The sequence below is a fragment of the Nocardia sp. NPDC049190 genome (genome assembly GCF_040648115.1).
GTDB lineage: Bacteria > Actinomycetota > Actinomycetes > Mycobacteriales > Mycobacteriaceae > Nocardia.
Window position 1 is genome coordinate 171,131 of the sequence record NZ_JBEZDE010000003.1, and the last position, 57,187, is coordinate 228,317.

General features: G+C 67.0%; 52 protein-coding genes (2 of these 52 cut by a window edge). 24 read left to right on the forward strand and 28 right to left on the reverse strand.

Annotated elements, in window-relative coordinates:
* The 3 genes from AB0B25_RS04490 to AB0B25_RS04500 form a co-directional block, all read right to left on the reverse strand.
* On the reverse strand, window positions 1-518 hold the 5' portion of the coding sequence (locus AB0B25_RS04490; RefSeq protein ID WP_357174572.1) for a hypothetical protein. The gene continues 427 nt to the left of window position 1, outside the view; 518 of the gene's 945 nt are visible here — the first part of the coding sequence; the start codon lies at window positions 516-518; its stop codon lies beyond the left edge, outside the window.
* Window positions 519-683: 165 nt separating this feature from the next.
* Complete coding sequence (locus AB0B25_RS04495; protein ID WP_357174575.1) at window positions 684-1,889, reverse strand: aminoglycoside phosphotransferase family protein; 1,206 nt, start codon at window positions 1,887-1,889, stop codon at window positions 684-686.
* Window positions 1,890-2,051: 162 nt separating this feature from the next.
* Window positions 2,052-2,849: an SDR family oxidoreductase gene (locus tag AB0B25_RS04500; RefSeq protein ID WP_357174578.1), complete on the reverse strand. Its 798-nt coding sequence runs from the start codon at window positions 2,847-2,849 to the stop codon at window positions 2,052-2,054.
* Window positions 2,850-3,149: 300 nt separating this feature from the next.
* On the opposite strand from AB0B25_RS04500, the gene AB0B25_RS04505 reads away from it, so the two are divergent.
* A complete protein-coding gene (locus AB0B25_RS04505; RefSeq protein WP_357174581.1) occupies window positions 3,150-3,494 on the forward strand; it encodes a hypothetical protein in 345 nt (114 codons plus the stop codon).
* Window positions 3,495-3,508: 14 nt separating this feature from the next.
* Here AB0B25_RS04505 and AB0B25_RS04510 read toward each other — a convergent pair whose 3' ends face one another.
* From AB0B25_RS04510 to AB0B25_RS04525, 4 genes are all read right to left on the reverse strand, one after another.
* Window positions 3,509-9,673 carry an amino acid adenylation domain-containing protein gene (locus AB0B25_RS04510; RefSeq protein ID WP_357174584.1) on the reverse strand — a complete coding sequence of 2,055 codons (6,165 nt, stop codon included), beginning with the start codon at window positions 9,671-9,673 and terminating at the stop codon, window positions 3,509-3,511.
* A gap of 295 nt (window positions 9,674-9,968) precedes the next feature.
* On the reverse strand, window positions 9,969-10,580 hold the full coding sequence (locus AB0B25_RS04515; RefSeq protein WP_357174586.1) for a DUF305 domain-containing protein: 612 nt from the start codon (window positions 10,578-10,580) through the stop codon (window positions 9,969-9,971).
* An 84-nt stretch (window positions 10,581-10,664) separates the two neighbouring features.
* Window positions 10,665-11,306, reverse strand: coding sequence for a hypothetical protein (locus AB0B25_RS04520; protein WP_357174588.1), 642 nt, complete (start codon window positions 11,304-11,306; stop codon window positions 10,665-10,667).
* Between the two features lie 43 nt (window positions 11,307-11,349).
* On the reverse strand, window positions 11,350-11,925 hold the full coding sequence (locus AB0B25_RS04525; protein WP_357174590.1) for a hypothetical protein: 576 nt from the start codon (window positions 11,923-11,925) through the stop codon (window positions 11,350-11,352).
* Between the two features lie 738 nt (window positions 11,926-12,663).
* On the opposite strand from AB0B25_RS04525, the gene AB0B25_RS04530 reads away from it, so the two are divergent.
* On the forward strand, window positions 12,664-13,815 hold the full coding sequence (locus AB0B25_RS04530; protein ID WP_357174593.1) for a methyltransferase: 1,152 nt from the start codon (window positions 12,664-12,666) through the stop codon (window positions 13,813-13,815).
* A gap of 335 nt (window positions 13,816-14,150) precedes the next feature.
* On the opposite strand, the gene AB0B25_RS04535 is transcribed toward AB0B25_RS04530, so the two are convergent.
* The gene (locus AB0B25_RS04535) at window positions 14,151-14,483 is read right to left on the reverse strand and encodes a DUF4333 domain-containing protein (protein WP_357174597.1); all 333 of its coding nucleotides are present in this window, start codon (window positions 14,481-14,483) and stop codon (window positions 14,151-14,153) included.
* Window positions 14,484-14,866: 383 nt separating this feature from the next.
* Between AB0B25_RS04535 and AB0B25_RS04540 the strand changes: the two genes are divergently transcribed.
* On the forward strand, window positions 14,867-15,721 hold the full coding sequence (locus AB0B25_RS04540) for a Bax inhibitor-1/YccA family protein (protein WP_357174600.1): 855 nt from the start codon (window positions 14,867-14,869) through the stop codon (window positions 15,719-15,721).
* Between the two features lie 52 nt (window positions 15,722-15,773).
* Here the strand turns inward: AB0B25_RS04540 and AB0B25_RS04545 are convergent, their stop codons facing one another.
* The 3 genes from AB0B25_RS04545 to AB0B25_RS04555 all read right to left on the reverse strand — a co-directional run bounded on the left by AB0B25_RS04545 (window position 15,774) and on the right by AB0B25_RS04555 (window position 18,717).
* Window positions 15,774-16,994: an acetyl-CoA C-acetyltransferase gene (locus AB0B25_RS04545; RefSeq protein ID WP_357174603.1), complete on the reverse strand. Its 1,221-nt coding sequence runs from the start codon at window positions 16,992-16,994 to the stop codon at window positions 15,774-15,776.
* 62 nt (window positions 16,995-17,056) lie between these two features.
* Window positions 17,057-17,923 carry an SGNH/GDSL hydrolase family protein gene (locus AB0B25_RS04550; protein WP_357174606.1) on the reverse strand — a complete coding sequence of 289 codons (867 nt, stop codon included), beginning with the start codon at window positions 17,921-17,923 and terminating at the stop codon, window positions 17,057-17,059.
* A 332-nt stretch (window positions 17,924-18,255) separates the two neighbouring features.
* Complete coding sequence (locus tag AB0B25_RS04555; protein ID WP_357174609.1) at window positions 18,256-18,717, reverse strand: hypothetical protein; 462 nt, start codon at window positions 18,715-18,717, stop codon at window positions 18,256-18,258.
* Window positions 18,718-18,821: 104 nt separating this feature from the next.
* Between AB0B25_RS04555 and AB0B25_RS04560 the strand changes: the two genes are divergently transcribed.
* Window positions 18,822-20,210, forward strand: coding sequence for a cystathionine beta-synthase (locus AB0B25_RS04560; RefSeq protein WP_357174611.1), 1,389 nt, complete (start codon window positions 18,822-18,824; stop codon window positions 20,208-20,210).
* A 257-nt stretch (window positions 20,211-20,467) separates the two neighbouring features.
* Here AB0B25_RS04560 and AB0B25_RS04565 read toward each other — a convergent pair whose 3' ends face one another.
* The gene (locus AB0B25_RS04565; protein ID WP_357174615.1) at window positions 20,468-20,962 is read right to left on the reverse strand and encodes a DUF4254 domain-containing protein; all 495 of its coding nucleotides are present in this window, start codon (window positions 20,960-20,962) and stop codon (window positions 20,468-20,470) included.
* 672 nt (window positions 20,963-21,634) lie between these two features.
* Here AB0B25_RS04565 and AB0B25_RS04570 point away from each other — a divergent pair.
* On the forward strand, window positions 21,635-21,949 hold the full coding sequence (locus tag AB0B25_RS04570) for an antibiotic biosynthesis monooxygenase (protein WP_357174617.1): 315 nt from the start codon (window positions 21,635-21,637) through the stop codon (window positions 21,947-21,949).
* A gap of 8 nt (window positions 21,950-21,957) precedes the next feature.
* Here the strand turns inward: AB0B25_RS04570 and AB0B25_RS04575 are convergent, their stop codons facing one another.
* Window positions 21,958-23,145 carry a helix-turn-helix domain-containing protein gene (locus tag AB0B25_RS04575; RefSeq protein ID WP_357174620.1) on the reverse strand — a complete coding sequence of 396 codons (1,188 nt, stop codon included), beginning with the start codon at window positions 23,143-23,145 and terminating at the stop codon, window positions 21,958-21,960.
* Window positions 23,146-24,048: 903 nt separating this feature from the next.
* On the opposite strand from AB0B25_RS04575, the gene AB0B25_RS04580 reads away from it, so the two are divergent.
* A complete protein-coding gene (locus AB0B25_RS04580; protein WP_357174623.1) occupies window positions 24,049-24,201 on the forward strand; it encodes a hypothetical protein in 153 nt (50 codons plus the stop codon).
* Window positions 24,202-24,873: 672 nt separating this feature from the next.
* On the opposite strand, the gene AB0B25_RS04585 is transcribed toward AB0B25_RS04580, so the two are convergent.
* Window positions 24,874-26,049, reverse strand: a complete 1,176-nt coding sequence (locus AB0B25_RS04585; protein WP_357174626.1) for an acyl-CoA dehydrogenase family protein — start codon at window positions 26,047-26,049, stop codon at window positions 24,874-24,876.
* Between the two features lie 223 nt (window positions 26,050-26,272).
* Here AB0B25_RS04585 and AB0B25_RS04590 point away from each other — a divergent pair, with 223 nt between their 5' ends.
* Window positions 26,273-27,415, forward strand: a complete 1,143-nt coding sequence (locus tag AB0B25_RS04590) for a cystathionine gamma-synthase (RefSeq protein ID WP_357174629.1) — start codon at window positions 26,273-26,275, stop codon at window positions 27,413-27,415.
* Between the two features lie 100 nt (window positions 27,416-27,515).
* Here AB0B25_RS04590 and greA read toward each other — a convergent pair whose 3' ends face one another.
* Both greA and AB0B25_RS04600 read right to left on the reverse strand, forming a co-directional pair.
* Entirely contained in the window at window positions 27,516-28,010 is a 495-nt protein-coding gene (gene greA, locus AB0B25_RS04595) for a transcription elongation factor GreA (protein WP_357072292.1), read from the reverse strand.
* Window positions 28,011-28,303: 293 nt separating this feature from the next.
* Entirely contained in the window at window positions 28,304-28,774 is a 471-nt protein-coding gene (locus tag AB0B25_RS04600; RefSeq protein ID WP_357174631.1) for a DUF4307 domain-containing protein, read from the reverse strand.
* Between the two features lie 124 nt (window positions 28,775-28,898).
* On the opposite strand from AB0B25_RS04600, the gene mca reads away from it, so the two are divergent.
* The 5 genes from mca to AB0B25_RS04625 all read left to right on the forward strand — a co-directional run bounded on the left by mca (window position 28,899) and on the right by AB0B25_RS04625 (window position 34,845).
* The gene (gene mca, locus AB0B25_RS04605) at window positions 28,899-29,765 is read left to right on the forward strand and encodes a mycothiol conjugate amidase Mca (protein ID WP_357174974.1); all 867 of its coding nucleotides are present in this window, start codon (window positions 28,899-28,901) and stop codon (window positions 29,763-29,765) included.
* Window positions 29,765-30,043 carry a hypothetical protein gene (locus AB0B25_RS04610; RefSeq protein WP_357174633.1) on the forward strand — a complete coding sequence of 93 codons (279 nt, stop codon included), beginning with the start codon at window positions 29,765-29,767 and terminating at the stop codon, window positions 30,041-30,043. Before mca ends, AB0B25_RS04610 begins: the two co-directional genes overlap by 1 nt.
* A 174-nt stretch (window positions 30,044-30,217) precedes the next feature.
* A complete protein-coding gene (locus tag AB0B25_RS04615; RefSeq protein WP_357174635.1) occupies window positions 30,218-30,796 on the forward strand; it encodes a TIGR03086 family metal-binding protein in 579 nt (192 codons plus the stop codon).
* Window positions 30,797-31,172: 376 nt separating this feature from the next.
* Entirely contained in the window at window positions 31,173-31,970 is a 798-nt protein-coding gene (locus AB0B25_RS04620; protein WP_357174637.1) for an SDR family oxidoreductase, read from the forward strand.
* A gap of 781 nt (window positions 31,971-32,751) precedes the next feature.
* Window positions 32,752-34,845, forward strand: a complete 2,094-nt coding sequence (locus AB0B25_RS04625; protein WP_357174640.1) for a thioredoxin domain-containing protein — start codon at window positions 32,752-32,754, stop codon at window positions 34,843-34,845.
* A 251-nt stretch (window positions 34,846-35,096) separates the two neighbouring features.
* On the opposite strand, the gene AB0B25_RS04630 is transcribed toward AB0B25_RS04625, so the two are convergent.
* From AB0B25_RS04630 to AB0B25_RS04640, 3 genes are all read right to left on the reverse strand, one after another.
* On the reverse strand, window positions 35,097-35,687 hold the full coding sequence (locus AB0B25_RS04630) for a hypothetical protein (RefSeq protein WP_357174642.1): 591 nt from the start codon (window positions 35,685-35,687) through the stop codon (window positions 35,097-35,099).
* A 353-nt stretch (window positions 35,688-36,040) separates the two neighbouring features.
* Window positions 36,041-36,388, reverse strand: a complete 348-nt coding sequence (locus AB0B25_RS04635) for a recombinase family protein (protein ID WP_357174645.1) — start codon at window positions 36,386-36,388, stop codon at window positions 36,041-36,043.
* Between the two features lie 274 nt (window positions 36,389-36,662).
* Window positions 36,663-37,346 (reverse strand): hemolysin III family protein, encoded by a 684-nt coding sequence (locus AB0B25_RS04640; protein WP_357174977.1) that lies wholly within the window; start codon window positions 37,344-37,346, stop codon window positions 36,663-36,665.
* 155 nt (window positions 37,347-37,501) lie between these two features.
* Between AB0B25_RS04640 and AB0B25_RS04645 the strand changes: the two genes are divergently transcribed.
* Both AB0B25_RS04645 and AB0B25_RS04650 read left to right on the forward strand, forming a co-directional pair.
* Window positions 37,502-38,281 carry an isoprenyl transferase gene (locus tag AB0B25_RS04645; RefSeq protein WP_357174648.1) on the forward strand — a complete coding sequence of 260 codons (780 nt, stop codon included), beginning with the start codon at window positions 37,502-37,504 and terminating at the stop codon, window positions 38,279-38,281.
* Between the two features lie 61 nt (window positions 38,282-38,342).
* The gene (locus AB0B25_RS04650; protein WP_357174651.1) at window positions 38,343-38,951 is read left to right on the forward strand and encodes a hypothetical protein; all 609 of its coding nucleotides are present in this window, start codon (window positions 38,343-38,345) and stop codon (window positions 38,949-38,951) included.
* Window positions 38,952-38,957: 6 nt separating this feature from the next.
* Here the strand turns inward: AB0B25_RS04650 and coaA are convergent, their stop codons facing one another.
* Entirely contained in the window at window positions 38,958-39,890 is a 933-nt protein-coding gene (gene coaA, locus AB0B25_RS04655; protein ID WP_357174654.1) for a type I pantothenate kinase, read from the reverse strand.
* A gap of 181 nt (window positions 39,891-40,071) precedes the next feature.
* Between coaA and AB0B25_RS04660 the strand changes: the two genes are divergently transcribed.
* Entirely contained in the window at window positions 40,072-41,271 is a 1,200-nt protein-coding gene (locus AB0B25_RS04660) for a DUF885 domain-containing protein (RefSeq protein ID WP_357174657.1), read from the forward strand.
* Window positions 41,272-41,278: 7 nt separating this feature from the next.
* Here AB0B25_RS04660 and AB0B25_RS04665 read toward each other — a convergent pair whose 3' ends face one another.
* A complete protein-coding gene (locus AB0B25_RS04665; protein ID WP_357174660.1) occupies window positions 41,279-41,737 on the reverse strand; it encodes a PaaI family thioesterase in 459 nt (152 codons plus the stop codon).
* Window positions 41,738-41,830: 93 nt separating this feature from the next.
* On the opposite strand from AB0B25_RS04665, the gene AB0B25_RS04670 reads away from it, so the two are divergent.
* Both AB0B25_RS04670 and glyA read left to right on the forward strand, forming a co-directional pair.
* Entirely contained in the window at window positions 41,831-42,493 is a 663-nt protein-coding gene (locus tag AB0B25_RS04670; protein WP_357174663.1) for a TetR/AcrR family transcriptional regulator, read from the forward strand.
* 9 nt (window positions 42,494-42,502) lie between these two features.
* Window positions 42,503-43,798: a serine hydroxymethyltransferase gene (gene glyA / locus AB0B25_RS04675; protein WP_357174666.1), complete on the forward strand. Its 1,296-nt coding sequence runs from the start codon at window positions 42,503-42,505 to the stop codon at window positions 43,796-43,798.
* Between the two features lie 35 nt (window positions 43,799-43,833).
* Here the strand turns inward: glyA and AB0B25_RS04680 are convergent, their stop codons facing one another.
* Window positions 43,834-45,021, reverse strand: coding sequence for an FAD-dependent monooxygenase (locus AB0B25_RS04680; protein WP_357174669.1), 1,188 nt, complete (start codon window positions 45,019-45,021; stop codon window positions 43,834-43,836).
* A 113-nt stretch (window positions 45,022-45,134) separates the two neighbouring features.
* Here AB0B25_RS04680 and AB0B25_RS04685 point away from each other — a divergent pair, with 113 nt between their 5' ends.
* Window positions 45,135-45,881, forward strand: coding sequence for a TetR/AcrR family transcriptional regulator (locus AB0B25_RS04685; RefSeq protein WP_357174671.1), 747 nt, complete (start codon window positions 45,135-45,137; stop codon window positions 45,879-45,881).
* A complete protein-coding gene (locus tag AB0B25_RS04690; RefSeq protein ID WP_357174674.1) occupies window positions 45,878-46,297 on the forward strand; it encodes a limonene-1,2-epoxide hydrolase family protein in 420 nt (139 codons plus the stop codon). The genes AB0B25_RS04685 and AB0B25_RS04690 overlap by 4 nt, the downstream gene beginning before the upstream one ends.
* A 6-nt stretch (window positions 46,298-46,303) precedes the next feature.
* On the opposite strand, the gene AB0B25_RS04695 is transcribed toward AB0B25_RS04690, so the two are convergent.
* Window positions 46,304-46,576, reverse strand: coding sequence for a hypothetical protein (locus AB0B25_RS04695; RefSeq protein ID WP_357174677.1), 273 nt, complete (start codon window positions 46,574-46,576; stop codon window positions 46,304-46,306).
* A gap of 86 nt (window positions 46,577-46,662) precedes the next feature.
* On the opposite strand from AB0B25_RS04695, the gene AB0B25_RS04700 reads away from it, so the two are divergent.
* The 4 genes from AB0B25_RS04700 (at window position 46,663) to AB0B25_RS04715 (ending at window position 50,418) form a co-directional block, all read left to right on the forward strand.
* The gene (locus AB0B25_RS04700) at window positions 46,663-47,031 is read left to right on the forward strand and encodes a DUF488 family protein (RefSeq protein ID WP_357174680.1); all 369 of its coding nucleotides are present in this window, start codon (window positions 46,663-46,665) and stop codon (window positions 47,029-47,031) included.
* A 266-nt stretch (window positions 47,032-47,297) separates the two neighbouring features.
* Window positions 47,298-48,683, forward strand: coding sequence for a PhoH family protein (locus AB0B25_RS04705; RefSeq protein ID WP_357174683.1), 1,386 nt, complete (start codon window positions 47,298-47,300; stop codon window positions 48,681-48,683).
* Between the two features lie 185 nt (window positions 48,684-48,868).
* Window positions 48,869-49,462 carry an esterase gene (locus tag AB0B25_RS04710; RefSeq protein WP_357174684.1) on the forward strand — a complete coding sequence of 198 codons (594 nt, stop codon included), beginning with the start codon at window positions 48,869-48,871 and terminating at the stop codon, window positions 49,460-49,462.
* 98 nt (window positions 49,463-49,560) lie between these two features.
* Window positions 49,561-50,418, forward strand: coding sequence for an acyl-ACP desaturase (locus tag AB0B25_RS04715; RefSeq protein WP_357174687.1), 858 nt, complete (start codon window positions 49,561-49,563; stop codon window positions 50,416-50,418).
* A gap of 333 nt (window positions 50,419-50,751) precedes the next feature.
* Here the strand turns inward: AB0B25_RS04715 and AB0B25_RS04720 are convergent, their stop codons facing one another.
* Entirely contained in the window at window positions 50,752-52,155 is a 1,404-nt protein-coding gene (locus AB0B25_RS04720) for a class II fumarate hydratase (RefSeq protein ID WP_357174690.1), read from the reverse strand.
* A 775-nt stretch (window positions 52,156-52,930) separates the two neighbouring features.
* Entirely contained in the window at window positions 52,931-53,974 is a 1,044-nt protein-coding gene (gene glpX / locus AB0B25_RS04725; RefSeq protein WP_357077567.1) for a class II fructose-bisphosphatase, read from the reverse strand.
* Window positions 53,975-54,103: 129 nt separating this feature from the next.
* Between glpX and AB0B25_RS04730 the strand changes: the two genes are divergently transcribed.
* Complete coding sequence (locus AB0B25_RS04730; protein ID WP_357174693.1) at window positions 54,104-54,670, forward strand: DUF4245 domain-containing protein; 567 nt, start codon at window positions 54,104-54,106, stop codon at window positions 54,668-54,670.
* A 193-nt stretch (window positions 54,671-54,863) separates the two neighbouring features.
* Here the strand turns inward: AB0B25_RS04730 and AB0B25_RS04735 are convergent, their stop codons facing one another.
* From AB0B25_RS04735 to AB0B25_RS04745, 3 genes are all read right to left on the reverse strand, one after another.
* Window positions 54,864-55,079: an exodeoxyribonuclease VII small subunit gene (locus tag AB0B25_RS04735; protein WP_357174979.1), complete on the reverse strand. Its 216-nt coding sequence runs from the start codon at window positions 55,077-55,079 to the stop codon at window positions 54,864-54,866.
* Between the two features lie 62 nt (window positions 55,080-55,141).
* A complete protein-coding gene (gene xseA / locus AB0B25_RS04740; protein ID WP_357174696.1) occupies window positions 55,142-56,434 on the reverse strand; it encodes an exodeoxyribonuclease VII large subunit in 1,293 nt (430 codons plus the stop codon).
* Between the two features lie 103 nt (window positions 56,435-56,537).
* A protein-coding gene (locus tag AB0B25_RS04745; RefSeq protein WP_357174699.1) for a lipid droplet-associated protein crosses the window boundary here: on the reverse strand, window positions 56,538-57,187 show its 3' portion. 49 nt of this gene lie beyond the right edge of the window; only the last 650 of its 699 coding nucleotides appear in the window; the start codon falls outside the window, past its right edge; the stop codon is at window positions 56,538-56,540.

Consider the following 57,187-nt stretch of genomic DNA (forward strand, 5'->3'; position numbering starts at 1 on the left):
CGCCGCACTGCGATGCCACGACCATCGACTCCGAGCACCATTCCTGCCGGATGGAAACGCATCGCTCCATCGCGCACGTCGGTCCACTTCGTGATGGTGCCGTATACGTCGGCGATATCGGTCCGGTCGGTAAGGTACACAACTTGTTCCATGCCGTGCGAGGCCGCACGAATGTACCCTTCCTCGACCGCGACGGTTGGATCTCGAAAAGCTCGCGGAAATATTTGTTCGAGTTGCCAGAGGCGAGCTCCGCTATAATACGTATCCGCTTTCATGTACTCCGAGTATGCGGATGACTCGATGCCGCTCGGGCCGCCGTCGTGACTCGCTGATCGGTCGGCGCCCGCGATCCTTCCCGAGCCTTCGATGTCGCCCTCTGTCTCTGCGACGTTGTGTAATTCGTCGGTGTAACGTCCGGAACGGTCCTTGTAGGTTTTGCCAAATTTTCTGAACGCACTGTCGATCGTGTCGCGAGCGATTCGCATGAATTCGGCAGCGCCTCGGCTCCAGTTTGCCATGGTCGGAATGCTGCTTCTGTAAGGTGCGGGCGACCTGCGGTCGCGCACTATGGTAGCGGATGACCGGCGATTGGGTCAGGTCGCGCAAGTGCGTTTCGTCAGAGGTGCCGTGCCGGTCGAATGTGACTATCGGCGTGTGGTTTTCGGAAGCGGAGCGGTCGGTCCTCAGCCGGAATACGACTCGTCCAAGCTATCCAATGACTCGAGGTCGGCGATCGCCTGCATGATCCGTTCCACGTTGGCGAGGCTGACGTCTCGGGGCTGCATGTCCGGCTGCATACGGCCTTGGCCGAGGGTGCCGACCCAGGCGAACATGCCTTGGAAGGTCTGCTGCCGGTAGTGCAGCCACGCCTCGTTGAACCCGGGGGCGTCGCCACCCGCGGCCTTGAGCCGATCGAGGTAGAACTCGAGCAGTTCGCGCTCCCATGCTCTGCGGTTCTCGATGGTCAGGCCGGACATCAACGCATAGGCGAAATCGAGCGCCCAGTTGCCGCGCAAGGTGCACTGCCAGTCGTAGAGCCCCATTCGGCCATCGGCGGTGCGGTACCAGTTTCCGGCGTGCACATCGGCGTGCACCAGGGTCTGCGGTGTGTTCGAGTGCAGGGCCATCGCGCGGAAAAGGCCAGGCCACAGCTCATTCCGGCGCTTCAGTAGTTCCGGCGGGATTACCGCCTCGCCGCGCGCGATGCCGTTGCGGAACATCCTGGCCGTGTTGATCATGTTGTCTATCTCGGTGTGCCAGCGCTCGCCGGTCAGCAGCCAGCCGAAATCGGTGCGCAGCCGCGGGCTGTCCCAGAACGCCCCGTGGTAACGGGCCAGCTGACCCACCATGTCCTCGGCCATCGCCCGATCCAGCTCCCGGGTCAGCGGATTGCCGAACGTGGCGCCCTTGGTCGTGACGACGTTCTCCAGAAGAAACAGCGAACGGAATGATCGCGGATCGAATTCGGCGTGGTAGCCGACCGGAGCTTCCATGTCGAGCTCGGGTCGAATGCGTGTGTAGAAACCGGACTCGTTCTCCAGGAGATGGCACAGGCCGCAGACGATTCGCTGGGTCAGCGACGTAGTGGATTTGGAGAACAACTCGGTCGGGAGTCCGGCCGAGCGGCCAGCTTCGTTGTACTCCACCGAGATCGCCCGGCGCGATGACGTTCCATCGCTTCCGCCCGTGAGAGCGACCGACTCGACTTTCGCATCCGGATGGCCGTCGCACAGCACGGCGGTCAGCCATTCGGGAGTCAGTGCTTCCGGCGCGGCGGGCACCTCGCCGAGCCGGGCTGTGGTCGCGGATCGGCCGATTCGCTCGCTCAGATAGTGCCCGGCAATCCGTGCCGTGAGAGCTACTGCCCGACCCTTTTCGCGTACCGACACGCCAACCACCTTCGCCCTTCGACAACTGCCCCTACCGGCCAGCAGCCTATAGCGAATCCCGCTGTGCTGTCCCGTCCTTGGCGGCCGCACTGTCGGGTGCCGGGGGCCGGCACCCGCGTCGCCGGCGCACCAGCACGTTACGCCTGGTCGGACCTGGGCGGGTCAGCGCGAAAGGCCGTATGCCCGAGCGATGATGCGCTCCAGCACGGCGCGAGGAAGCAAGCGACGGAGAGCGAACATAGCGGGCGCGTTGCTGCCGACGGCATAGAGCGGGCGCGGGCGCCGCGCCTCGATCGCTGTCACGATGGTGTCGGCCACTTTCTCCGGCGTAATGCCTTGCGCCTGCTGCTCATCCAGTTTCGCCAGGAAAGTGGTGAAGTCCGCGGTATGCGGGGAACCCTCGGCGAGATATTTCGTCCGACGATCCCGTAGTCCGGTGTCGACCTGGCCCGGTTCGACCGCGGTGATCCACACACCGAATACCGACTCCTCGAATCGAGCGGCCACCGCGAAGCCGCGCAACGCCGCCTTGGTCGCGACGTAGGACGAGCGATAGGGCATCGGGAAACTCGCGAGCATCGATCCGACCATCACCACGCGGCCGTACCCGCGTTCCCGCATCCCCGGCAGCAGCGCCTGGGTCAGCGCGACCGGTCCGAGTACGTTCAACTGGAACAACCGCTCGACCGCGTCGCGCGGCAGCTCGGCCAGCGGTCCGGCCTGGCTTTCGCCCGCGTTGTTGACCAGCACGTCGACCTGGTCGAGCCCGGCGACGAACGCATCCACCGATGCCTTCTCGGTCAGATCGAGCGCGCGGTACTCGACCCCGGACACTGCCGCAGTGATCGTGTCCGGATCACGGCTGGTCCCGATCACCCGGTATCCCCGCTCGACCAACGCGACGGCGGTAGCCCTCCCGATCCCGGACGAGGCACCGGTGACGACGGCTACGCGGGACATGCGAATCTCCTTCCGATACGAATCGGCCGACCCTATCGCGATACCGGCGCGACGCGCCCATGTTCGCCCGAGGGGCGGTCGACGCTGAACCATGTCGACGTCATCGCCGATTCCCAGCTATGGCTCGGTGCAGCCCCTGCTCGACGAAGCCGCCGAGTTCTACAACTGATCCGGGCACTGCTGTGTTATGGCCGAGCCAGGTTATGGCCGAGCCGGCCTGCTTCGCGACCCGTTTCGATGGCGGTGATCGGGGCATTCTCTGCGCATCGGATAACCGGACCAGCGGCCGGAGGCAGCGCCATGACAGCGGACGACAAGCCGTGGGAGATCCCCCCGCTCGACGATGCACCGGACATCGCTCGCGGCGCCGAGCAACAACCGGGGGCGACGCTGGCCGACACCAGGAACTGGCCAGGCTACGGGCTGCTCTTGGTCGCGGCCGTCGTCGCCGTCACGGCCGCGGCGATCGCGGGCTGGGGGTTCGCTCACGCGGCGACCGTGGCGGCGATCATCGCCGCAGTCGCGTTGTTCGCCGGTGGCACCCTGGTCGTCGTCGAACGACTGCGCAGCAAGGCACAGGCGCGGAAGGAAGCGAGCGAGCAGACCGCACCCGCCTGGCAAACGATCGTGCCGCCGGAAGGCTGACGATTCGGCACCGTTCAATCTCGCGGCAGGAAGCCGGATTCGATGAACTCCCGGACATAGGTGTCCACCGCGGGACGGTCCACCGGCGGGCATTCCACGCCGGTGCCCGCCAAGGCCGCGCGGCTGTGCGCATCGGCCAAGTCGAGGCGTCCGGCCAGATCGATGAAGGACGGATTGAGCAGCGCGGCGCGAGCGAGCGAATCATCACCGACAGCGTTGCGTCGACGGGATTCTCGAACGAGGCCGTCACGCACCGTTTCCGGCGAGACCGTCGCCACCGGTAGCCCGTGCGCGCGCAGGCTGGCAAGGATCTCGCTCACCGCCAACGGCGTCCGATTCACCAGGTGATAGACCGTGTGCGCGCGGGGACGGCCGGAAATCTCCACGATCGCGCGTGCCACGTAGCTCACCGGGACCAGCGAGACCGTCGCGTCCGTCACGTCGGGCGCCATGCCGAGAATCGCGACGGAACGGATCATGTTCCAGAACGAATCGTCGGTGCTGTTCACGCCGACGTTCGGGTCGCCACAGATCGTGCCCGGCCGATAGATCGCGACCGGCACGCCACGCTCCCCGGCTTGGCGCACCAGTTCCTCGGCGACCCACTTGGAGGCGAGGTAGCCGTTGCCGGGCAGTTGGTCCGCGCGCAGCCGGACCGCCTCCGCGACCACCGTGGATGTGGGCGGCGCCGCGACCGCGGCGCGGATCGTCGAGATGAGATGCACCGGTTTGACCCGGCCGGTCACGGCCAGCCGCAGCAGCTCGCGGGTTCCTTCGACGTTGGCCGGCCGCAGCCGCGCGTACGGTGCTACCGGATTGACCCGCGCCCCGTTGTGATAGATCGCGTCGACACTGTCGGCGAGGCGGTCGTAGTCGGCGGCGTCGAGACCGAGCCGCGGTGCGGTCAGGTCGCCCGCCACGACGACGATCCGTTCGGCGGCGGCATCGCCGGACAGGCGATAGCGGCACTGGGCGCGCAGGATGCGATCGATGCCCTCCTCGGCACTGTCCGCGCGAACCACGCACCAGACCCGGGCGTCGGTGCGATCCAGCAACTCGTGCAGCAGATGGGCGCCGAGGAAACCGGTCGCACCGGTCAGCAGGACCTCTCGAGGTGGCCCGGTGTGTGCGGGGGCGCATCCGTCGATGGCGATTTCGGGATCGAGTACGGCATCGGCGTCCGGCGTAGGAGGGGCTTGGGGCTCGCTCGTCTCGGACAGCCACGCGGCGAGGCCGGTAGCGGTCGGTGCGGCGAGAACCGCCGACATCGGCACGTCTCGTGCCAGCTCGGACGACAGCCGTCGATGCAGGGCGAACGCCGACAGCGACGACCCACCGAGCTCGAAGAAGTTGTCCTCGACACCAACCGGGGACACCGCGAGCACTTCGGCGAACACGTCGGCGACCGCCTGTTCCAGCGGCGTCGCGGGCGCGGCCGCACCTCGTGTCACGAACACCGGCCGCGGCAGGGCGGCGCGGTCGAGTGCGCCGTCGGCGGTGACCGGGAGCATGTCGAGCGCCACCACTATCGAGGGCGCCATAGACGCGGGAAGTGACCGAGAGGCGAGGTGTCGCAACGACTCCACGTCGACGACGGCGCCCGGGGCAGCCACGACGTAGCCGACGAGCCGATCCCCGAGTGCGGATGGCTCGACTGTCACCACCGCCTGACCGACGCCGGGGTCGGCGAGCAGGGCGGCCTCGATCTCGCCGGTCGCGATGCGGCGACCGTGCACCCACATCTGAGCATCCGTGCGCCCCACGTAGTCCAGCGTGCCTGCGCGATTCCAGCGCACCAGGTCTCCGGTCCGGTACATCCGCTCGCCCGGGCCGCCGAGCGGATTCGCGACGAACCGTTCCGCGGTGTCGCCCGGCCCGCCATGGTAGCCACGGGCGAGTTGGACTCCGGCGCAATAGAGCTCGCCCACCACGCCCACCGGAACGGGCCGCAGCCGCGCATCGAGGACCAGGCACTGCGAATTCCATTCCGGCACACCGATCGACCGACCGAAGACCGGCGGATCCGCGGCGGCGAACGCGTGCTGTGTAATACCGACCCCGGTCTCCGTCGGGCCGTACAGGGTGTGCACCTCCGCGGGGCTGATCAGCGCGAAACTCCGTGCGGTAGCCGGGGGCAGTGCCGCGCCGATGACGAAGACCACACGCAACGAGGCCAGGTCGGCGGCGGTCGCGTGTTCGGTGAACGCGGCGAGCATGGTGGGCACGAAATCAGCGAGCGTCACTCGATGTTCGGCGACGAGCCTGCCCAGGGAACCGGGCTCGCGGCGCTCGACGGGGCCGGCCAGCACCAGCCGGGCGCCCGCGCGCAACGGAAGGAAGTAGCTCCACAGCGACACGTCGAAGGCCGGGGTGTGGTGCAGATACACATCGGTGGCGTCGACGCCGTACTCGTGCTGCATCCAGGTGAGCTGGTGCACGATCGCCCGATGGGTGAGCATCACGCCGTTCGGGTGGCCGGTGGACCCGGAACCGTATATCAAGCAGGCGGGATGATCCTCGTGCAGCAGTGTGGGACGCTCGCCGTCGGTCACCGGTGCGGAATCGAAGCCGTCCAAGTCGAGGGTATCGAGGTTGTGTGTCGCGGCGGCGCAGCCGTCGTCGGTGGTGGTCAGCACGCACCGCGGCGCTGCGGATTCGACCAGGTGCCGGAGCCGTTCGGCGGGGTGATCGGGATCGATCAGCATCCAGGCCCCGCCCGCCTCGGCGATCGCGCACAGCGCGACAACCTGCCGCACCGACCGACGCATGGCCACCGCCACAACGGTGTCCGGGGCGACGCCCTGCCCGATCAGCCAGCGGGCGAGTCGGGCGGATCGGGCGCGCAACTGCCCGTAGCTGAGGGTGTCCGGCCCGCACACCACGGCGATCGCCTCCGGGGTCGACGCGGCGTGCCGCCCCAGCGCCGCCGTGAGCGGCTCGGGCGTGACGTCGTGCTCGGGCCCGCTACCCCACGACCGAATCCGTTTGTGCTCGACCTGGTCCATGATGTCGATGTCACCGACCGCGGTGGTGGGATCGGTCGCGACCTGCAGCAGGATGCGGATGTAGCCGTCGAGGAACCGCTGCACGGTGTGCTCGTCGAAAAGATCGGTGCTGTAGTCGAACCGGATGATGATCTCGCCCGGCGCCCCGTCGCTGTCGTGGGCGTCCACTACGCCGATATGCAGGTCGGTGGTCACCGTGTCGGTGTCCACGTCGAGAAACGAGACGCTCGGACCCGGCAGTTCATGGGTGGCCTGGGCGAAGTTCTGGAACGCGAAGCCGACCTGGTAGAGCGGATGCCGCCCCGGCGACCGCGTCGGGTTGACCGCGTTCACGACGTGTTCGAATGGAACCTCGGAGTGCGCGAAGTTCGCCAGATCCCGTTCCCTGGAGCGGTCGAGCAGTGCGGCGAAACTTTCCCGCAGGTCGATCCTGGTCCGCGCGACGGTGGTGTTGACGAACATGCCGACGACGTCCGCGAGCGCAGGCTCGGCGCGGTTGGTCATCGGCACACCGATGGCGATGTCGACGCTGCCGGACAGCCGGGCCAGCAGCACGGCCAGCGCCGATCGCATCACCATGAACAGCGTCGCGCGGCGCGCACCCGCGACGGCGAGCAGGTCGCGGTGCAGGGTCGCGGACACCGACCGCTGGATCGATGAGCCACGCAGCGAGGCCGACGCCGGCCGCGGCCGGTCGGTGGGTAAGTCGAGCTCGTCGGGCAGACCGGCCAGCTCCTCGGTCCAGTACGCCAGTTGGCGGGAGAGCATCGACGTCGGATCGTCTTCGGCGCCGAGCAGGTCGCGCAGCCACAGGGCATAGTCGGCGTACTGCACGAACTGCGGCCGCCAGGTGGGCGCGTTGCCCTCGCGTCGTGCGTGGTACGCGTCGGCGATGTCGCGGGCCAGCGGCGCCAGCGAGGAGCCGTCGGCGCAGATGTGGTGCAGGGCGCAGACCAAGATGTACTCCTGGGGCGTACGCAGCAGCCGAACTCGCAGCGGCACTTCGGCCGAAAGGTCGAAACCGTGGTGCAGGATGGCGTCCACCCGGTCGGGCGCCGCGTCGTCGAGCACATCCTCGACGGTGAAATCATCGACCACCCGCTCGGTGTCGAGAATCAGCTGACGTGGCCCCGCGTCGTCGGCGGGGTACATCGTGCGCAGCGACTCGTGCCGTTGGACGGTGTCGGTGAACGCCGCTCGCAACGCGGGGACGTCCAGCTCTGACAGTCGCAGCGCGAAACCGATGTTGTCGACCGGCGACGACGGATCGAACTGATTGCGCAGCCAGAACCGAAGCTGGGCGGGAGAGAGCGGGATTCGCGCCGGCCGCGACCGAGCCAGCAGCGCGGGGCGGGCCGTGTCGAAGTACTGCGAGCGGACCGCCGTGGCCAATCTGGCGACGGTCGGATGGTCGAATATCAGTCGGGTGGGAACCTGCACGCGCCAGCTCTCGCTCAGGAGGGCGGCGGCCTGGCCGGCCAGCAGCGAATTGCCGCCCGCCGCGAAGAAATCGGCGTCGGCGCTGAAACGTTCCCGGCCGAGCACGCGGGCGAAGACCTCGGCGACCATTTCCTCGCCGAGATCGGACACCGGGCGATAGTCCAGCCGGTCGAGCGCCCGCGCGCGCAGTGCCGCACGATCGGCCTTGCCGGACGGGGTCCGCGGGATCAGGTCGATGGCCGCGATGGTGTTCGGCAGCAGATATTTCGGCAGCATCGTGGCGAGTGCGTCGGTCAGCGCGGCAGGGTCCGGCGGGTGTCCGGGTTCGGGCTGGATGAAGGACACCAGGCTCGTCTCGCCGGTGCTGCTCGTGCGGTCGACGGTCACGGCCATCCGGACGCCGGGCTGGGTTGAGAGGATCGCGTCTATCTCGCCGAGTTCGATCCGGAATCCGCGCACTTTGACCTGATCGTCGCCGCGACCGAGATAGTCCAGCTCGCCCGCGGCGTTCCTGCGGACGAGGTCGCCGGTGCGATACATCCGGGAGCCGGGCGGTCCGAACGGATCCGCCAGGAATCGTTGCGAGGTCAGATCGGGTCGTCCGAGATACCCTCTGGCCACACCGGGCCCGGCGAGGTAGAGCTCGCCGACCACGTCCACGCCGACCGGTCGTAGTCGCTGGTCGAGTACCTGGCAGCGCATGCCGCGCACTGCCGATCCGATGGTGACCGGGTCGCCGGGGGTCAGCGCGGAGCTGAGCGTGGCCAGGATCGTGGACTCGGTCGGTCCGTAGGCATTGTGGAACAAGCGCTGGGCTGCCCAGTGCCGCACCAGGATCGGCGGGCACGGCTCGCCGCCGACCAGAACCGAGCGCAGCGTGGCAAGGCCGCTCGGCTCGATCGAGGCCAGCGTGGACGGTGTCAGGAAGGCATGGGTGATCGCGTGCTGTGCGAGCAGATCCACCAGGGCGGCGCCGCCGTAGACGGTCGGCGGGGCAAGCACCATCGTGGCGGCCGAGGTGATCGCGAGCAACAGCTCCAGTATCGAGGCGTCGAAGCTCGGCGACGCGAAATGTAGGACCCGTGCGTCCTTGTCGAGCGCGTGCCGCGCGGCCAGCTCGGCACACAGTGGCGCGAGCCCGGCGTGAGTGACCGCGACGCCCTTCGGCCGCCCGGTCGACCCGGAGGTGTAGATCACGTAGGCGACATTCGAGGCGCGCAGTCGGGTAGGCCGATCGAGGTAGGCGATCGAACTCACGGGATTCGCCGACGTCCGCGCGGCCACCTCGGGGTCGTCGAGTACGAGCCACCGTACGCCCGTGGGCAATGTCGTCGCGGGTGCGCGCCGGGTCAGCCCGAGCGTTGCGCCGCAGTCGGCCAGCTGGAACTCGATGCGGGAGGCGGGAAGTCCCGGATCGATCGGTACGAAAGCGGCTCCGGTCTTCGCGACCGCCCACACCGCGAGAATCGAGTCGAGCGAGCGGGGCAGCGCGACCGCCACCATGGTTTCGGGACCGGCGCCGAGGTCCAGCAGGGTCCGCGCCAGTTGGGACGAGCGGGCGTCGAGATCTCGATAGGTGATCTCGGTCTGCGCGCTCCGCACGGCGATGCCGTCGGGATTGTGCTCCACCGCGGCGGCGAGCAAGGCGCCGAGTGTTGGTGGGCCCGGCTCGATCGACCCACGGCGCCGCCCATTCCGGACGGGTGGACGAGGTTCCCGGATACCACTGGTCATGACTTCGTCCGTTCGGAGTGGCTGTGAACGCGGTGATGCTATAGCCGATTGCCATGGCTCTCCACGAATGAGAAGCACGCCGGACGGCCGCGGAAGCGGATGATGGCAGCGGACGCTGTGGATCAGGCCGTTACGCAGGCGCTATTCGGTTGCGTGCGTGGCGATCCCGGTCAGCACGCCGCGGAGTCCGAACGCGAAGCGCGGGTCCTGTCGACCGACCGCGCATTGTCGCCCGGGATGGTGGTGGATGGGCCGCGCCGATATCGAGGACCACGATATCGGCGCGGCCACGGGCTCAGCTCGGGCCGAGCATGGCGTGCATCTGGTCGATCTCCGTCCGCTGATTCGCGATGATCGTGCGCGCGAGCGCCTGTGCGTCGGCATTCGTGCCCGCGGTCAGTTCGGTCTCGGCCATGGCGACGGCGCCGGTGTGGTGCTCGATCATCATGTTCAGCCACTGACGGTCGAAGTCCGGACCGGACGCGGCCCGCAAGGTGGACATCTGCTCGACCGACATCATGCCGGGCATGCCGTGGCCGGCATGGCCGTCCGTGGTGGGGGCGGGCTTGCCGAAGCTCCGCAGCAACGTGGTGATCTGCTGCATCTCCGGCGCCTGTGCCCGCTCCACCGCCGCGGCGAGGGCGAGTAGCCCTTGGTTCTGGCTGCGGCTGGGCACCAGCTGTGCCATGTCGACGGCCTGCGCGTGGTGCGGGTACATCATCTGCAGAAATGTCACGTCGGCGTTGTCGAAATCGGTGCGGGTCGGCGTGCCCGAGGTCGCCACCGCACTCGATGACATGCCGTGGTCCATGCCCGGCATGGTGTGGGAATCGCCGCTGCCGCAACCGGCGAGGACAAACGCGGTCGCGGCGAGCGCGAGGGTTGTCCGGGTACGGGTGATGAACATGCTTACTCCTTGCGAATGGAACGTCTGCGAGCGGAATGGGCAAAGCCGCGACCGTGGTTCGGACACCCGGAAGCGGCGCAGCTGTCAGATCCGCAGAATCGCCAATTCGGCCAAGGTGGGTACGGTCCACGGTGGCGGTCGTTCTCGCCGTGGACGCCAGTGCCGCGGTAGCGCGCCGCCGGCGGCTTCGTCGACCGCCATTCGGTAGAGCACGACCAGCGCGAACAGTGCGGTGACGGCGACAAGGACGAACACGCAGCCATGCATCCCGCCGTGCGCGCTGCCGCACCCGTCACCAGCGCGATCCGCGTCCGCCGCGACACCGATTCCAGTGGCGCGCGCTGCTGATGTGGCGACACCGATTCCAGCAGCGCGGGCCGTCGACATGACATCACCGACTATCGCGGCGGCGTGCCACGGTCCACCCGCGATGCGGGTATGGGAACCCGACGGTGACATCGGGCCGGACACGTCGTCGGCGATAGTCGTGCCGTGCGCGCTGGCCGCGCGGGTATGACAGGAGACCGTGAACACCGCCGAGTGCATGGCGATGATCCCGGCGAGCAGCACCAGCATGCCGAGCAACCGGGTGGGCCCGGTCACGCGGTCGATGTCGACCCCACCCGTAGCCGAATGCGCCGGGCGCGGCGCGGAGTCCGGGCGGGGCGCGCTGATCTGCGACAACCGGGGCGTGTGGTCGACCACGAAGGTGAGTGTAGTGGCCACGATCCGCGCATACCGGATACCCCGTGGCTGTATCGGTATCGGACTATGGCGCGCCGGCGATGTCGATGACCAGCCGGGTCGGGTTGGACAGGGTGGTCACGGTGAAGGCGGGCCGGTCGGCCCGCACGCCGATGAACGACTGGGTGGCGCCCTCGAAAACCGTCGTCCGGTAGACGCCCGCGATGCCGGGCGCCGCCGGGTCGGTCGCGGGGTCCGGGCCGGAGTACGGCGTCACGGCACTGTCGAACGGGTATGCCGAGCCGAGGATCCGCACTTCGAGGATCGAACGGCCGGCTACGTCGATGAGATTGCCGCTGCCGTCCTGCACCGCACGGTCGGTGTACTGGACGAGCCAGCCGGGCGCGCCGGGACCGTCGAGTTCGTAGACCACGCGATCGAAGCCGGGCTGGTGGCCGAGCCGGATGTTCGTGACCGTCAGCCCGGCGTCGTCGGAGGCCGTGCCACGTTTGGGCGCCGCGTCCGCCGGCATCGCGGGTGCCGCGTCGGCCGAGGTGGTCGGGGCGGAGGCGAGCGAGTTCCCGGGGGTGGTCCCGCCGTTGCCGCAGCCCGCCAGCAGTACTGCCGCGGCTGCGACCATCAGTACCATCCTGTTGCGCATGGGGCTGATGGTACTCAGCCGCCGGCGTCGAACGGCGTAATCGGAGGATGTCTCGGCCAGTTCGTCGCCGGGTGGCCGAGCGAGAACGGCCCGCGGTCGATGCGTCGAGTGGCCGGCGCCATGGCCGGACGGGCCGGCGGCAGTATTGATTGCCACCCAATAACTGAAGGTCGAGATCGACCAGAGGGCGGTAGATACTTCGCTGCACGCGGCCGTCGATGCCGTGCCGAGTGAATTCGGTCGGGGCTCACCGTCGGACCGGCCCGGCCGCGAGCTGTCGACGTAGCCTCCGTTCAATGATCCGCCTGCTGGGCAGTGTCTTTCGTCCGCCGGGCCGAAGGTTCTACGGGCCCCGCAGTGCCAGGTCGGCTACCCGCCGTAGAGGTGTGCCGAAGGCGGCCGATACGGATAGGTTGCTTCGGGATGGTGGCGCAGGAGATCTCAGGCCCGGCTCGCCGAGGCGGTGCGGCTCCGCATTCCGGCGGCACGGTCCGGGGCGTCGGGGGCACACGACCCGGTGAACGTTTCTCCCGTCGTGGCGGGCGGCCGACTGCTCCGTGGCGAAACTCGCCGACGCTCGGACCGAGGAGGGGACGGACGGCACGCTGGCTTCGGCGCACGTCGAATTCGGCTGCGTCCGTTGACCGGTCCGCGGCGAGTGCGCTGACGCGGCGCCACGAGACGTCAATTCGGCGGGGTGGCCGCGACAGTTCGGCAACGATCTAGCACACTTGAGCTGTGGGATATGTCGAGGATGTGCTGAGCCGGCTGCGGCGGTATCCGGATGTGGAGGCGTTGAACCTCTATGCCGTGGATGCCGCCGATCGGTTGATCCTCGACGTCGCTGCGGACGCGCTCGCCACCGTGGATAGCGGAATGGTAGCCGTAATCGGTGATGCTTACGGCGCGCTGACTCTCGGCGCCGTCGCGGGGCATGATCTGCGTGGAGTCCGGGTGCATCAGGATTTGCTGACCGGGGAACTCGCTCTCGCCAACAATGCCCGTTCGCTCGGCCTGTCGGATCGCTACACCGCGCAGCCGCTCGGCGGCCGTTTGCTGAGCGATGTTCGGGTGGTGTTACTTCGCCTGCCACGGATGCTTGCCGGGCTGACCGAGGTCGCCGACGCCATCGCTCGCCACGCCGACCCCGAGGTCGAGGTATTCGCGGGCGGTCGGGACAAGTATTTGACCAAATCGATGAACGATGTTCTCGCCCAGTCGTTTTCCGAGGTGCGCGCCAGCCGTGGTCGGCAGAAGTCGCGCAGCCTGCTCGTCGGCGGTCCGAAACCCGTTGGCGACCCGCCGTTCCCGGTGCGTGCTCGCCTCGACGAGTTGGGTATCGACGTCGTCGCGCACGGCGCCGCCTTCTCCGGCGCCCGGCTCGACATCGGAACCCGGTTCCTGCTCGAGCATCTGAAGTGGATGAAGCCGGACGCCCGCGACGCCATCGATCTCGGCTGCGGCACCGGCATCCTGGCCGTCGCGTTGGCCAAGGCGCGACCAGGGATCAAGGTGGTCGGTACCGATCAGTCCGCTGCCGCGGTGGCATCGGCGCGGGCGACCGCCGACGCGAACGGGCTCGCCGACCGCGTGACGGTCGTGCGCGACGATGCGATGTCCTCGGCCGCGGACAACAGTGCCGACCTCGTGCTGTGCAATCCGCCGTTCCATGTCGGCGCGGCCGTGCACACCGGATCGGCGATCAAGATGTTCACCGAGACCGGCCGGGTGCTGCGTCCTGGCGGGGAATTGTGGACGGTGTACAACTCACACCTCAACTATCGCGGCGTGGTCGAACGAATGGTGGGCCGCACCGAGGTGGTCGGGCGTAACCGGAAGTTCACGGTAACTCGCTCCGTGCGGGGCCTTCACGACCCGAGGCGGCCGTAGCGTCATCTGGCTCGGTGCGGCCGAGGTGCGCGAGGTATCGGCAACGGACACCTCACCGGTGCCCAACGAAACACAGGCGTCGAGCATCCTTGGGTAGGTAGTTCTGTCTGCCACCCCATCCGGATACCTCCGCGCCGCGCTGGTTCCGGCGCCCGCCCCGAAGAGCCTTCCCTTGAACGCAGTCGAATGGTGGCCATCGATGGGCCAAACAGCAGCCATAACCAGCCATAACACTGCGCTCAGCGAGCAGCTGGGACGTGAACACCAACTATGTATCTGGATGAGGGGCTGGAACCGCTTTGGCGGCACCCGGGGTGGGCCGGGTGACGCGGGCGCTAGGAACGGTTCACCGAGATCTCGCCTTGGTCGCTGACAATCTTGACCGACACGTTGTCCGAGTGGAGGTAATCCCAGACCTGACACTCGAACTCGTTGTCCACCTCGACCACGACGGAACCGGGGCAGGTCACTCGGCCGACCGGCTTATCTTTCACGCCCTGCAGCATGTTCGCCACCTGCTGCTGCAATGCGGCCTGGTCCAATATTCGCGGGGGTGCGACCGGGTCGAGATCGGTGCCCATCAGTTTCGCCGTCACCACCACCGCGCACACGGCGACCACTACCGAGGAAAATCGCCGTGACAGTACGAGCGACGTTCTGTTGATCAACCACGCCGACAGTCCTATCTGCCGCACGGGGGACTTGGCAAGACGATCACGGGCGTCGACAACCCGCTACCGTCGACAAGGCCACGCTGTTCGTGTTGGGTTCGGTCACCACGACATATACGGCGACCGGTGCTGGTCGTTCGGTATCGCCGGGCTCGGGACCGAACCTGGAGGCCAGCGCGTGGGGTCGTCCGTCAACGGAAATTTACTGTGACTCGGTGCGTGCGTGGCCCTGCGTGACCCGTGGCAGCGGTAGAGTCCGAATTGTCTGGCTCAGCGAGTCGTCCCGGGAACTCACCACGGACGACAACCGTTGAACAACCAGTTGGATATCGAGTCGACCAACTCGATGAACAACGGCAACGACTCCAGAAAGGGCCGCCGTGCGTACCACGAGCAATCCGGTTTTCAGGAACCTGCCGAGGCAGGAGGGCGGTGGATATGCCGGCTTCGGTTCCGGCGTGACCACTACGGGGCAGTTCGGCAACCAGTACGGTCAGCAGCAGTACGGCCAGTACCCGCAGCCGTATCAGCAGGCGCCCGCCACCAGGGCGATGACCATCGACGATGTGGTGACCAAGACCGGTATCACCCTGGCGGTGCTCGCCCTCTCGGCGATCGTCTCCTACGGGCTCACCGACGCCAACACTTCGCTCGCGCCGCTGTTCGTGATCGTCGGCGGCCTGGTCGGCCTGGTCCTGGTGCTGATCGCGACCTTCGCGAACAAGATGGACAACCCGGTCATCGTGCTGTCCTACGCGGTCGCCGAGGGGCTGTTTCTCGGTGCGCTGTCGTTCATGTTCACCAATATCGAGTTCGGCGGGGTCGGCGGCAGCGCACTGATCGGTCAGGCGGTGCTCGGCACGTTCGGTGTCTTCGCTGGCATGCTCGTGGTCTACAAGACCGGCGCCATCCGGGTAACGCCGCGATTCACCAGGATCATCGTCGGCGCGATGATCGGAGTCCTGGTGCTCGTGCTGGGCAACCTGGTCGCAAGCTTCTTCATCTCCGGCGGTCTCGGCCTGCGGGACGGCGGCCCGCTGGCGATCGTCTTCAGCCTGGTGGTCATCGCGATCGCCGCGTTCAGCTTCCTGCTGGACTTCGACGCCGCCGATCAGTTGATCCGCGCGCAGGCGCCGGAGCGGGCGGCGTGGGGCGTGGCCCTCGGCCTGACCGTCACTCTGGTGTGGCTCTACGTCGAGATCCTGCGACTGCTGAGTTACTTCCAGAACGACTAGCGTCGAATCGAAAGGGCGGTCGCCGTACTTCGGCGACCGCCCTTTCGTCGTCTCAGCTCAGACGCTCGATGACCATCGCCATGCCCTGGCCGCCGCCGACGCACATGGTCTCCAGACCGAACTGCTTGTCGTAGGTCTGCAGGTTGTTGATCAGCGTGGTGGTGATCCGGGCGCCGGTCATGCCGAACGGGTGGCCGAGCGCGATGGCCCCGCCGGAGACGTTCAGCTTGTCCTCGTCGATCTTCAGTTCCCGGGCCGAGCCGAGCACCTGCACCGCGAACGCCTCGTTGATCTCGACCAGGTCGATGTCGTCGATGGTCTTGCCCGCCAGCGTCAGCGCGCGTTTGCACGCCTCGATCGGGCCGAGGCCCATGATCTCCGGTGACAGGCCGGAAACGCCGGTGGACACGATCCGGGCCAGTGGGGTGAGGCCGAGGTCCGCGGCCTTGGTGTCACTCATGATGACCAGCGCGGCGGCGCCGTCGTTGAGCGGACAGCAGTTGCCCGCCGTGACGGTGCCGTCCGGACGGAACACCGGCTTCAGCGCGGCGACCGCGTCGTAGGTGACTCCGGCGCGCGGGCCGTCGTCCGTGCCGACCACCGTGCCGTCCGGCAGCGTCACCGGGGTGATCTCGCGCTCGAAGAAGCCGTTCTCGAGCGCCTCCTCCGCGCGGTTCTGCGAACGCACGCCCCAGCGGTCCTGCTCCTCACGGGTGATGCCGGTGAAGCTCGCGACGTTCTCGGCGGTCTGGCCCATCGCGATGTAGGCATCGGGGAGCAGGCCGCCCGTACGCGGGTCCTGCCAGGCGCCCGCGCCGCCCTCGGCGGTCTTCGCGGTGCGCGCCTGGGCCTCGTCGAACAACGGGTTCTGGGTGTTCGGCCAGCTATCGGCGGAGCCGTTCACGTAGCGGGACACGGTTTCCACACCGGCGGAGATGAACACATCACCCTCGCCCGCCTTGATCGCGTGGAAGGCCATCCTGGTGGACTGCAGCGACGAGGCGCAGTAGCGGTGCACGGTGGTGCCGGGCACGAAGTCGTAGCCGAGCTGCACGGCGACGATGCGGGCGATGTTGAAGCCCTGCTCACCTCCGGGCGAACCACAGCCGAGGATCAGGTCATCGATCTGGGTCGGGTCCAGCGCAGGCACCTTGTCGAGCGCTGCCCGCACAATCTGCGTGGTCAGATCGTCCGGCCGGATATCGACCAGCGAGCCCTTACGGGCCCGGCCGATCGGGGATCGCGCGGTCGAAACGATGACGGCCTCAGGCATGAGGACTCCTTTGTCGAACGGTCCTGACGAACCGGGTTGTTACTCGCGGGTTCGCATCGAATCTACGTCCCGTCGTGGTGCGCGGAAAGCGGGGTCACCTCGTCCAACGCTTCGATCAGCACCGGGAGCAGTTGCACGGCGGCCAGTTCGTAACCCGCCGCGGACGGATGGAAACCGTCCGCCGAGAAAAGGAGTTCGGGCGCGGCGCGGAACTCCGGGCCGAGCAGATGGCCCATCGGCACGGCACGCCCACCCGCGACGGTTGTCGCCACGTTCTGCGCCTTCGCCAAGCGGACGCTCCAGTTACGCACCACGGTCCGCAGCGGCTGCGGGATCGCGGTCACCGTGCCGAGGTCTGGACAGGTGCCGACGACCACCGTCACGTCGGCGCGGCGCAAGCGGGCGACCGCCGCGGCGAGCCTGCGCGCCGAGGCGTGGATCGAGTGCTTTTTGGTGATGTCATTGGCGCCGACGAGGATGATCGCGGCGTTCGGTGGCGGACCCGCCACGAACATCGCGTCCACCTGGCCGGCCAGTCCTTTGGAAGTCGCGCCGGAAATCGCTTTGGTGCTCAACCGGATTCGCCGGCCGGTTGCCTCGGCGAGACCGCGGGCCAGGCGCACCCCCGGCACTTCGTCGGCGACGAGACAGCCGACGCCCGCCGCCGTGGAGTCGCCGAAGATCATCAGATGCAGGTCGGCGGATTTCCCGGTGCGCCATGACTTCGGCGCCGGGCAGCCCGCGGTGTAGACACCGTCCGCCTCGGGTGGTTTCGACGTATCCCGTCCGATCACGCCGCGCGCGACCCCCGCTTGGGCAATGAGCAGGCGATAGGCAACCCACCACGCAGTGCCCGCGCCCGAACCGGCAAGTACGGTCGCGGCGCCGGTCACTGCGGCAGTACGCCAACGGAACCGAGGTGCGTTCACGTCAGGATTCTACGAAGCCGGGCCGGGTCACCGAGCCCCGGAATGTCGAACGGGTCCGCACGAGGTCCGCGGCGTGCGTCGGGTTGTCCACAGGCACCTGTCGGTTGCCGCGCTCACGGCCTGGCAGCGTCCGGTTTGCTGGTGCGGTCCGTGATCGATGCCACAGTGCGGTTCCGTCGAGAAACGCGCGGCGAAGACGGTGGCTCCGTCCGGTCGCAGGCACTGCTGCGATGCGACTGTGCCGGCCCGTCGGCGCGGGTCGACCCGGCGCCACGAACGCGCGGCGGGCGGGGATGCTCGCGGCGTCGGCGGACACGGTTATTTCGAGCGGGTCAGCCCGGCACCACGAACGTACCGCGGGCGGGGATGCTCGCGGCGTCGGTGGACACGGTCACCTCGACGACTCCGGGACCGGTGTCTTGGAACAGCGCGTACTGGATGCTGCCGTAAATGCCGGTGACCACCACGTTGTCGTAGCTGCCTGTCGCGCCGGTGGTGGTGTTGCGCCAGGCGACCATGGTGCGAACCTCGCATAGTGGCGCGAGCGGGTAACTGCCGGGCCCCACGCCGGAGACCGGTAGCGCGCGCACGTTGAGAATGGCGCGGCCCGGCCATTCGGGGCTGGTGTCGGCCCAGGTGCGAATGCTGGTCCAGCACAGACCGCCGCGCGCCAGCGTGGGCACCTGGGGAAATTCGATGGTGGTCGCGTTCGCCTGCACACCGGATCCGACCAACAGGGCCACGGCTGATCCGGCCAGGATTGTGGCGCCACGGGCGATGTTCGGCTGCCTCATGGCTGCCGATCCTAAAGGTATGGGTACCGATTGGGGGGTAGTCCGACGCGCTCGCGCGCGGCGCGCGCGAACACACAGTTAGCGCGTCTGCAACTATGGGGGACATGCGCATCGCGGATCATGTCGTGGACCTCATCGGCAATACCCCGCTGGTCCGGTTGAACTCGGTCGTGGGGTCGAACGCAGGGCTGGTGGCGGCCAAGATCGAATACCTGAATCCCGGGGGCAGCTCCAAGGACCGGATCGCGGTGAAGATGATCGACGCCGCCGAGAAGTCCGGGGAACTGCGCGCCGGCGGCACCATCGTCGAGCCCACGTCCGGCAACACGGGCGTCGGCCTGGCGCTGGTCGCGCAGCAGCGCGGCTACAACTGCGTGTTCGTCTGCCCGGACAAGGTCAGTGAAGACAAACGCAACGTGCTGCGTGCCTACGGCGCCGAGGTCGTGGTGTGCCCGACCGCTGTGCCGCCGGACCACCCGGACAGTTACTACAGCGTCTCCGACCGCCTGGTCCGGGAGATCGACGGTGCGTGGAAACCCGACCAGTACTCCAACCCGGGCGGCCCGGACAGTCACTACGAGACGACCGGCCCGGAGATCTGGCACGACACGGACGGCAAGGTCACCCACTTCGTGGCCGGTGTCGGCACCGGCGGCACCATCACCGGCACCGGCCGCTATCTCAAGGAGGTGTCCGGCGGCAAGGTCGAGATCATCGGCGCCGACCCGGAGGGTTCGGTGTACTCCGGCGGAACCGGACGGCCATACCTGGTCGAGGGCGTCGGCGAGGATTTCTGGCCCTCCGCCTACGACCCCGCCGTGCCGGACGAGATCATCGCGGTGTCCGACGCGGATTCCTTCGAGATGACCAGGCGGCTGGCCCGTGAGGAGGGCCTGCTGGTCGGCGGCTCGTGCGGTATGGCCGTGGTCGCCGCCATCGAGGTGGCGCGGCGAGATCCGGACGCGGTGGTCGTGGTGCTGCTGCCGGACGGCGGTCGCGGATACCTGTCGAAGATCTTCAACGATCGGTGGATGAGCTCCTACGGCTTCCTGCGCGAGCGGTTGGACGGCACCGCCGAGCCGTTGGTCGGCGACGTGCTGCGCGGCAAGTCCGGTGAGCTGCCCGACCTGGTGCACACCCATCCCTCGGAGACCTTGCGCGATGCGATCGAGATCCTGCGCGAGTACGGGGTGTCGCAGATGCCCGTGGTCGGGGCCGAGCCGCCGGTCATGGCGGGCGAGGTCGCGGGCAGTGTGTCCGAGCGCGATCTGCTGTCGGCGGTGTTCGAAGGCCGTGCGCAGCTGACCGATTCGGTGTCCATGCACATGAGCCCGTCGTTCCCGCTGATCGGTTCGGGCGAACCGCTCTCGGCCGCCACGAAGGCGCTGTCGGACACCGACGCGCTGATGGTGGTCGAGGAGGGCAAGCCCGTCGGCGTCATCACCCGCCACGATCTGCTCGGTTTCCTCAGCACGGGGAGCATCGGAAAGTAGTAGGCGCATGGGGCATCCGGTCGGCTGATCGCGGAACATGATTCCGGGCGATCTGTCATCGGTTTTCGTGCGCACGTCTCTTCTGCGTACATTTCTTTTGTGCGGAAGAATGCGCACGAAACAATACCGGTCTCGGCGCGGCAACACCGGTGTAGGCATTACCTCTGTCAATGCCCCGCTGTTCACGGTAGGGCGAACGTGACCAGAGGCTCAGGCGCGCCGTCTGCCGCGTGCCCGCTCGCGGACGCCGCCGGTGATCAGGTCGGTCCACTCATCGGCCAGTAGCGCCAGGCGATACCACGCCGCGTGCACCCGGTCGTCGGAGACTTTTCGGCGGTACGCAGCAGATGGCTGGCCTGGACGTGGGCCGCGGCCATGCGATCGACCGTGGCGCCGAGGGATCTCGTGCGCAGATGTTCGGTCGAGCGCTGACGCGGCAGCTGATCGGTCACCCACGCGTCGATGGCGGCCACCAGTTCGGCACGGCGGCAGTCGATTCCGGCGGCGGCCAGCGGGTCGGCCTGTCGATGCCGGCGCAGGGTGGCAAGCATCCCGGCCCAGCCGACCAGCGGGTGGTCCTCGGCCGGGTCGTCGCGATGCTCGCCGAAGGCGGCGACCAGCGCACGCTGATCCGGCACCTTCCGGACGCCGCTACGGCTGTGCTGCGGTGTGTGGTTACGCACGAACATGGCAGGCCCCAGCGCGTTCGATGCCGAAGTTCCTCCGATGGGGTCGGTCGACCGTGTATGCATCGGGCATCTCCGGTCAGGTCGGAGGGTCGTATCGTCCGATGCCGGGTCCCCAATTAGCGTGCGCGGTGCCGCGGAGTGCCGATGGCACGCCACGCTACCGCACTGATAGAGCGTGACGATGTCCTCCGCTCACCGCGCACCCGAGAGGTGACGGCCGAACCCGAATCTTCGTGAGCGTTGCATATGTGATGAATACCACAGTGCGCGTGCTTCTTGTCTGAATCGCGGCCAGTGCTACCGATCGAGTATGCGCAGTGCATTGGTCAGATGGGGATCAGGCCGTAATTCGCAATGCGGCGTGCGGCATTCGACTCGGTCCGAAGTGGACCTCGGTCACAGTTGCGGCGGGCGTGCCGGGTGGTGACGAGATCGGCTACGCGTAATCGGATGCCGGGGGCAGTTGGATCTCCCACGCCGCGCGAACCTCCGGTTTGATATCGACGTCGACCCGCCGTGCCGTTCTGTGCGCACACCGTCCACGCTGCGCATGAGCCAGCTGATGTCGATGGCGTCGCCGAGCGTGCTGGCATACGGCGCGACCGTCGGCTGCTGCATCCGATGCCGCAGATCGGTGGAGTGGTGTCCTCGCCGCCTCGTGCCGAGGACTGGGTGTGCGGCTGATCGCATGTACCGTGATCGCGTCCGGGCCTGACATCTTGTCGAGGAGATTGCATGCACGCTCTCGTTGTGAAGTTCGCTCTGCAAGACGCCGAGAAGGCCGCGTTGTTCGATCAGTTGGTTGCGGAGACCGTTGCGGACATAACTGCACTCGAGCCCGGAACATTGGTGTACGCCACCCACACCGTCGCGGACGAACCGTTGTCGCGGATCTTCTACGAGGTTTACCGGGACCAGGAAGCGTTCGAGGAACACGAACGGCAGCCGCACACGCGACGATTCCTAGACCAGCGCAGCAACTACATAGCGTCATTCTGGGTTGAGTTCTTGACACCCATAGTCGTGAAAGGCCTCCCAGGCACGGTTTGATCTGCTGCTCAAAGGTTTCTGGTGACCCCACACCACACCGCAAAGTCATGCACGGTATTCCCCCGGCGCGCCTCTGCTCGTGCCAGCGCCCTGACCGTCTCATGAACCATCGGGTTGTACCTAGTCTGTGACGGCGCAACAGACCTCGCGGTCTGGAGTGCGTCCAATGCTCGGCCGCGATCACCATGCACTAGATACGCCCGAGACAGATCGATGAAATGGTGGCCGACCCGCTCTTTCGGCGTCCCCGCTGGGATAACCAGTACTCTCGCACGGTCGAGCGCTTCCGCATAGTCCATGCCCTCGACAGCAAGCGCGACCGCCCAAATACCCACGTTCGTGGGACCGAACGACAGGATCGGGTCGTTGTCATTGCCAACGCGCAGCGCGGACTGGCGCGCCTCGGTGAGGTGAGCGTTAGCGAGGTCCCGCTTTCCTGATCTGGAGGCAGCGAGCCCGGATTGCAGGTGCAGGCCACCCCAGGCGATGAGGTCGCTCCGTTGCCCGAGGCCGAGCCGTGGTTCGATGCTGGACCGGCAGCGCTCCAGGAACTGTAAGGCCGCCGACCAGTCGCCACCGGAAGTTAGGAGGGCAGCGCGGTGGAATTGGCCAGTGGCGATCCACAGCTGATCATCCGATCCACCTGCGGCCCACGTCAAGCGGTCGATAGCGAGAGCCGCCAAGTCTGTGTAGCCGAGCTTGTGGGCGAGACTGTGCGCTGAGTAGTACAGCTCACACAGTAGGGTGAGCGCACGATCACGATCACGACCGCTGAGTCGATGTACGGCGGCCCGGACTTCACCTAAGAGAGATGGCAGTACCTGTGCGAGGCGATGAAAAGACGCCGCCCGCCGACATTTTCCCACATTGTCGACCTCGGTCGCGATCTGCGATAGCGGTCGGACCGCCGAGATAGCGGAGTTGTCGAGGTCGTAGGCGGCCAGCTCGGAACGCAGTGCCGCGATCGCTGCGTGTACTTCACTGTCCTGCCCTGGGATCGGCGCGTATGGCTGCCCGGTTAGTTCGGTGACACTGACACGCAACGCTTTCGACACCGCTCCGAGGAATGCTGGCGTGGCCGGCACCCGCCGCTGTTCGACCGATCGGACCAGACCGATCGATACGTCTGCCTTTATCGCAAGTTGCTGTTGGGTGAGCCCCGCCAGCTTTCGAGTCTGAGCGACTCGTGTTGCCACGCTGCGACGGTCCTCGGTTATTGCGGTCACCGCTCTATTCAACGCCCCTCGCTGTGTCGAGAGTACGAAAAACTTTCGCACTTCGTGCTCTTTCGCTGCGGCAAATTTTATTCAGCCTCCCTGCAACTGGTCTCCCGACCTGGGCGCTGGGTGGCAGACCATACACAACACGACGCCCGGGGGTGCATACCAATGCCCGACGCAGTCCTGACAAACAAATTCGAGCCGACGACGGTCGAGCTGCTGGAGCGCTTGGCCGATGGCCGCCGCAGACCCGCCAGCGAGCCTCGACCCACATCGATTGAACGTCAGGGGGGCGAGCGGAAATGCCGATAGCCTTGCTGATCGCTTTCACGGTAGCCGCTGCACTCTATGCCACGATCCACTTTCTCGACCGCCCCATGACGATCGACACCTGCCACCCCGCGCCAGATTCTCCATACACACCAGAGGTTGCGCACATGGTGTGGCAGAACCGGATCGCCTGCGACACCAGGACCTGCGCCGACAAGGCCGCGGCGCTCGATGTGCTCATCGCCGCCAAGCTCGTCAAGCCGGCGCGGGCTGCCCGGTGAACGCCGTAGTTCCCACCTACCAACTGAATGGTTGGCGCCTGCAGAAGTGCGATGACAACTACATCAGCGGGTCGAGCATGCCCGGTTCGCCATGACCGCACACGCAGGGCACGGCGGGTACCCGCTATTCCTCGCGGCTCTGGACCGGATGTCGGTGGTGCTCGGATGAGCGGGTTGGCGGCGACCGCGAGTACCCGCGGATGATCATGCCCCCGCGGCGCGCCGAAGGAATCTTCGACGTCCACGAAACCGGTGAGCCGCCGTCTCCTTGCAAGCTGAGCGCACTCCCGCGGCTACCGCTCGAACCCGCCGCAGTCCGGGCCCCGGGATGAGCTGGCGGCCGGTGTGGGATCCGGACTTCCGCCGAAACCAGCGCCAGGGATGGCTGGAGCGCGAGGACGGGTCGATCGCCATGGTGTGCGGCGATGGAACGGTCATCGACATCGAGCCCGCCGAAGACGTGGGCGACCGCCCCGCATGAGCCTTGCGACATCAGTCGGCTAGCCAAAAGGGTCGAGTGGAAAGCGGTCGCGGCCGACCCACCCGCGGCACTGACAGGTTCGGTCCCGGGGCGGGCCGTACCTTGCATGGGCAAGGAAGACCAGCCACCTATCTCTCGCGTGCGGTCGGCCGAACCTGTACAACCCTGCCGCGGCGCCGACACGCGGTTGGGCAGCCTGCCTGCGAGGTCGGCGCCCACGATCGCGCCGCTCTCGTCACGGGTGACATAGCCGCGTTGGCCCTGCAAACCGCCGCTGGTGACGATGCACTCGTCGCCGGGCAGCAGGCCGATGTCGCTGGTGTGCCCCAGGGCAGGATGTTCGACTTTGCACGTTGTAACCGCTCCGAGATGGCCGGCCCGCTGTTCGGCGAGTTCGGGGCAGCACCACGGGGGTAAATGGTCTATCGACTACGCCACCGGGTTCGAGCCGAGCAACGCGGGCTCCGCGGCCGGTGCCATCTCACTCGCCATGGCACCGGTGGTTTCGCCTAAACTGTGATGATCGGTTCGACTCGTGCCGGGCGGCAGTGCTACCTGGTCCTCGGCTCGTATGCCATCTGGCACCACCACATCGGCAGGGTAGCCACGGGCGCCCGGCCGTCCAGCGGGAGAGCTATCCTGCCCGGTCGACGCCTCAGGTGAAAGGTGTGGTCACCGAAAAGCATTCGCCTCGGTCAGCGCCCGACCGAGCACCAGTTGGTGTACTTCCGCTGTGCCCTCATAGGTGAGCACGGACTCCAAATTGTTCGCATGGCGAAGCACCGGGTAGTCGAGCGTGATGCCGTTGGCGCCGAGAATGGTGCGACACTCACGGGCGATCGTGATCGCCTCACGCGTGCTGTTCAGTTTGCCCGCGCTCACCTGTTCCGGGGTGACCTCGCCGCGGTCCTTCAGACGCCCGATATGCAGCGCGAGCAACTGGCCCTTGCCGAACTCCAGCGCCATATCGGCCAGTTTGGCCTGGGTCAGTTGATAGGCGGCCAGCGGTTTGTCGAAGACTTCCCGGGTCCTTGCGTATTCGATGGTCGTGGTAAGGCAGTCGCGGGCCGCGCCGAGCGCGCCGAAGACGATGCCGAACCGTGCTTCGCTCAGGCAGGCCAGCGGCGCGCCGAGGCCGCGCGAGTGCGGAAGCACCGCGTCGGCGGGGAGACGAACGTCGTCGAAGTCCAGTTCCGCGGTGACTGATGCGCGCAGGGACAACTTGCGATGCATTTCCCGGGCGGTGAAGCCGGGCGTGTCGGCCGGAACCAGGAACCCGCGGATCACCTGCTTGCCCTCGTCCTCGGTCTGCGCCCAGACCACCGCGACATCGGCCACCGATCCGTTGGTGATCCACATCTTCGAGCCGCTGAGCACCCAGTCGGCGCCGTCGCGCTTGGCTTTGGTGCGCATGCCGCCGGGGTTGGAGCCGAAGTCCGGTTCGGTGAGCCCGAAACAGCCGAGCGCCCGGCCCGCGGCCAGCTCCGGCAGCCACTGCTGCTTCTGTTCCTCGGAGCCGTACCGGTGAATCGCGGTCATCGCCAGCGAGCCCTGCACCGACACCATGCTGCGCACGCCGGAGTCGACCGCCTCCAGCTCCTGGCAGGCCAGTCCGTAGCTGGTCGCCGACATCCCGGCGCACCCGTAGCCCTGCAGGTGCATGCCGAGCAAGCCGAGTTTGCCGAGCTCCGGCGCGATCTCGCGGACCGGGAAGGTGCCCGCCTCGAACCAGTCCGCGACGTGCGGTCGCAGCCGCCGGGCCGCGAAGGCCGCGACGGTGTCCCGGATCGCACGCTCATCCTCAGACAGCAGGGCATCGGTGGCGAACAGTTCTTCGACAGTGACCATGGCCTCAGCCTAAACGGCTGTCCGATCGTTGCGACCGAGCTCACTTCGCCGATCCAGGCGGGGAACTTCGATGAACTTCGACCTGTTCGCGCCGGCCATGTCGCTCGATCGGCCGCAGCGGCGATACCGCTGTGTCGATACCGATCCGGCGCCGCGGGCGGTTCGTCCTCGCGAGAGGCCCACCGGGAAGTTGCCCGGGAATCGCCCCGATTAGGCTGAGGCCATGAGCGAGCTGGGATTCTCCACACGGGCCGTGCACGCCGGGTTCGATCCTGACCCCCAGACCGGCGCGGTGAACGTGCCCATATACGCGAGTTCGACGTTCGCCCAGGACGGTGTGGGTGGGTTGCGCGGCGGTTTCGAGTACGCCCGAACCGGTAACCCGACGCGCTCGGTGCTCGAAGCGAATCTCGCCGCGCTCGAATCGGGCCGCCACGGCCGGGCATTCGCTTCGGGCATGGCCGCGACCGATTGTGCGCTGCGTGCCACGCTGCGGCCCGGTGACCACATCGTTATCCCCGACGACGCCTACGGCGGCACTTTCCGGCTGATCGACAAGGTGTTCAGCCAGTGGGGCATCGAGCACTCGCCCGCGCACGTGTCCAACGTGGACGAGATGCGCGCCGCGATTCGGCCGAACACCAAGCTGGTCTGGGTCGAGACCCCGACCAACCCGTTGCTGAGCATCGGTGACATCCCCGCACTGGCCGAGGTCGCGCACGCCGCAGGCGCCAAACTGGTGGTGGACAACACCTTCGCGACCCCGTATCTGCAGCAGCCGCTGCTGCTCGGCGCGGACATCGTGGTGCACTCCACCACCAAGTACCTGGGTGGCCACTCCGACGTGATCGGTGGCGCGCTGATCACCGATGATCCGGAGCTGGACGCGGCATTCGCGTTCCTGCAGAACGGTGCGGGGGCGGTGCCCGGCCCGTTCGACGCCTTCCTCACCCTGCGCGGCACCAAGACGCTCGCGCTGCGGATGGACCGACACTGCGACAATGCCGAAACCCTCGCGGAGTTCCTGTCCGGACATTCGGCGATCTCCCAGGTGATCTACCCGGGACTGCCCGAACATCCTGGCCATGGCGTCGCGGGCAAGCAGATGCGCCGGTTCGGCGGGATGATCTCGGTGCGCCTGCACGGCGATGCGGAGGCGGCCCGCAAGTTCTGCGCACGTACCGAGGTGTTCACCTTGGCCGAATCACTGGGCGGCGTCGAGTCGCTGATCGAGCATCCGGCCGCGATGACGCACGCGTCCACCGAGGGCTCGCAGCTCGAGGTGCCCGCGGACCTGGTGCGGCTTTCGGTCGGTATCGAGGATGTCAGCGACCTGCTCGCAGACATCGAGCAGGCGTTGAGCTAGGTTCGCGGATATGAGGAAGCGGCCGCACCCGATGATCGGGCGCGGCCGCTCGTGTCCACGGGGGAGATGTCGGCCGGGCGCAGCGCCGCGGCCGAGAGCGTCAGCTGTGGTAGGGCTCGGCGCTGAGCAAGGTGACCTTCATCGTGTTGCCGTTGGGCAACGTGTACTCCCGGGTCTCGCCCACCTTGGCGTTGATCAACGCGCCACCCAGCGGGGAACTCGGCGAGTAGGTCTCCAACTTGGAATCGCTGAGCCCCTCTTCGCGGGTGGCGATGAGGAAGGTTTCGGTGTCGGACTCGTCGCCGTCGTAGTAGACCTTGACGACCGAGCCGGGGAGTGCGACGCCGGACTTGGTGGGTGCGACGCCGACCTTGGCGTTGTTCAGCAGCTCCTGCAGTTGGCGGATTCGCGCCTCCTGCTGGCCCTGTTCCTCGCGCGCGGCGTGGTAACCACCGTTCTCCTTGAGATCGCCTTCTTCACGGCGTTCGTTGATTTCGGCGGCGATGATCGGACGATTGGCGATGAGCGCGTCGAGTTCGCCTTTGAGCCTGTCGTGCGACTCCGGGGTCAGCCAGGTCACTTGCGTCTCAGTCATCTCGATCACTCCCTAGTAGTTGTTCCCGGCAGGCCGGGATTCCCTGAGCACTACTGCAGTACCCACCGTGGGTGGGCATGCACCAGTCGACGGCTAGAGCGATCCTGAGAAGTTCATCGAACCCCGACAGACCCTGGTCACGGGCAAACGCGCAAGCCCGAACCCTCAGCGCTGGCCGCCAATGCAGCAAACACGGCTCCGAACCCCGGAACCGTGTATCAAGCCATTTTAGCATGAATCACAAACGTGCAGGTCGGAGTTAATTTCGAGGACCCCGCGCACGAAAAGTGCCGTCAGCCCGCTCGAAGATAGCTGGGTACCTGATCGCTGCACGCGTAGATGCTGCCCGACACCGGGCGAGCCGAGGAACGGACGATGGTGGTCAGCTCGACCGTGCCGCTCGCCGAAGGTTCGACCAGCACTTCTCGGCGGCCCAGTTCGGAGCCGTCGCGCGCCATCGCACGGACGAAACACACCGCGGGTTGCGCGGGATCGGCACGGGTGATTTTGAGCCGGATCGACATGGTCGAGTCGTCGACGACGGTATAGCCGAGCTGCTCTGCCTCGATGGCCTCCGGGCCGTATTTCAGATAGCCGAGATAGGCGACGCCGAGCCCCGTCAGTACCACCAGCAACCCGAGGACCAGCGGAATCCATCGGCGGCGCACCGGCGGCTTCGTGCCGTACCGGTCGGCGGGGCGCTGACTGGGCGCCGCGGACGCGATCGTCGCGTCACCACCGGGTTCCGGCGCGGGCTCGGTCATGGACGGTCACTCCCGGGGGTACGTTCGGAACAAATGGTGGTCGAATGGAACTATAGGGAACGACGAGCAGACACCCGCGACCGAGAGCGATGAGGTGAACGAGAACGTGAGTGGCCTTCGCCTCATGGCGGTGCATGCCCACCCCGACGACGAATCGAGCAAGGGCGCGGCGACGACCGCCCGGTACGCCGATGAAGGACACGACGTCCTCGTCGTCACGCTGACCGGTGGCGAACGCGGAAGCATCCTCAACCCGGCCATGGACACGCCGGGCGTCCTGGAGCGGATCGACGAGATCCGCCGTGCGGAGATGGCCGCCGCGGCTCGTGCGCTCGGCGTGCGCCAGCAGTGGCTGGGTTTCGTCGACTCGGGCCTGCCGGAGGGCGACCCGCTGCCGCCGCTGCCGGAGGGCAGCTTCGCGTTGGTTCCGCTGGAAGAAGCCACCGAGGCGCTGGTGCGGGTGGTGCGCGAGTTCAAGCCGCATGTGATGACGACCTACGACGAGACCGGCGGCTACCCGCATCCGGATCACATCCGCTGCCATGAGGTGTCGATCGCCGCCTTCGAGGCCGCGGGCGACCCCGAGCGCTTCCCCGACGCCGGCGAGCCGTGGGCGCCGTTGAAGCTGTACTACGACCACGGGTTCAGCATGCGGCGCATGGAAGTGTTCGCCGAGGAGTTCGAGCGCATCGGCGAGCCGTTCCCGTTGCAGGAGTGGCTCGACCGGATGCGCAAGTACCAGGCCGAGCGCGGTGATGTGCCATCGCGAATCACCACCCGGATCGAGTGCGCCAAGTACTTTCCGCAGCGAGACGACGCTTTGCGCGCGCACGCGACGCAGATCGACCCGAACGGCGCCTTCTTCGCCATTCCGATGGACGTGCAGCAGCGCCTGTGGCCGACGGAGGAATTCGAGCTGGCCCGGACCAGGGTGGAGACCGACATCCCGGAGACCGACCTGTTCGCGGGCATCCAGGACGAGCAGCGGTGATGCTGGTTCTGCTCGCCCAGACGCCCGGCACCCCGACCGGGCCCGAGTTCGGCAAGGCATCGCCGCTCGGGCTGGTCATCATCCTTATCTTGCTCGCGGGCACGGTCCTGCTGGTCCGGTCGATGAACCGGCATATCAAAGGCCTACCCGCCACCTTCGAGCCCGAGCATCCCGAACCGGACCAGGAGGCCGACGAGGGAACCGAGCACGGCATTGCCCGCCGCACCGGTGCGGAGTCGAGCGACGCGGATTCCGAGGGGCGCGCCGAGTCGAGCTGACCTGTGCGAGCGTGCTGAACTGCGTGATGGCTTTCGCACCTCCTACCGTCTCCGCGGTCGCTCGGAAGCACACCGCTGGCAACCAATTCGGCGCAAAGTGGTGTTCGCAATGTCGCGCGCTGGTCGGTGTCCTGTGTTACCAATTCAGCGATACCGCTCGACCGAAGGAAGCTCATGGACAACGTGATCGGACAGATCGACCGCGCGCTGGACGCGACCGGAGCGATCGTCGCCGCTGTGGGAGACGCGGGCCTGGCCGCGCCGACGCCGTGCCTGGAATGGGACGTGCGGACCGTCCTCAACCACACCGTGGGTGGCATACATCTGTTCGCGGCCGCCCTGAGCGGCACGGACGCGGGAGCTGACCATGATTCCGATTGGCTCGGCAGCGATCCGCAGGGCGCGTTCGCCGCGGCGGCGGAGGTGGATCGCGCGGTGTGGCATCGGCCGGACGCGCTCGACGCCACCGTGGACATTTCGCTGGGCGAACTGCCGGGGCCCGCGGCGGCGCTGGTACATCTCACCGAGGTTCTCGTGCACGGCGTCGATATCGCGGTGGCCATCGACCGGCCGGATCTGGCTGATGATGGGTTGTGTGGCGAATTGCTCGCCACCATGCAGGCGATGGGCGGTATCGATTCCTTCCGCGCGCCCGGCATTTTCGGGCCGGAAGTCGCCGTCCTCGGGGATGCACCGGCGCACCGCCGACTCTTGGCCTATGTCGGACGCGAGGTGTCGACTCGGACTCCGTAGCGGGCACATCGCTGCGGTATTGTCAGATTTCGGGGGTCGAGCAGCCTGCTCGAGGTAGGACTCCGCGTCGTTCCGCGCGCCAGCGACCACCTGCTGCAGGGCGATCGAGTGCGCCACCGGCCTCGCTGTGGTGACACAGGGTTCACGCCGAGTGTAGGCAATGGGTGCTTCTATTGCTCACCGTAAGCCGACTCTCCTATACGTCGGAGATCCGGTCTGGTCGCTTATCGGGCCATATTCGCACCATCGGGGTTGCCTCGGCTTCTCGTGGGGTGTCCAATCGGTGGGATCTGGATCGCCGAGTGAGCCGAGTAGATGAATCGGCAACGGATATACCGACAATGACAACGCATGTCCGATCTGGAAGGTGCTCGTCATGATAGAAACCGGCAGTACTGCGGTCGTGACTGGGGCCAGCAGCGGTATTGGGGAGCAGTTCGCCCGTCAATTGGCGGCCCGCGGCGTGAACCTGGTGCTGACCGCCCGAAACGAGGTTCGGCTGCAGTCGTTGACTGATCAACTGAAAGCGGCACATCCGGATGTAGGAGTCGCCGTTATGACAGCGGATCTCTCGGTCCCCACGGCCGCGGCCGAGCTGACCGAAAAGCTTACTGTGGCGGGGGTGACCGTGGATATGTTGGTGAACAATGCCGGATTCGGATCGCATGATCTGTTCGTCGATGAAGATCCGGACAATGTCGCGCGGGAGATTCAACTCAACTGCGGTTCACTGGTCGCGTTGACCGCTCGGCTGCTGCCGGGCATGCTTGCCCGCGGCCGCGGCGGCGTGCTGAACGTGGCCTCGACGGCGGCATTTCAGCCGGTACCGACGATTGCCGTCTACGCGGCGTCGAAGGCGTTCGTACTGTCGTTCACCGAAGCGCTGTGGGAGGAGACGAGGGGATCCGGTGTGCGGGTCTTGGCTCTGTGTCCTGGAGCCACCGAGACCGGCTTCTTCGAAGTTACGGGGAAGGAGTTCATGACCCACGGACGCCAAACCCCCGAATTCGTGGCTGCAGTCGGGTTGCGCGCCTTCGATTCCGGCCACGGTCCTTCGGTCGTCTCCGGTCTGGCGAATCGGATGCTTGCCAATGGCTACCGGTTCCTACCACGCGGTGCCATGGTGCGGCTCGCGCGAATGAATGTGCGCGCTGCGCGCACACCGCCGGCGTGAGTCGATCGAAGTCGCTGCATGTCCAGCGCAGGACGAGCGCTTATTAGTGCATGTCCGCCCTGGCACCACAGTGCGGTGCACAGGGACGGGCCTATGCGAGTTCGTCTTCTATCATCCGACATAATTCTGCGACACAAACATTGATCGTCTCTGCCAACCGTTTGGTGTCGACGCCATAGGCGATGGGAGGGTTGCCTGGAGGGATCGCGTACCGGCCGTCATCGATGACATCCCGCCACGCAATGGTGTGTTCAGTGATACCACGTGGGCAGTACAGCGATCGACCTTGTATGACGGCGATTGTTCCGATGCTCGACGCAGGTTCTCGGAGAAACGTATCGGACCGGCTGTCCGATGCGTCGTCAAACCCACCACGTCACACTCGGTGACGGTGAACCCTGCGCTGTGCCAAATCGTTTCCCCGGGAAGCTGTCGCGTGACGTAGCCGCGCTGTCCTTGCAGAGTTCCCAGTACCCGAACACACCCCTTCGGATTCTCCGGATCCAGGCCGTCCCAGCATTGAGCGCAGATGCGGACGTCCGGCTGCGAAATCGCGTGTAGCGCACTATCGAAATTCGGTTCCAGTGTTGCCCGAAGCTGTTCTCGCGTCTCGAACATCTCGCGCAGGTAGTCGTCGTATCTCGGCGTTCGGCTCGAAAAGGTTGCCGCCGAGCGCGGCAACATAGGTAGCGATGGCGTCCACGGTGGCGACTGCACCGCGTTCGATTTGCGAGACGCGACTGGGGCTGACACCCACAATTTCGACCAGCCCTGTCTGTGGATGGTGTTCTGTGCTCGCCGAGTGTGGGAGGCTGACATTGTGAACCGATTGGTCGGTGCGAGTTCGCCTTATCTGCTTCAGCACGCTGACAACCCCGTCGACTGGTGGCAGTGGGGTGCCGATGCGCTGGCAGAGGCCGGCGCGCGGGACGTGCCGATTCTGCTGTCCATCGGGTACGCGTCCTGCCACTGGTGTCACGTGATGGCGCACGAGTCGTTCGAGGACACGGCTACCGCCGATCAGATGAACGAGAACTTCGTGTGCGTGAAGGTCGACCGCGAGGAACGGCCCGATCTCGACGCGGTCTACATGAACGCCACCGTCGCGATGACCGGGCAGGGCGGCTGGCCGATGACCTGCTTCCTCACTCCCGAGGGCGTCCCGTTCTATTGCGGCACCTATTACCCGAAGCTGCCGCGCGGCGGGATGCCGTCGTTCACCCAGTTGCTCGCCGCGATCACCGACACCTGGCGTCACCGCCGCGACGACGTGCAGCAAGCATCCACCCAGGTCGCCGCGGCGATCCGGGCACAGATGGCGGGACTGCCCGACACGGAACCGACAGTCACGACCGAGTTGCTCGACGACGCGGTCGCCGCGGTACTGCGCAGCGAGGACGCCGAGCACGGCGGATTCGGCGGCGCGCCGAAGTTCCCGCCGTCCGCGATGCTGGAGGGACTGCTGCGGCATTGGGAGCGGACCGGGAATCCGGCGGTGTTCGACGTGGTCTCCCGCACGGCCGAGGCGATGGCGCGCGGTGGCATCTATGACCAGGTGCGCGGTGGTTTCGCGCGGTACTCGGTCGACGCCGGATGGGTGGTGCCGCACTTCGAGAAGATGCTCTACGACAATGCCCAGTTGCTGCGCGCCTACGCGCATCTGGCGCGGCGCAGTACGTCGGTGCTGCCGGAATCGTTGTCGCGGCGAGTGGCCGGGGAGACCGTGCAATTCATCGTCGAAGATCTGGGTACCGCTCAGGGCGGTTTCGCCTCGGCGTTGGACGCCGATACCCACCTGGAGCCGGGCGGCCCCGGCGTCGAAGGGGCGACGTACGTGTGGACGCCCGCTGAGCTGATCGGGGTGCTCGGTGCGATCGACGGGGCGTGGGCTGCCGAGTTCTTCGGCGTCACCACCGCGGGAAATTTCGAACAGGGCACGTCGGTGCCGACCAGGCGCGGCGAACCGGTCACCGAGGAGGACAGCGTCCGCCTCGCGCACATCCGCGCGCAGCTGTGCGCGGCGCGTGCCCGCCGACCCCAACCGGCGCGGGACGACAAGGTGGTGACCGCGTGGAACGGGATGGCCGTCGTCGCGCTCGCCGAGGCCGGGTCCGCGCTGGGTGAGCCGGACTGGGTGGCCGCCGCGGTCCGCTGTGCGCGGTTCCTGCTGGCCGAGCACGTCGTGGCGGGGCGTCTGCGTCGCGCCTCGCTCGGTGGGGTGGTCGGCTCGGCACCCGGCATCCTCGAGGACTACGCGTGGCTGGTCGCCGGCCTGCTCGCGCTGCACCAGGCCACCGGTGAGCTCGACTGGCTGCACGACGCACAGCGATTGCTGGACACGGCGATCGAGCACTTCGTGGACCCGGAAGCGCCGGGCAGCTGGTTCGACACCGCCGACGATGCCGAGACGCTGGTCGCCCGCCCCCGCGATCCGATCGACGGCGCCACCCCCGCCGGCGCCTCTGCCTTGGCCGAAGCCCTGCTCACTGCCGCGGCGAGCAGCGATCCGGAGCGCGCCACCCGCTATCGTGACCTCGCCGACCGCACGCTCGACCGTGGCGCGGTCGTCCTCGCCGGCGCGCCGCGGTCGGCGGGCCAGTGGCTGGCGGTCGCCGAGGCGGCCCTGCGCGGTCCACTGAAGATCGCCATCGCCACCGCCGAGCCGCGCAGCCGCCCCACCGAACTGCTCGCGACCGCCCGCGTAGCGGCTCCCGGCGGGTCCGTCGTCCTCGCCGCCGCCCCGGACGCGGTCCCACTCCTGACCGACCGCCCGTTGGTCCGTGACGCCGACGCCGCCTACGTCTGCCGCGGCTCGGTCTGTGATCGCCCGGTCTGCACCCCGGAGGAACTCCGCTCGGCGCTGCAACGGGTTTGACGGATCGCCGGCTCAATCGCTCAGCGTTGCCCGCTCGTGCTCGCCGCCCCGTTCCTCGGCTACCTCGAGACCGCCGCCGCTCACGGTACGTCCTCGGCCGAGTACATCCAGACAATCGCCGGCTCCTCGGCTGTGCCGATCCGCACAATGTGGGTCGGCACAGACACCGAGTGGAGCGGATCCACACGCGAATGATCCACCGCGGTGCTGAAAGCGAGCGGCGGCCAGGCGCTCGTTGGTGCCGTCGACGATCAACTCGCTGCTGCGCTACCGACACTGCCTGTGTCATTTCTCGGGGCATCGCCAGCTGGGTCGGGATGGTTAGGAGGGTCGGGCAGGTCTGGGGGGACGGGCATCTCGGGCATCTCGGGCAGGTCGGGAGGGTCGGGCAGGTCGGGGAGGTTGGGCAGGTACGACGGGTCGGGCGGAGGTGGTGGGGACCCGGTGAAATCCTCCCATGCTTTCTCCAGTCGGTCGCGATACCCGCTGGGTTGGCCACGCCGATGGTCGGCGAGCAAGTCGACCGCGGCCTGCCAGGTCAGATCACCTGCGGCGTAACGATCGTAGGTGGACTTGGTGATGTCGTCGATGTTGTCGATATCCGGACCGCCGTTGCCGAGGATTTCCAGCCGCACCTGGGCGGTCGTCAATCCCGCGTGGGCCTCGCCACGGTTCAACCCATACAGTTGCTCTTCATACCACTGTGAATAGTTCTCGCCGGGTTGGGGCGCGGTGATCGTGGCGATGTATTCGGGGTCGGCGGTGGCATGACCGGCCTCGTGCGCCAATATCGCGGTTGCCCATAGCGGGTCGTTCTTCACGCCATTGGTTACAACGATCAACTTGTCGCTGAAATAGGTAATTCCGTAGGCCCCGGGCGGGTCGCCGAATTGAATGATCCAGCCGTCTGCCAGCGCGATCGCCTCGATGACATCCGCGGAGCCGCCGGAGCTCCAGGTCCGAACCCGCCGGGGTACCCGAGAGACTTCGCAGCAGGCCGCGTTCGGGCACGTAGTTGTAGGTCGTCGAGCGAGAAACCCCAAGCAGACGGGCGGCCGAGGATACGGTTCCCTCTGGTCTGGGTATGGATCGCGCGGGCCTGGCGGATCTGTTCGGCGGTCATGGCCGGCGGGGGATCGAGGTGTTGCCCGCGGCCCGCGGGCGGCGGCCAGGTTCTCGTTGGTGCCCTGAACGATCAACTCGCGGCTGAAACCGCCAGTGCTGCGAACACGTGGAAGACCAGCCGCCCACCAGAGGTGGTGGTGTCGATGGCTTCGTGCAGGGATCTGAATCCGATGCCGCGCTTGCGGAGTCCCGTCACGATCGAGACCAGGTCTTGCAGGGATCGGCCGAGCCGGTCCAGCGACAGCAGCACGAGGTGTCGCCAGATCGCATGTACTCCAGGCTCTTCCACAGTTCTCCGCGCTCGGTGCTCTTTCCGGACTTCTTGTCTGTGAAACCTCCTGGCATCCAGACTCGGTGATGCGTGGATCTGGCGGTCGAGGTTCTGGTCTGTGGTCGGCACCCGGCCGAACCCGACCAAGGCGCCACTACTGCCGGTCCATGGCTACTGTCACGGTGAGGCCACCGCAGGCGGCCAGTCCTGTGGTTCGACATTTGGCGACTGGCCCACACCGTCGTCGCCCCAATCGAACAACGGTGAAGGTGGCCCCACTGCGGAGAGGCGGTGAAGGGGACTCACTCGGAACCGAAGTCGGTCGCGATGAAGCCGAGGGTGCTCGTGAACGTGGCCTTGCCGAATCTGACGCGGCCGGTAAACGCGACCTACTCAGACCCGGTGTCGTAGGCGAACGTGGTCAGCGCAGGACAACCAACCAGACGGCCGCGTAGTGCGTGATCGCGGCGAGCACTGTGGCCGCGTGGAAGAACTCGTGGTGGCCGAACACAGTGGGCCACGGGTTCGGCCACTTGGTCGCGTAGAGGATCGCGCCGCCGCTGTAGATCAGACCGCCGATCACCAACAGGATCAACGGCAGAATACCGATCTGGGCGTTCAGCTGCCCTGCCACCGGCACGATCGCCCAGCCGAGCAGCAGATACAGCGGGACGCCGACCCAGCGCGGCGCGGTGGGCCACAGCAGTTTCAGCGCCACTCCGCCCAATGCCCCGGCCCAGACCACGATCAGCAGCGTCTGCCCTGTGCGTCCGGGTAGGCCGAGCAGGGCGAACGGCGTGTAGCTGCCCGCGATGAAGAGGAAGATCATCGAGTGGTCGGCCCGCTTCATCCGGATGCGGGCGCGCACGCTCGGCCAGGTCACTCGGTGATAGACCGCGCTGATGCCGAACAGCCCGCACACGGTGAGCCCGTAGATCGAGGTAGACCAGCCCGCGGTCGCCGATCTCGTAGCTGCCGTGCTGACCAACACGATGGCCGCGATGGCCGCGACGCCGACCGCCCAGGTGTGGATCCACCCGCGCATTCGAGGTTTCACGAGCGCCGCCGCCAGCGCTTCGCCCGCCGAAGCGGGTTTCGCGACCAGCGGTGCATCGGCAGTGCCGACCGGTTCGGACACGACTGACCTCCTAGACAGACCCGTCAGTAACCTACGGAACCGTAAGTTGACGCTGTCTGCCACTGTACCGGGGTCACGCGGCCGATGCCGAGATCGCGTCGGTGAGGCGTAGGGTTGCCCGCGTGGAACTTCCGAGTCAGGTCCGGGGTCTGCCGTATCGCATCTATGAGGCCCGGCTGTCCAAGCAGCTGGCCGGCAAACAGCACCCCCGGCACGTCGCGGTGATGTGTGACGGCAATCGGCGGTGGGCTCGGGAGAACGGCTTCACCGACGTCAGCCACGGTCATCGGGTCGGTGCGCTGAAGATCGCGGAGCTGGTCGGCTGGTGCGCGGCCGAGGGCATCGAAATGGTCACCGTCTACCTGCTTTCCACCGAGAATCTGCAGCGCGATCCGGACGAGCTGGAGACGTTGTTCGAGGTGATCACCGATGTGGTCGAGGAACTGTCGGCGCCGGAAGCGAACTGGAGTGTGCGCATTGTGGGCACGCTCGACGGATTCCCCGAACTGATCGCCAAACGACTGCGCACCGCGGCGGAGCGTACCGAGGGTCGCAACGGTGTGCACGTCAATGTCGCGGTCGGCTACGGCGGCAGGCAGGAGATCACCGACGCGGTGCGTTCGCTGGTCCGTCACGAGATCGCCGCCGGGGAAACCGGGGAGGACCTGGTCCAGTCGATCACCGTGAATGCCATCGACCAGCACCTTTACACCTCCGGCCAGCCGGACCCCGATCTGGTCATCCGCACCTCGGGCGAGCAGCGACTATCGGGGTTCCTGCTGTGGCAGAGCGCATACTCGGAGATATGGTTCACCGAGGCGTACTGGCCGGAGTTCCGGCGGGTGGATTTCTTGCGCGCGTTGCGCGACTACGCCGCGCGCCATCGTCGCTTCGGCGTCTGACTCGATCTCGGTACCGGGAATTCGGCTCCGCCGCCGCACTTCCCGCGTACCGTGCGGTCTCATGAGCGCGTACGACACCTGGCCCGCCGGGACTCCCGACGTCGCGCAGCACGAGGCGGGCGGCTCCATCAGTTACGAGGAGTTCGGCAGGCGGTTTTTGGCGTACGCGGCCTCCGAGGAACGTATCGCCGGTGCGTTCGGCCAGTTGACCGGCACCGCATTCGATTTCGGCCCGATCGGGGTAGGCCCGGGACGGCTGGCCAAGGTGACCGCGCGGGTGCAGCTCGGCGAGCCGCTGCTGCGTCGCCGGATCGGTGAGGCCATCTCGTTCGAGTTGGTCATCCCGTTGGATGTCGAACTGCTTCTCGATCTCGCCGTCGATCGCCATCGCTTCCACGTCGAGGGGGCCGTCCATCTGCACCTGACGGTGCGCACCGCGGCGCCGCTGCGGGTGGTGATCGATATCAGCGAGCCGCGCCCTGCCGATGTGCGCGTCAACGTCGCCGCCGCGACCCGGCGCGGACAGCTGCTGCGGGGCTTGATCAGCGTCGACCACGAGATCCGGCGATTCGTCGCCCGGTATATCGCCACGGAGATCCGCAAACCGCACATTGCCGCGGCCCGTGATATCGATGTCGCGCGCCGCCTCGATGAAGCGTGGAAATTGTAAGAGAAATCACAATTTACGGAGGCGCAGCCGATTGATGCTGTGGTCGGCATCCTTACGCAAGACCAGGGTGGCGCGCGGCCGGGTGGGCAGAATGTTCTCCACCAGATTCGGGCGATTGGTGTTGTTCCAGATCTCTTGCGCAGCGGCGATCGCCTGCTCGTCGGTGAATCCGGAGTAGTGGTGAAAATGCGCGTTCGGGTCGGCGAATGCGGTGTTGCGCAGCGTGAGAAACCGTTGCACGTACCACTTCTCGATGTCCTCGATGCGCGCGTCGACATAGATCGAGAAGTCGAACAGATCCGAGACCATCAGTCGTGGACCGGTCTGCAGCACGTTCAGACCCTCGACGATCAAAATGTCGGGCTGCCGGACGCAGTGCCGCTTGTCCGGCACGATGTCGTAGGAGATGTGCGAATACACCGGCGCGCAGACCTCCGCCGCGCCGGATTTCACCTCGGTGACGAATCGCAGCAGCTTACGGCGGTCATAGCTCTCCGGGAAACCCTTGCGGTGCATGATGCCGCGGCGGGTGAGTTCCGCGGTCGGATAGAGAAAACCGTCGGTGGTGATCAGGTCGACGCGCGGGTGGTGATCCCAGCGCGCCAGCAGCGCCTGCAGGACGCGGGCGGTGGTCGACTTGCCGACCGCGACGCTGCCCGCGACGCCGATCACGAACGGGACCTGCTGGTCGGGGTGGGTTTCGCCGAGAAAGGTCGCGGTCGCGGCGAACAGGCGCTGGCGCGCGGCCACTTGCAGATGGATGAGACGAGCGAGCGGAAGATAGACCTCCGCGACTTCCTCCAGGTCGATCTGTTCCCCGAGGCCGCGCAGGCCGATCAGTTCTTCCTCGGTGAGTACGAGGGGAGTCGACTTACGCAGAGTTCGCCACTGTTTCCGGTCGAATTCCACGTAGGGACTCGGCTCACTCACTCGTGCCATTTACCCGACGCTCCAGTTCGGCAAACACGCACAGTTATCGCGCGGTTCCGGTGAGATTCGATCCAGCTGTCGCCGCATAGCCGAATTCTGCTCTGCGTCAACATCGTGGGATAAGTGGGGTATCGATACCCGTTGGTAACCGGGTCGATGACCGTGCGGTGAGCGGCTAATGTCGGCGGGCATGGAAGCGCATCCACTCGTGACCGAATACCTGCTGCTCGGCCTCGCCTTCGACCGGCTCGAGGAAGGGTTCGTCGACGCCTATACCGGTGATCCGGCGCTGCGTCGTGCGGTGCAGAACGCGCCCGCGCCGCAGGCGCGCGAGTTGGCCCGTCGCGCCGTCGAGTTGCGCGCCGGAGTTTCCGAGGCCGGGCTGTCGGACGAACGCGCGGAATTCCTCGATGCGCACCTGCGCGCACTGGAGTGTTCCGGTCGCAAGTTCGCCGGAGACGAGATCGGATTCGTCGACGAGGTCCGAGCGTATTTCGACGTCGACATCGCTCCTGGCGACGTCGAGGTCTACCACGACGCGCATCGGCGGATGGACGAGGTGCTCGCTGGAAAGGGATCGCTGGCCGAGCGGATGGCCGCGCACCGCAAGGCCGACGAGATTCCGCCGGAGCGCCTGTCCGCCTGCGTCGAGGCGTTTTCCGGGGCGCTGCGCGAACTGGTTCGGGCCAGGTATCCGCTTCCCGACCACGAGCACGTCACCTACGAGGTGGTCGGGGACAAACCCTGGTCCGGGTTCAATTACTACCTGGGGAATTACCACTCCCGGGTCGCGATCAACTCGGATCTCACCCAGCACATGGCGCACCTGCCGCACCTGATCGCGCACGAGTCCTACCCGGGGCACCACACCGAGCACTGTCGCAAAGAGGCCGGGCTGGTCGCGGCCGGGCAGGCCGAACAGACGCTGTTTCTGGTCAATACGCCGCAGTGTCTGATGGCCGAAGGTCTCGCCGATCTCGCGCTGCGCTCCCTCGTCGGCTCCGGCTGGGGCGCCTGGGCGCAGGAGATCTACGCCGATCTGGGCCTGCGCTTCGACGGTGACCGCGCGGAACGACTCGCGAACGCTTCGGCCCAGTTGCTCGGCGTGCGCCAGGATGCCGCACTGCTGTTGCACGACCGGCGGCGCAGCCAGGACGAGGTAACGAAGTTCTTGCAGACCTGGAGCCTGGTGTCGCCGGACCGAGCGCGCCAGTCGCTACGTTTTCTGTCCTCGCCGTTGTGGCGGGCCTACATCTCCACCTATGTGGAGGGGTATCGGTTGCTGGGCGGGTGGCTCGATCGCGCGCTCGACGCCCATGACCGGGCCGACCGGTTCCGCAGGCTGCTGGACGAACCGCTGACACCCCGCGCGGTGCGTGCGCTCCCCTGAACTGCCCTCAGCGACTTCCGCGGAAGATGGCGCAGGTGGTGGTGGCGTGCGCGACCAGGCGGCTTTGTTCGTCGATCACGCGTCCCTCGGCGGTCGCGGTAGTGCGGCCGACATGGATCGTGCTACCGGTGGCGGTGAGCCGCTGTCCGTCGACGGGGACGGCGCGGATGTAGTTGATCTTCAGTTCGAGCGTTGTGTAGCCGACGCCCGCCTCCAGTGTGGTGTGGACCGCGCAACCCATCACGGAATCGAGCAGGGTGGCGCAGATTCCGCCGTGCGTGGTGCCGAGGGGATTGGCGAAGTCGGGCCGGGTGCGCAGCGCGAAGACCACCCTGCCGTGTTCGAGTTCCTCGATCTCCATGCCGACCAGGTCACCGATGAACGGCGGCCGGTCGGGCATCGTCATCGCGGTCCGCAGCAGTTCCAGCCCGGACAGCTGCGTCGAGTCGATCGTGGTTTCCGGCATCAATCCCGTCCCTTCGATGAACCGATCGGTCCACATCTGTCATGATTGGAGCATGGACCGATCGGTTCACGCAACTGCGAGCGAGGAGGGCCGATGACCGCCGGGCCGCGCACCAGGCTGATCGACAGCGCCATCGAGCTGGTTCGTGAGCACGGCGTGCACGCGGCGAGCCTTTCCGCCTTGCTCGATCGGAGCAAGGCCTCGCGAAATTCGCTCTACCAGCACTTTCCCTCCGGCAAGGGCGAGTTGGTCGAGACCGCGACGCGGGACGCGGGCGGCCGGATCACCGAGGTGATCGACAAGATCACCGCCGCGCCGCCGGAATCGTGGTTCGATTCGCTGATCGGCTGGTGGGTCGCCGCCTTGGCGAAGACCGGATATCGCGCGGGGTGTCCGATCGTCGGCGCCGCCCTCGCCGAGTCCGAGCCCGGCGTACAGGCCGCCGCCGGTGCGGTCTTCGAGGACTGGCACGAACGCCTCGGCGCGGCGCTCACGGCGGCGGGTATGTCCGACGCCCAGGCGCGTTCCTTCGGCAGCTTCGTGGTCAGTGCGTTGGAAGGCGCGATCGTGCAGGCGCGGGCGATGAAATCCATCCGACCGCTCGCGGACGCGCAGGAGCACCTCGATGTGTTGCTGCGGAACTACCTGTCAGCGGATTCGGACGGCGAACCGGACCGCGGAGTTCTGATCGCCGAAGTAGCCGATTCCGGGCGGCCGATGAACCCCCTGCTCGGGGAGTCGTCCTCCGGCCCATAGACTGACCGCGTGACGCAGACGACCGCCTCTGTCAATTCCCAGTCTCTCGGTGAGCTCGACCCGGAAGTCGCTGCCGCGATGGCGGGCGAGCTCGCCCGCGAACGCGACACCCTCGAGATGATCGCTTCCGAGAACTTCGTACCGCGTGCGGTGTTGCAGGCGCAGGGCAGCGTGCTGACCAACAAGTACGCGGAGGGCTACCCGGGGCGGCGGTACTACGGCGGTTGTGAGCATGTCGATGTGATCGAGACTCTGGCGCGCGACCGGGCCAAGGAACTGTTCGGCGCCGATTTCGCCAACGTGCAGCCGCATTCCGGCGCGCAGGCGAACGCCGCCGTGTTGATGTCGTTGATGGATCCGGGCGACAAGCTGCTCGGTCTGGACCTCGCGCACGGCGGTCACCTCACGCACGGCATGCGCCTGAACTTCTCCGGCAAGCTCTACGAAGTGCACTCCTACGGCGTCAGCAAGGAAGACCACCGTGTCGACATGGACGAGGTGCGCGCCATCGCCCTCGACGCGCGCCCGAAGGTGATCGTGGCAGGCTGGTCGGCCTACCCGCGTCATCAGGACTTCGCCGCGTTCCGCTCGATCGCCGACGAGGTCGGCGCCTACCTGTGGGTGGACATGGCGCACTTCGCCGGTTTGGTCGCGGCCGGCCTGCACCCCTCGCCGGTCCCGTACGCCGACGTGGTCTCCTCGACCGTGCACAAGACCCTCGGCGGTCCCCGCTCCGGCCTGATCCTGGCCAAGCAGGAGTACGCCAAGAAGATCAACAGTGCGGTGTTCCCCGGCCAGCAGGGCGGGCCGCTCATGCACGCGATCGCCGCCAAGGCCGTCGCTTTCAAGATCGCCGCGACCGAGGAGTTCCGCAACCGCCAGGAGCGCACCCTCTCCGGCGCGAAGATTCTTGCCGAGCGCCTCACCGCCGCCGACGTCAAGGACAAGGGCATCAGCGTGCTCACCGGCGGTACCGACGTGCACCTGGTCCTCGTCGATCTACGCAACTCCGAACTCGATGGTCAACAGGGCGAAGACCTGCTGCACGAGATCGGAATCACGGTGAACCGCAACGCCGTTCCCTTCGATCCGCGCCCGCCGATGGTCACCTCCGGCCTGCGGATCGGCACCGCGGCCTTGGCCACGCGTGGCTTCGGCGACGCCGAGTTCACCGAGGTCGCCGACATCATCGCGACCGCGCTGGCGGGCGGCTCCGACGTGGACGCGCTGCGTACCCGGGTGAGTAAGCTGGCCAGCGACGTCCCGCTGTACAACGGCCTGGAGGACTGGCGCCTGCTGAGCTGACGCGCGCTGGGTAGTTCGCTGTCGGCGCCACGGGCTCAGCCGACGTCCATCGCGCCCATCAGCGTCGGATAGTCCCGCAGGTCGATGTCGTTGGCGGCGTTGTCGCTGTATTTCAGCATCAGCGTGAACATCCAGGAGTCGAGGAACCAGTTGCGCAGCCTGATGCCGAGCGCGGTCTTCGGCGCGAGGAAGCGGCCCGCGTTGCTGTTTCCCGCGATCTTGGCGTAGCGCTGCATGATCTCGTTGTAGCGGGTGAAGGCGACCGTGTGATCACCGTCGGCGATGGCCAATTCGCCCGCGATGACATACGCGCCGACCACGGCGAGTCCGGTGCCGAAGCCGCCCAGCGTGTTTCCGTACGCGGAATCGCCGACCAGCGCGACCCGCCCCTTGGTGTAGCCGCCCAGCACCCGCACCTTGCTGATCGAATCCAGGTAGAAGTCGTCGAAGCCGGCCATCTCGCCGAGCATTCGGGGAACCTCCCAAGCGACGTCGGCGTAGGCCTGTTCGACGATGCGCCGCTGGGCGGCGTGGTCGTCGCGGCGGTAGTCGAGCTCGGGGGAGGCGAACAGGTACATCTGCTGCGCCTTCGGGCCGCCACTGATCGCGATCTTGCCGGGAGTGTTGTGGCCGTACGCGATCGCCCGTGCGCGCGAACCGCCTTCGCTCCAGGGGCTCGCGCCCGCGACGCAGTAGTAGTACCCGAGGTGCGTCACGAAGTCCCGTTCGGGACCGAACGTCAGTCCGCGTACCCGTGAGTGGATGCCGTCGGCGCCGAAGACCAGGTCGAAGGTGCGCGCCGGACCGCGTTCGAACTCGACGTACACGCCGTCGCCGGTGTCGGTGAGCGCGCTGATCGAGTCGCCGAACAAGTATTCACAGTGCGCTGCGGTCCGGTTGTACATGATCTGGGACAGGTCGCCGCGCAGGATCTCCACATCGCCGCCGGTGAAATCGCCGGAGATGGTGGCGACCTGTTTGCCGTCGGCGTCGACGAGGACCGTGTCGGTAGTGCCGGTCCTGCGCTGCTCGACCTCGCCCAGGATCCCCATCCGCTGCAGGACGGTGCGATGGGTGGCGCCCTTGAAGTCGACGGCTTGGCCGCCGGGGCGCGGTGCCGTTGCGCGCTCGACGACGGTGACGGCGAACCCGTAGCGGTGCAGCCAATAGGCCAGGGCGGGGCCGGCGATGCTGGCGCCGGAAATGAGGACGGTGGTGCGCATGGTGGCTCCTGTGGTCAAGAATATGCGTCCATAGGACGCTGTGTCCAGCGGACGCAAATTAGCGTATGATAGACACGGTTTTACGTCAAGCCATTTTCCGGAAGGATCCGGTCATGCCGACACCGACCGCCGTCGAACTGCTCTGGGGTATCCAGCCGCGACCGAAGCGCGGACCGAAACCCGCACTGTCGCTGGAGGGGATCGTCGCCGAGGCCATCGCGCTCGCCGATGCCGACGGGCTGTCCAATCTGTCCATGCAGCGGCTGGCCGAGCGGCTCGGCTTCACGAAGATGTCGCTCTACCGCTACGTGCCGGGCAAGGCCGAACTGATCGCGCTGATGCTGGACACCGCGTTGGGCATGCCGCCGGAGATGACCGTGCCCGGCGGCGCTGCCCTCGAAGCGGGGTGGCGTGGCCAACTGGCCCTGTGGTGCGAGACGCTCTACGAGCGTTTCCGTGCCCATCCCTGGTCGTTGGAGGTGTCGGTCGGGGTACGGCCGATCGGTCCGGCCGAGATGGCCTGGATGGAGTGCGCGCTCGATGCGCTCGCCGAAACCGGGTTGACCACCGCCGAACGCCTGGACACCATCGTCCTGCTGACCGGGCACGCGCGCAGCCTCGGGCAGCAGGTCCGGGGGGCCGGCGCCGAGGCGTTCGAGCAGCATATCGCCGGACAGTTCGCCGCCATGGTGGACGTCGCGGCGCAGCGCTATCCGGCAGCGGCGGCGGCGTTCGCCGAGGAAGGAGCGGTGGAGGGCGGCGAGGGGGCGCTGCGATTCGGCATCGGGCGCATCCTCGACGGGTTGGCCGTCCTCATCGCTTCCCGTGCCGGAGCGCCTCGGCCTACGCTCGGACCATGACCGACGAACTCGACCTGGAACAGGACTCGATCACCACGGTGCGGGAGTTCGTCGCCGCGCTGGAGATGGGCGCGCTCGCGGAGGCGGTCGATCTGCTGCACCCGGACATCGTCTGGAAGAACACTTCGCTGCCCGATGTGCGGGGCATCGGGCGGGTCGGCGGCGTGCTGCGCGGCCTGGACAGAGATTGGATCGGGTTGGACGTCGACCTGCACCACCTCGCCGCCGACGGCGAGATCGTGCTCACCGACCGCACCGACTACCTGCGCTTCGGTCCGCTGCGCGTCGGGTTCTGGGTGACCGGTACGTTCGCGCTGCGCGACGGCCGAATCATCTTGTGGCACGACCACTTCAGTTGGGAGAACGTCGTGCGCGGAACTGTCGTCGGGCTGTGGCGCGCGGTAATCCGGCGCTGAGCCCGCTCAGGAACGCCCGGTCAGATACGCCAGATAGAACGGCCGCAGCACCTCGGCGATCGCACCGTCGCCCGCATGGAAGTAATCGTCGATCATCGGCAGCACGTATTTGATGTCGGCCTCGCTCTCGCCGATATTGCCCGCGGCGGCCTCCGCGGCCGGAATCGAGGTGAGCAACCGCCACAGGAACTTCACGTCCCCGCGGCGCACCGCCAGCTTCACCGCTCGGTCGTGCAATTGCTTGGACGACAGCTTCTCCAATTCGTCGTTACCCGCCATATCAGCGACTCTATCCGTCCGGTCGGGGCGCAGCGAGTGCGTGGCGCTACCCGCCGCGACGCCGACGCCGTGTTGCGATGACCGCTATGACCCTTGATCTCCCGCCCGGCTTCCAGGTGAAACGCGTCTACGAAACGCCCGATCCGGACGACGGCACCCGCGTGCTGATCGACCGGCTCTGGCCGCGGGGGCTCACCAAACAGCAAGCGCGAATCGATCGATGGCCCAAGGAGCTCACTCCGTCGACCGAACTGCGTCGCTGGTTTCATGCCGACCCGGACGCGCACCGCGCCGAGTTCGTCCGCCGCTATCGAGCCGAACTCGCGGCTTCGGAGGTGCAGAAGGATTTGCGGGAACTGCGCGCTCTAGCCGACGAACATACAGTTACGTTGCTTACTGCCGTAAAGGATCCAGCGCATAGTCATGTGTCCGTGCTGCTCGACCTCCTGCGCTGAGCGTTCGCGGGGTACGGGTTTACGACAAATTCACGAACACGCCTTCCGGTCTCTGAGCGCGGAGACGGGGTTCGCAGGTAGCGTCGATTGTGCGGGCCGCGGCGGTGTGGCTCGTACGGGAGGTCCTGACCGTGGCTGAGCTACTCAGTGCGAGAGGGCCGGCACCCGGCCCTCGTGGCATCTGACGGCAACGTCGGGTCCATCAGGACGGACCGGTCCAGCGAGATCGCTCGTGCGAGTGCCGCACGAGCACATAGGAGCCCACCGTGACTGCTGCACGCTCCGTTTCCGCTCCCTCGGCGCAATCCCGCTCCGCGAAAGGCGGAGCCGCCGCGAAGGGGGCCCGCCCCTCGCATTTACTCGGCAAAGTCTTCGTCATCGACACCTCGGTCTTGCTGTCGGATCCCTGGTCGTTCACCAGGTTCGGCGAACACGATGTGGTGTTACCGCTGGTGGTCATCAGCGAACTCGAAGGCAAACGCAACCACCACGAATTGGGCTGGTTCGCACGGGAGGCCCTGCGCAACCTGGATGATCTGCGCCTGCAGTACGGCAGGCTGGATCAGCAGGTGCCGATCGGCACCGAGGGCGGAACACTGCAGGTGGAACTGAACCACACCGATCCAGCGGTCCTTCCGGTCGGGTTCCGCACCGACACCAACGACGCCCGCATCCTGGCCTGTGCACTCAACCTCGCGGCCGAGGGCCGCGACGTGGTGCTGGTGTCCAAGGACATTCCGCTACGGGTCAAGGCCAGTGCGGTGGGTTTGCACGCCGACGAGTACCACGCGCAGGACGTCGTCACCTCCGGCTGGCCCGGCATGGTGGAGTTGGACGTCAGCTCGGCGCAGATCGATCAGCTCTACGCCGAGTCGGCGATCGACCTCGATGCCGCGCGAGAACTGCCCTGCCACACCGGGATTCGGCTGCTCGGCACCAGTTCCAGTGCACTCGGCCGGGTCACACCGGACAAACGTGTGCAACTGGTCCGGGAGCGCGAGGCATTCGGGCTGCACGGTCGGTCCGCTGAGCAGCGCATCGCGCTGGACCTCCTACTGGACGAGAGCGTCGGCATCGTGTCGCTCGGTGGCCGGGCGGGCACGGGCAAGTCCGCGCTCGCGCTGACCGCGGGCCTGGAGGCAGTGTTGGAGCGGCGCACGCAGCGCAAGGTGGTGGTCTTCCGTCCGCTGTACGCGGTCGGCGGCCAGGAGCTGGGCTACTTGCCCGGCACCGAAAGCGAGAAGATGGGCCCATGGGCGCAGGCGGTCTTCGACACCCTGGATGGGCTGGCCAGTCGCGAGGTGATGGAGGAGGTGCTCAGCCGCGACATGCTCGAGGTGCTGCCGCTCACCCATATTCGCGGTCGATCGCTGCACGATTCGTTCGTCATCGTGGACGAGGCCCAGTCGCTGGAGCGCAACGTCCTGCTCACAGTGCTCAGTCGACTCGGCACCGGGTCGCGGGTGGTGCTCACCCATGACGTCGCGCAGCGTGACAACCTGCGCGTCGGCAGGCACGACGGGGTGGCCGCGGTGATCGAGAAGCTGAAGGGGCATCCACTGTTCGCCCACATCACACTGACCCGCAGTGAACGCTCGCCGATCGCGGCGCTGGTTACCGAGATGTTGGAGGAATACGGCCCCAACGCCTGATCGGGCCACGATGCCCTGCGGTGTGTTTCACCTCACAAGCGGCGGGTAGTATCCGCCGTGATAGCTGTTCGGTATGGCCCGGTGTCTCCTCGTCGATTCGCCGGGCCATTGCCGAGCATCGGCCAGGCTACGCGCGATGTCACGGAGCCCGTGGCGTAGTGGTAGCCGATCTCGAGAGGATGGACATGCACCACTTCGCTCGACGAACAGCTGGATTCGCCGCCATGGTCAGCGCGGCCGGTCTTGTCCTCGCCGGATGCGGCGATGACGACAAAGATGGCGGCGCCTCGACCGCAGGGGTGATCAGCTCGGTTTCCGCGGCGATGAACACCTCGGCGATGACCACTTCGCCCGGCGCGGCCATGACCACCTCGGCTCGCGCGACCCATACCGACGAGCACTCGCCGGGCGCCGCGGAGGAGACCAAGATCGCCGCCGCGGATGGCGAGATCACGGTTTCCGGTGACATCTACAAAAAGTATGTGGCCAGCGGTGGCCCCACCGGCCTGCTCGGTGCGCCGCTGGAAGAGGAGGAGGACGGGCCTGCCGACGGAAGCTACCAGGACTTCGTCGGTGGCACGATCTACGCGCCCAAGGAAGGCGAACCGCACATCGTGTGGGGCGCGATTCGCGAGGCGTGGGAGGACAACGGTGGCGCCAACGGCAAACTCGGCTATCCGATCAGCGACGAAAAGGACATCCCGGGTGGCAAGCAGAGCGATTTCACCGGCGGAACGATCACCTGGGTGAACGGTAATATTACGGTTACACCGAAGTAGTTCGGTCTGAGGCGTCCGGGTCGCCTTGCGTTCCCGGATCGCCTGCCAGGTCCTGTCCACAGCTCCCGCTTCGCGGGCCCAGCCGCTAGGTTGTCTTGGTGCAAACACTCTTGACCGATCGCGAACTGCTCGAATCACTCGCGGTGGACGTAGAACTGAATCTGCGTAAGCACGTCGAGGCCGCCGAGGGATGGCAGCCGCACGAATTCGTGCCGTGGGACGATGGGCGCAACTTCGCGTTCCTCGGCGGCACCGATTGGGAGCCGGAACAGTCCGAGCTCAGTGCTGACGCGAAGCTGGCGTTGACCGTCTGCGTGCTGATCGCCGACAATCTGCCTTCGTATCACCGCGAGATCGGCAAGTACCTGCGGACCGGCGCCTGGTGGCGCTGGGTCGGCCGCTGGACGGCCGAGGAGAACCGGCACGAGATCATGATCCGTAACTACCTCATGGTCACCAGGTCGGTCGATCCGGTCGAACTGGAGCGGCTGCGGATGGATCACATGACCAAGGGCTTCCGCCGCCCGGCGATGCACCTGCTCGACGTCCTGGCCACCTGCGCGTTCGAAGAGGCCGCCAGCGCGGTCCGGCACCGCAATATCGCCGCACTGGGGGAGAACCCCATGGTCACCGCCATGGCCGACCGCATTGCGGTGGACGATGAACTGCAGTCGGTGTTCTTCGCGAACATGGTCGCCGCCGGCCTCGATCTGGCGCCGGACCAGACCATGCGCGCCATCGCCGACCGGGTCGCCGATTTCCATGTCCCGACGGTGACACTGGCGGACGGCCGCAGTAGCGACGAGGTGCTCGCCGAGGCAGGTCTCTACGACCGTGCCAAGGAGGGCGAACTGGTCTTCACGCCACTGCTGAAGCGCTGGAATGTCTTCACGCGCAGCGACTTCGGCGCCGAAGGCGAGAAGGCGCGCGACGAGCTCACGCACCTGCGTGGCTGACGCGACCGTCTTGGAATCACGAGTGTTGTAGCAGTGCGGTTCCGAAGGTGATCCCCGGCGAGCCGTCGTTCGCCACGGGCTTCGCTGAACCGCACGATATTCGAACGCCACCCGGTACTCGAGCATTGCTCCGGGTGGCGTTCGGTGTTTCGGCACTGCGTGCGGTGTTTCGGCACTGCGTGTGGCGTTCACCGGGCCGCCGCAGCGGTGTAACGCCCTTCGGCCGCAAACGATTAACCGGCATCCGCAGTATGCGACGGGACGAAGGAGTTCGACCGCCACGTTGGAAAGACGAGGGGTTCCAACGCGGCGGTCGTGCCGGCGCGGGTGTGCTTACTGTCCGTTTTTCACCTTGGCCATCGAGAGCACGTCGAGGCGGCGGTCGAGTTCCTCCTCGGTGAGCTTCTCGTCGAGCAGGCCGCGGTCGATCACCGTCTGGCGGATGGTCTTCTTCCGCGCGAGTGCTTCCTTGGCGACGGCGGCCGCCTCCTCGTAGCCGATCGCGGAGTTCAGCGGAGTCACGATGGATGGGGAGGACTCGGCCAGAGTGCGCAGGTGCTCGACATTGGCGACCAGGCCGCGGACGCATTTGTCGGCGAACAGCCGAGAGACATTGGCCAGCAGGCGAATCGACTCGAGCAAGTTACGGGCCATCACCGGGATGTAGACGTTCAGCTCGAAGGCGCCGTTCGCGCCGCCGAACGCGACGGCGGCGTCATTGCCGATTACCTGCGCGGCGACCTGGGTAACCGCCTCGGGGAGAACCGGGTTCACCTTGCCCGGCATGATGGAGCTACCCGGCTGTAGATCGGGTAGCCGGAGTTCGGCCAGCCCGGTCAGCGGGCCCGAGCCCATCCAGCGGATATCGTTGGCGATCTTCGTGAGGCTCACCGCGATCGTGCGCAGCGCGCCGGAGGCCTCGACCAGACCGTCCCGAGCGGCCTGCGCCTCGAAGTGGTCCTCGGCCTCGCGCAGCGCGTCGATGCCGGTGGCGCGCACCAGTTCCGCGACGACCCTCGCGCCGAAGCCCTCGGGTGCGTTCAGGCCGGTACCGACCGCGGTGCCGCCGATCGGCAGCTCGCCGAGGCGCGGTAGCGTCGCCATGATGCGATCGATGCTTGCCGCGATCTGTCGGGTATAGCCGCCGAACTCCTGGCCGAGTGTCACCGGCACCGCGTCCATCAGGTGGGTGCGGCCGGACTTCACGACCGTCCGCCACTCGGTCGTCTTGTCCAGCAATGCGAGCCGCAGGTGCTCCAACGCGGGGACCAGATCGGTGATGACCGCTTCGGTGGCGGCGAGATGCGTCGCGGTGGGGAAGGTGTCGTTCGACGACTGCGACATGTTCACATCGTCGTTCGGGTGCACGGTGACGCCGTTCGCGTTCGCGAGTGAGGCGATCACCTCGTTGGCGTTCATGTTCGAGCTGGTGCCCGAACCGGTTTGGAAAACATCGATCGGAAACTGGTCGTCGTGCTTGCCCTCTGCGATCTCGTTCGCCGCGGCAATGATGGCGTCGGCCTTCGCCGGATCGAGTAGTCCCAGGTCGCGATTGACCGTCGCGCACGCCGCCTTCAGTAGGCCGAGCGCACGGATCTGCGCGCGCTCCAAGCCACGTCCACTGATCGGAAAGTTCTGCACGGCCCGTTGGGTCTGCGCCCGCCACAGAGCGTCCACCGGAACCCGAACCTCGCCCATGGTGTCGTGCTCGATGCGGTACTGCGTCTGCTCGGTCATATTTTGACCCTATGCCGCTGGCGCCCGCCGTGGGGAGACCGAGCCCCTGAGGCCATTCGCACACTGCCCCCACGCCGTACCCGGGAATAACAAGGAAAGTCCGCCGTGCAACTGGCGCTCGTATCAGGACAGCGGCGCGATATCGCCCGTAGGGCAGATGCGAGTTGGTCGGTGCGGCGTATGTGGGCTGGAGCTCGGCAGCGGAGTGATCCGGGTGCGATTCGGGCGAGGCGTCGAATGAGCCGGTTGATGACGCGCGGCGCGAGAACGTTCGCCTGAGGATGCTCGGGCGGGTCCGACACCGTGATCCGGAGCCGCATGGGTCCTGGCGCGAGGTCGAGTTGGCGACCATCGCGGCAAGTCGGCGGCGCCGCTTCGGTCGAAGCCTCCTCCCCTCGGACACCAGAATCGGCCGAACTACTGAGCCAGAGCCTTCTCGGCAGCACTACAACAGCACGGCCGAGCCGACGGAGTCCCCGCCGGTTACCTGGTGAGTAGCGCCGCGTCGAGGTCTGGGAGGTACGCCGCACGACTGAGCCGACGGATATTCCGCTCGTTTCCTGATGAACAGCGCCGCGCCGAGGTCCGGAAAGTACGCGGTACAACCGAACCGACAAGCACCTCGCACACCCTCGACACCGCAAATACGGCACACTCCCGTTTCCGAGCGAAGCGAGACCGAGCATTCCCCGTTCGCGGCCCCGCTCGGACGCGAGCCACTAAGGGGCCGCGAACACGCAGCGCCGAAGGCGCTGCAAATCAAACACTGCCGATGTCACGGCAGCGGCGGTACCGCGTCCTCGTCCCCGATGAAGTCGACGGACGAGTATTCACGCAACTTGGTCAGCCGGTGGTACGCGTCGATCATGCGGACCGTGCCGGACTTCGAGCGCATGACGATCGAATGGGTGGACGCGCCGCCGCCGTAGTAGCGCACGCCGCGCAGCAGGTCGCCGTCGGTGACGCCGGTGGCGCAGAAGAAGACGTTCTCGCCGGCGACCAGGTCTTCGGTGGTCAGCACGCGGTCCAGGTCGTGGCCCGCATCGATGGCTTTCTGGCGTTCGTCGTCATCCGTGGGAGCCAGCATGCCTTGTAGTTCGCCGCCCATACAGCGCATCGCGGCGGCGGCGATGATGCCCTCGGGCGTGCCGCCGATGCCGACCAGGATGTCGGTGCCGGAGTCCGGGCGGGCCGCGGCGATCGCGCCCGCGACATCGCCGTCGGAGATCAGGCGGATGCGGGCGCCCGCGTCACGGACCTGCTGGATCAGTTCGGCGTGCCGGGGACGGTCCAGGATGCAGACGGTCAGGTCGGATTTCGCGGAGTTCTTGGCTTTGGCGACCCGCCTGATGTTCTCGCCGATCGGTGCCGCGATATCGATCACATCGGCCGCGTCCGGTCCGACGGCGATTTTGCGCATATAGAACACCGCGGACGGGTCGAACATCGCGCCGCGCTCGGCGACCGCGAGCACGGAGATCGCGCCGGGTACACCCTTGGACATCAGCGTGGTGCCGTCGATCGGATCTACCGCGAAGTCCACGTCGGGGCCGGTACCGTCGCCGACCGCTTCGCCGTTGTACAGCATCGGCGCCTCGTCCTTCTCGCCTTCGCCGATCACGACGATGCCGCGCATGGATACCGAGCTGACCAGCTGCCGCATGGCGTCGACGGCGGCGCCATCACCCCCTTCTTTGTCGCCGCGGCCGACCCAGCGACCCGCGGCCATCGCTCCGGCTTCGGTCACGCGGACCAGCTCGAGTGCGAGGTTGCGGTCGGGCGCCTCGCGGCGGCTAGATGTCGGGGAAGATGCCGTCATTGCGGGGTGCCTCCTGTGCGTCGGTACGTACCGGTCGATTGTCTCATTCGATCTGGCACGGTCGTACACCCCTGTTCCGGCGATCGGGGTGCGCGGGGGAGTGCTGTCGTGCGAGTGGATACTGGGAGCGTGTCGTACCAAAAGCCACGCATTCTGAACGACTACCGGGATTTGTTCTGGTCGCTGATCCCGCTGGTGGTGATCGCTGTGGTTTTCGCCGGTCTGGCCAGTCAGTGCAGTTTCGCAGCCAACGGTCCGACACCGGGGCAGATTCCGCTTTTCGATGTGAAAGCGGCTCTCACCATGGATGCGCGCTCGATGCCGTTCCCGATCCGCAACCCGGCCTTGCCCGCTGGGTGGTCGTCCAACTCGGGCAGCCGCGAGTCGATCGGCGGCGCCGGCGGCGGACCGGTGAGCACCGTCGGCTATCTCACTCCGCAGGGCACCTATCTGCGGTTCTCGCAGACCAATGCGACCGAGGAGGCGCTGGCCAGGTTCGTGCTCGGCTACCGGTATGCCAGCGGCACCGAGCAGGTCGGCGAGCAGACCTGGACCGTGTACGCGGAGCAGGGCTCGGAGACCGCGTGGATCGCGAATCTCGGCTTGTCCAGAGTGCTGATCACCGGCGCAGGCAACCATGCGGCGTTCACCACCCTCGCCCATGCGGTTACCACGGCGCAGCCACTCGCGCGCTGATCAACCAGTCATGACCCGGAGCGATCCAGCGGCCGGCGCTGTTTCGTCGAATAGTTTGCCGTAAGTCGGCACGCTCAGTCGCGCTGGTCGTAGCGCGGGGCCGCGCTCGCCGCGCCCCTTCAGCCGGCGGAATCGACGGATTCGCCGGTGCGGTGACTCACCACAGTGATGTCCGGGGTGGCGCGGCGAATGGTCATTGCGGCTCTTCCAGGTCGGTGCGGTGCAGGGCGTCCTCCACACGTCGGCGCGCGCCGGCGAGGTGTTCTTCGCAGCGGCTGGCCAGCGCCTCGCCGCGCTCCCACAGGGCGAGGGATTCGTCCAGGTCAAGGCCGCCCTGTTCGAGGATCTTCACGACGCCGACCAGTTCGTCGCGGGCGCGTTCGTAGCCGAAGTCCGCGATCTCGGCCAGTTCGGTGGCCGGATCTGCTCCGGTCTCGTTTGCACCCGTGGACTTGCCGCGCTCGGCCACGATCAGTTCCTCCCTGTGTCGGTGTGCGCGCCGCCGAGGGCCTGGGCGCCCAGCGCGGCGGCTGTGATGGCGCCGTCGGTGACCCGGATGCGCAGTTGGCTGCCCGCGGGCGCGTCCTCGATCGTGCGCACCACATGCCGCTCATGGCCGGTGACACGCTGAACGACAGCGTAGCCACGGGCCAGCGTCGCGGCCGGGCCCACCGCGGTGAGTTTCTCGCGCAGATGTCTGGCCGCGGTGGACTCGGTGTGGAGGCGTTGCTCGGCGCAGCGGCGCGCCGAGGTGCGCAGCCGCTCGATGTCCTCGTGGCGGCGATCGAGTTCGCGAAGCGGGTCGGCCAGTACGGGACGTGATCGCAGCTGGGCCAGCGCCCTGGTCTCCCGGTCCACCCAGCCGCGCAGCGCCGCGGCGGTGCGGGCGCGCAGGTCACGGACCCCCGCGAGTTCGGCGGCGGCGTCCGGAACAACGCGTTTGGCGGCATCGGTCGGGGTGGCCGCGCGCAGGTCGGCCACGAAGTCGGTGAGTGGGTTGTCGGGTTCGTGGCCGATTGCGCTCACGATCGGCGTGGTCGCCGCCACGATGGCGCGGCACAACGCCTCGTCGGAGAACGGCAGTAGGTCCTCGACGCTGCCGCCGCCGCGCGCGAGCAGGATCACCTCGACAGCCGGGTCGCGATCGAGTTCCGCCAGCGCGGTCAACATCTGCGGCACCGCGGTCGGACCCTGAACCGCGGTATTGCGGATCTCGAAACGCACTGCGGGCCAACGATTTCGAGCGACAGTCAGGATATCGCGCTCGGCGGCGCTCGCGCGGCCGGTGATCAGACCGATGGTCGCGGGCAGAAACGGGATCGCGCGCTTGAGTCGCGGATCGAACAGGCCCTCGGCGGCCAGCAGTGCCTTCAGCCGCTCGACGCGGGCCAATAGTTCGCCGATACCGACAGGTCGAATCTCGAGGACGCGCAATGAGATCGTGCCGCGGCCGGTGAAGAAGGAGAGTTTGCCGTAGACGACCACCCTGCTGCCCTCCCGCAGTGGGACGGTCGCGTTGCGGATGAGCTCCGGGTCGCAGGTCACCGACAGGGACATGTCGGCCGAGGGATCGCGCAACACCAGGAACGCGGTGCGCGTGCCGGGGCGCAGATTGATCTGGGTGATCTGCCCCTCGACCCAGATGTGGCCGAGGCGGTCGATCCACTGGGCGACCTTGATGGCCACCGAACGCACCGGCCAGGGCTGCTCGGCGGAATTGGTCTGCGCCATCCCACCCCCCGAAGGGGAGCCGTCCTGTGTCATGGGTCAGGTATACCCGGAGTTCATGCGCTGCCGTATCTGGCGCGGGGGGTTGACCGCAGCTGTCCGGGCAAACCGCCGACGAGGCGGGGGACCATTTGGTTCGTCACTGCGCCCGCATGGTGGCGATCCGATTCGTCAGCATCGTGACGAACGCGGCTCTGGCGCGGGTCTGCTGCTCGTAGTCCAGCAGTGCGGTGAGGTCCTCGACGGTCAGCATGCGCAGTCGGGCGCGCAGTTGGGCCAGAGTCATGGTGGGGTAGTCGTAACGGGTGGCGACTTCCGGTGGCGCGATCTCGGGTGCGGTGGCAGCGGGCTCTGGTCCGGACTCCGGTTCGGTCGCCGGTGCAAGGGTTTCCGGCTCGGCGTCGGGCGCTTCCGAAACGGTATGGCCGTTGGTTTCGGTGGCACGGCTTTCGGTGGCACGGCTTTCGGTGGCACGGGCGGTGGTGTGCGCGGAGAAGGATTCACGCGTGTCGAACGGGGTCGATTCGGGCTGGTCGACGGCGTAGAGGTCGAAACGGCTGCTGCGGGTGGATGCCGGGCTCGGCTCGTCGGCCGAGTCCTCGTCGAAGGTTGCCCACTCCGGCTGTTCCTCCGGGCCGTTGGACAAGCGTTCGAACACCGCGTCGCCCTTCAGCGCCAGGCTGGTCACGAATTGTTGGACGTGCATCGTGGTCTGCAGCATCTGACTGATCGCCGTGATCGGGAAATTCATTGCCGCCGTGGGGAGACGGCGGGTTTCCTCCAGGGCGT

What these genes read in the sequence shown, in the direction of transcription:
- AB0B25_RS04500 (WP_357174578.1), bottom strand. Translation starts at nt 2,849, where the DNA reads ATGTCCCGCGTAGCCGTCGTCACCGGTGCCTCGTCCGGGATCGGGAGG.
- AB0B25_RS04505 (WP_357174581.1), top strand. Translation starts at nt 3,150, where the DNA reads ATGACAGCGGACGACAAGCCGTGGGAGATCCCCCCGCTCGACGATGCA.
- AB0B25_RS04510 (WP_357174584.1), bottom strand. Translation starts at nt 9,673, where the DNA reads ATGACCAGTGGTATCCGGGAACCTCGTCCACCCGTCCGGAATGGGCGG.
- AB0B25_RS04515 (WP_357174586.1), bottom strand. Translation starts at nt 10,580, where the DNA reads ATGTTCATCACCCGTACCCGGACAACCCTCGCGCTCGCCGCGACCGCG.
- AB0B25_RS04525 (WP_357174590.1), bottom strand. Translation starts at nt 11,925, where the DNA reads ATGCGCAACAGGATGGTACTGATGGTCGCAGCCGCGGCAGTACTGCTG.
- AB0B25_RS04545 (WP_357174603.1), bottom strand. Translation starts at nt 16,994, where the DNA reads ATGCCTGAGGCCGTCATCGTTTCGACCGCGCGATCCCCGATCGGCCGG.
- AB0B25_RS04555 (WP_357174609.1), bottom strand. Translation starts at nt 18,717, where the DNA reads ATGAGGCAGCCGAACATCGCCCGTGGCGCCACAATCCTGGCCGGATCA.
- AB0B25_RS04560 (WP_357174611.1), top strand. Translation starts at nt 18,822, where the DNA reads ATGCGCATCGCGGATCATGTCGTGGACCTCATCGGCAATACCCCGCTG.
- AB0B25_RS04565 (WP_357174615.1), bottom strand. Translation starts at nt 20,962, where the DNA reads ATGCATACACGGTCGACCGACCCCATCGGAGGAACTTCGGCATCGAAC.
- AB0B25_RS04570 (WP_357174617.1), top strand. Translation starts at nt 21,635, where the DNA reads ATGCACGCTCTCGTTGTGAAGTTCGCTCTGCAAGACGCCGAGAAGGCC.
- AB0B25_RS04580 (WP_357174623.1), top strand. Translation starts at nt 24,049, where the DNA reads ATGAGCTGGCGGCCGGTGTGGGATCCGGACTTCCGCCGAAACCAGCGC.
- AB0B25_RS04585 (WP_357174626.1), bottom strand. Translation starts at nt 26,049, where the DNA reads ATGGTCACTGTCGAAGAACTGTTCGCCACCGATGCCCTGCTGTCTGAG.
- AB0B25_RS04590 (WP_357174629.1), top strand. Translation starts at nt 26,273, where the DNA reads ATGAGCGAGCTGGGATTCTCCACACGGGCCGTGCACGCCGGGTTCGAT.
- greA (WP_357072292.1), bottom strand. Translation starts at nt 28,010, where the DNA reads ATGACTGAGACGCAAGTGACCTGGCTGACCCCGGAGTCGCACGACAGG.
- AB0B25_RS04600 (WP_357174631.1), bottom strand. Translation starts at nt 28,774, where the DNA reads ATGACCGAGCCCGCGCCGGAACCCGGTGGTGACGCGACGATCGCGTCC.
- mca (WP_357174974.1), top strand. Translation starts at nt 28,899, where the DNA reads ATGGCGGTGCATGCCCACCCCGACGACGAATCGAGCAAGGGCGCGGCG.
- AB0B25_RS04610 (WP_357174633.1), top strand. Translation starts at nt 29,765, where the DNA reads ATGCTGGTTCTGCTCGCCCAGACGCCCGGCACCCCGACCGGGCCCGAG.
- AB0B25_RS04615 (WP_357174635.1), top strand. Translation starts at nt 30,218, where the DNA reads ATGGACAACGTGATCGGACAGATCGACCGCGCGCTGGACGCGACCGGA.
- AB0B25_RS04620 (WP_357174637.1), top strand. Translation starts at nt 31,173, where the DNA reads ATGATAGAAACCGGCAGTACTGCGGTCGTGACTGGGGCCAGCAGCGGT.
- AB0B25_RS04625 (WP_357174640.1), top strand. Translation starts at nt 32,752, where the DNA reads ATGGTGTTCTGTGCTCGCCGAGTGTGGGAGGCTGACATTGTGAACCGA.
- AB0B25_RS04650 (WP_357174651.1), top strand. Translation starts at nt 38,343, where the DNA reads ATGAGCGCGTACGACACCTGGCCCGCCGGGACTCCCGACGTCGCGCAG.
- coaA (WP_357174654.1), bottom strand. Translation starts at nt 39,890, where the DNA reads ATGGCACGAGTGAGTGAGCCGAGTCCCTACGTGGAATTCGACCGGAAA.
- AB0B25_RS04660 (WP_357174657.1), top strand. Translation starts at nt 40,072, where the DNA reads ATGGAAGCGCATCCACTCGTGACCGAATACCTGCTGCTCGGCCTCGCC.
- AB0B25_RS04665 (WP_357174660.1), bottom strand. Translation starts at nt 41,737, where the DNA reads ATGCCGGAAACCACGATCGACTCGACGCAGCTGTCCGGGCTGGAACTG.
- AB0B25_RS04670 (WP_357174663.1), top strand. Translation starts at nt 41,831, where the DNA reads ATGACCGCCGGGCCGCGCACCAGGCTGATCGACAGCGCCATCGAGCTG.
- AB0B25_RS04680 (WP_357174669.1), bottom strand. Translation starts at nt 45,021, where the DNA reads ATGCGCACCACCGTCCTCATTTCCGGCGCCAGCATCGCCGGCCCCGCC.
- AB0B25_RS04685 (WP_357174671.1), top strand. Translation starts at nt 45,135, where the DNA reads ATGCCGACACCGACCGCCGTCGAACTGCTCTGGGGTATCCAGCCGCGA.
- AB0B25_RS04690 (WP_357174674.1), top strand. Translation starts at nt 45,878, where the DNA reads ATGACCGACGAACTCGACCTGGAACAGGACTCGATCACCACGGTGCGG.
- AB0B25_RS04695 (WP_357174677.1), bottom strand. Translation starts at nt 46,576, where the DNA reads ATGGCGGGTAACGACGAATTGGAGAAGCTGTCGTCCAAGCAATTGCAC.
- AB0B25_RS04700 (WP_357174680.1), top strand. Translation starts at nt 46,663, where the DNA reads ATGACCCTTGATCTCCCGCCCGGCTTCCAGGTGAAACGCGTCTACGAA.
- AB0B25_RS04710 (WP_357174684.1), top strand. Translation starts at nt 48,869, where the DNA reads ATGCACCACTTCGCTCGACGAACAGCTGGATTCGCCGCCATGGTCAGC.
- AB0B25_RS04720 (WP_357174690.1), bottom strand. Translation starts at nt 52,155, where the DNA reads ATGACCGAGCAGACGCAGTACCGCATCGAGCACGACACCATGGGCGAG.
- glpX (WP_357077567.1), bottom strand. Translation starts at nt 53,974, where the DNA reads ATGACGGCATCTTCCCCGACATCTAGCCGCCGCGAGGCGCCCGACCGC.
- xseA (WP_357174696.1), bottom strand. Translation starts at nt 56,434, where the DNA reads ATGACACAGGACGGCTCCCCTTCGGGGGGTGGGATGGCGCAGACCAAT.